The organism is Mesorhizobium sp. M0772 (genome assembly GCF_040320135.1).
Lineage (GTDB): Bacteria > Pseudomonadota > Alphaproteobacteria > Rhizobiales > Rhizobiaceae > Mesorhizobium.
In genome coordinates this window covers 1-57,671 of sequence record NZ_JAMYPB010000029.1, presented here as the reverse complement: position 1 = coordinate 57,671, position 57,671 = coordinate 1, and the positions used below count along the sequence as shown (strand labels likewise).

Genomic DNA, 57,671 nt, shown 5'->3' with positions numbered 1-57,671 from the left:
GTCACGGATCCTTCTTCGCGAGATAGGGCGAGTGAGGCGATCATCGGGCGAAATGCAGCGTTGTAGGTGGGACAAGAACATCGAAAAACATTGGAGAAGATTGGAATGCTTTTGCTGTCCCACTAGTTCCTAACTGCTTGATTTTGCTTCTTTTCCAAACATCCTCCGGGCCCACCAGTCGCCTTGGTGCACAAGGCTTTGCGTCGAGGGTAGACAACCTAGCTAGACAGTCGGTTACACAAACCGCTTCAGAAGCTTCGCCATGCCATCCACGGCGAGCCGCTCCTGCTCCGTCCTTGCTGTAAAGCTCTACGTGGTCCAGGTCGTCGTGGCCGAGAATGCCTGCCGATTGTTTCGAGGTCGCGCCCTCCTTGGCCAGGTACTTCCCCAGCGTCTTCCGAAGTCCATGCAGCGTGCAGCCGGGCCCCATGCCCGCCATCTTGGTTCAGTGCGCCATCATGCCGGTCAGCGACCTCTCCGAGAAGGAATTGCCGTAGGCGTTCAAAATCACCGTGTCAGCCGAGCCCCAATGCTTCGGTGAGCACATAGGTGATCGTTAGCGGACTTCAAATGCGATCCGCTGCTCACTAATTACTTGATCCCGTAAATTACATGATCACGTACCGACTTTTTTATTGAAATCCCGAATTCGGTGGCCTTACAAGACCGATGTTGCCATTGCTCGTAGGTCGGCTGTGATGGATACGTGGTTCCATTCCGCAAGGCCGTGCCTTGCGTCGAAGTGACAGAAACCTGCGACGAATGGTTCGTCCGCGTGGTTGAGAAAGATCAGGAAATTGCCAGGTCATTCAATCAGGAATCGTTCGCGTTGTCCTTTGCAGAAGGCCAGCGGATACGCCTAGGGCTAGCGAAGGTCGTGCGCCTGTAGGGCGCTGTGGGGCGGCATTGTAGGCATTCAAGCATGAGCGGAACCTAATTTGCAGCCGCAAATTAATGTCCAATGAATGAACTCCCAAACCGGAAAAAACTCGTGCCTGACCCTCAACCTCGGCGCGGCTCCAACAAAGGTGTGTTGCTAGCGGCTGCAGCGCTGCTGTTTGCCTTTCTCGCTCTTATTCTGTTTGGGTTTTTTCAGTAAGTGCGCGCGGCGCCGGCTTCCTAGAGAGGGCAGAGCACCTGCCGACGTGATCTTCGATCGCTCGCGTCCTTGCGGCGGGGCGACTATCCAAGCCGGCTCGGTTCGTCGCTCCTGACGGGTTCGGCGGTCCCACCACAGCAGGATGATCATTCGGCAATTTTTGGCAGCGCCGGTATTCAACTCACGCCCAAAGCGATTGAACTGAAGCTGGCCGTCGATGTCGTGACTGACGCAGCATGAGCCGAACAGGCGAGGCAAGCGCAAGCCTTGGGGCCCAACCTCAGACAGACGAAGCACGCTCGTGCAGTCTGGAGACAGCGCAACGAGTTATTCATTCGGGCGCCTTCGCATCACCAGCGGAACGAAAGAGTTAACTGGCGGTTTACTAGGGAAGGATTGCAGGACGAAAAACATTGAGGATTTCTGCCATGACAATGTTGTTCGAACCACTCGACTCTGAAGGTTACAAGCGCAGCGTGGTCTACCATGCGGCACGCTTGTCCATGCTCCACAATCGAATGCTGAAGCGTTTCGACAAGGTCGATAAAGCGGCTGAAAAGGTTGAAGCCGAGGTGGAGTTGTTTGATGAAGCTGTTCGCACTCTCTACGAATGAGCGGCATGTTGACCGCCGACGTTCCTGCTAGCGCGTATACGGGCGCGGGGTTCACCGTTGCGTCACCAGGCGATGTCGCGCCGCGTATTTGGGCTTGATAAGCACGATCTAATGTATACGATTCACCCAGCCGGCCTGGCTCCCCCGCCATCGGGCCGGTCAGGCCCGACGGTTCAACGCACCACCCCAAACGACTGTCGGGCCGCCAGGACGCTCACTGCGCAGCCGGGTTCATGCTTTGCCTTTTTTTCTCGAAAAGCGCGAGCTTGGTCATATAACCAATTCTGATTTTTGCATGGCATTGGGTGCAGTTGAAGTTGGATATCACCTTCAACCACGATCCCTTTTTTATGATGACATGAGAACAGTTTGGACATTCCAGTTCCAGGTACTCGTCCCCCATATCGTTTGAAATCGGCACTACGACACTCCCCAACAGTTGCCCGTGAAACTTGCGCTTCGAGATCGGCCGGCACCTCCGTGCTCAAACCCCGAACGTGGGTCCTTGGCAGATGTTCCGCAATCCGACCTCTGGCGACCGGGATCGGACCTAAGTCCAAATCGCCGCCAACAGGCCGAGAAGTGGAACCCCGGCGGATGCTTTTTGAACGCTGAATTTCCGTCCTCGCCGGTCGTAGTCCGCCGTCCTCATAGCCAAAGCGCCAATGTTGCCCTTTGTGAGACTGACCTCGTCCGGCCTACCAGGTCGCCAGGGCGCAACTCCGGTAATAATGCGGCGGAGCGAATGTCAGCGCGAAGCTGTGCGCAGGGACGCCAACTCGCTGACAGCAGCAAGGATGACAGCATCGGTTGCCGGCTTCGGCAGGAATCTGCAGTCGCGGAAAGCCGCGGGAACGTCGGCGGGGCCAAATCCCGACAAGAAGGCAAAGGGGATGCCTCGCGCCTGCAATATCCTCGCCACCGGCAGACCCGTTTCACCGTTCAGCTGGATGTCTAGCAACGCCACGTCAATCTTGTCCGATTCGACAAGACGCAGAGCGGCGGATACCGACGGCACAGGTCCGACCACCTGATAACCGGCGCGACGCAGCCGCGCGGCAGTGTCCTGCGCGACTAGCCATTGATCCTCAACAATCAGAACACTCACGCTTTCGCTCACGGCCCCTCTCTGCGATTGACCGGAAATGAGATGTCGATCCGAGACCTTCGGACAGTTGTTTCGACATGTCCGCAAACCTATAGGTAACCTCTCCATGCAGCAAGGTGAGGCTGATGCTGGAGCCGAGGCGCTTCCACCGACCACTTGCTGAATTACCGGAGCCGAAGATTAGCGCGTCAATGGAGCTGCGGTCCGCGCCTCCGCTCCATCAGAGTTGGATAGGCGTTTACCCCTCTCCACGATCCACAAAATCTAAAAGCCGCCGTACCGCGCCATTGGCTCTTCAAAGCATGAGCAGCACCTCTCTCTCCATCTTTGGCGACCTGAGATTGCAATCGGTCAATGAGCGTCAGAAGTGCGATGCACCGAGTTTGTGCCTGCAGTTTTTCGAAGGAAAGGCTTGAGAATTCATGATTTCGGAGCAGGTTTGGCTGGCGCATGAGCGCCGCAGATCTATACTGGGGAGATCAAGCGATGGGGTCGGCGATGAGCAAAGAGTTCAGTGTAGCTGATGCCTATGGCGCCGGCCGCGCCATGTTCATGGGACTTGAACTGCTGGTTTCGCCCGGTGCGCTCGTCCCCAGACCTGAGACCGAGTTGCTCGGCAAGACCGCGCTTGGTGTGTTGCATCAGATGAACCTGCCGGCTCCGCGCATAGTTGATATGTGCTGCGGCACTGGGAATCTGGCGTGCGCGATCGCCTACCATGTGCCCAGCGCCCTTGTCTGGGCAAGCGATCTCACCGATGAATGCGTCGAAACGGCACGCCGCAACACCTCACATCACGGCATGGCTGAGCGTCTTTCGGTGCTTCAGGGCGACTTGTTCGACTCTCTCATCGGCCTTGGGTTAGACGGAACTATCGACGTAATCGTCTGCAATCCGCCTTACATTTCTGAAAAGCGGCTCGAGGGCGACCGCGCCCATCTGATCGAGCTTGAGCCGCGCGAGGCGTTTGCAGCCGGCCCTTACGGCCTGAGCATTCATATGCGCGTACTGAAAGACGCACCGCGATACCTGCGGCGTGGCGGCATCCTGCTCTTCGAGGTCGGGCTTGGCCAAGACCGACAGGTAGCGGGTCTGCTGGAACGCAGCAAGGCATTCGAGAACATCCGTTCGGTCTCGAACGAAGCGGGCGAGGGCCGGGTGGTTCTGGGGCAAGTCAAGACGCAGGCATGAATCCTGCGACAATCAGACCAAATACGGGGCTGCTCTGGGCGTTACGCTTACCCATCAGTTCATTTTGCGGATGATGTATTGCTCGATCCCCTGGATGGAATCGAGGTTTTCAGGCAGAAGTTCGCTATCCTCGACGGTAATGCCAAAGGTCTCCTCGATGAAGCCGATAATCTCAAGCACACCCGTCGAGTCGACAATGCCTTGATCGAGCAAGGATGCGTCATCCAGCAATGCCTTGACGTCGCTGACGTAGAAATTCGAAACCAAGAAACTACGAATCTGCTCGCTGTAGATTCCGGTGCGTTCCTTGATGGTCAACATGAATTCGTCCTCCGTGGCGTCACCATTAAATCAGCGACTTGGTTCTGGCCCCGTATCATGACAGCGCCGTTTTCTTGAGTTTTCCCGTGTCCGTCATCGGCAGGTTCGCCACAACGACGATGGATTTCGGGACCATGAAGTTTTCCAGACGCTTCTGGCACTCCTTCTGCAGTTCCCTTTCGCCAATGGCTCTTCCATGCTCCATCACCACAAAAGCTTTCACCGCTTGCCCGAGGAGCTCGTCGGGAACACCTATGACAGCCGCTTCTCGGACTCCTGGAATGTCCATCAGTACATTTTCCACTTCCCTTGGCGCCACCTTCTCGCCTCGCGACTTTATGATCTCATCCCCACGGCCAACGAAGTAGAGGTAACCCTCCGTATCCATCCGGCAGTAGTCGCCGGTGTATAGGACCTGCTCGCCGGGCAGCGGGCCGGGTTTGAGTTTCCTGGCCGTTGCCTCGGGCTTGCCCCAATACCCGTTCATCACCGTTGCGCCGCGAATGACGAGTTGGCCGACAACGCCTGGGCCTATCCGCCTGTCATGCTCGTCAACGATCCACATCTCCGTATTCGGGATTGCGATCCCTACGCTCAATGGCTTTCGCTCGAGGTCCTCTGGCGGCAAATAGGTGCAACGTTTGCATTCGGTGAGACCGTACATCGAATAGATGCGTGCACCCGAAAACAGCTCGCGAAGCATGAAAATATGCTTGAGGGGTAGGGCTGCCGCAGTGTTTGTGACGTAGCGGATGCTCGAGAAATCCTGGTCTTTGAGGGACCTGAGTTCGGAGAGTGCGGCAAAGATTGTGGGCACGCCGGGAAAGCCCGTAACTCCCTCCTGCCTGATCAACCCGAGGATCTGTGCCGGGAAAGCGAACGAGCGTTCGAGCACCAGCCGGGCGCCGGTACGAAAAGCCATGATCATCTGGTACAGTCCATAATCGAAGGCGAGGGGTAGGACATTGAGGATCACCTCGTCCTCGGCAATCGCCAGGTAGGAAGCGACAGACGCGCACGCGGCCATCATGTTTCTGTGCGTCAGCATCACGCCCTTGGGTTCGCCCGTCGACCCGGACGTGTAGATGATGGCTGCCAGATCAACATCGATGCACTGCCGTGCCGGCGGCGTATCCGCGCCATTGGCGAGGGCGGCGTCCCAGCGCACGGCAAACGGCAGCTGGGCGAGTTCGACGTCGTCGATAGGTCCCGATACGATCACCCGCAGAAGTGACGGGCAGCCGCGCGCCGGCTCGCGGAAGATCGCTTGCAGATGGCCGTCCGTGATGAGCGCCGTCGGCCGGCAGTCGTTGAGCAGATAATCGAGCTTGTCGCTCTTGGTGAGCGGGTTGACGATGCACACCACCGCATTCGCCTTTAGCACCGCCCAGAAGCTAACCACCGTCTCGACGGTGTTGTCGGCGAAGATCATCACGCGGTCACCGCGAACGACTCCGGATGCGGACAGGCCCCAGGCGATCGCGTTGGCTCGCGTTTCGAGTTCGAGGTAGGTGACACGCTGCCTGTTGCACACCAGCGCCACCTTACTTCCGTGTCGGACGGCGGAATGGGCGAGGTAGTCATGCAGCAGTGGTACGGCATCATGCAACATACAGGCGCTCTTCCCGATGTTCGCAGTCGACGTCGACGCTGAGCGTGCATTCGAGCGTTGCACTGGGACAACCCGCGACGAACTGCTGATGAAGAAGTTGGGTCGACAACACGCCGACCAGCGCCATGTTGTCGGCATTGGACAGGTCGCCATCGCCAGTTCTGGCCTGGCATTTGGCAAGCAGGTGCGTGACCGCCTTTGGATCGAAGACATTCGCCTCGCGCAGGGCCGTCTGCGAAACCGCCTCGCGAGCGTAATCCGGAGCGTCTGCGCCGACGAAGCAAAGCGCGTTGGGCGCACGGAAGGGCTGCTTCTTGCGGGCTATGATCTCGGAGGGCAGGATGGGTGCCGCCATGCGCTTCAGCACGTGCTTCTCATCGAGGCCGCGGAGTTTGAAGGAGGGCGGCAGCGAATTCGCGAGCCTCACAAGTTCATCGTCCAGGAACGGGAAGCGACCCTCGACGGAGTGAGCCATCAGCATCCTGTCGCCTTGCGAGGAGAGCAGATAGCCCGACATCAGTGTTTGGACCTCGAGATACTGGTCCTGCGCAAGAGGGCCCCAACGGGCAAACTGCGCGGGCAGACGGGCGAGCAACTCGGACACGGCGTCGCGGCCCTGCGTTTGAGCGCGCATGTCGGTCGTAAACAAGCGCTTGATGGCCCTGGTGGTTTGCCAGCGCGTTTCATGAGCAAAGCCCGGCGCGTCGTAAGCCTGAATATTTCGCCCGAAGAACTGACGCGCCATCGCCTGCTGTTGCACCGGCGAGCGGGTGAGATAGGGGTAAAGGCGTTCCAGGAGCCGAGAGCGGCGTGTCGATGTCGGGTGGCGCCCCCAGAAGCGGCGGACCTTGCCTTCGCGGAACAGGTCGTAGCCGGCGAACATTTCGTCAGCGCCTTCGCCGGTCAGCACGACCTTGATGCCACGCTCGCGCACCAGGCGCGAGAGCAGGAAGAGCGGCGCCGGGGCAGTCCTCAGTATCGGGCGCTCGGTGTGTTGGATTACCTCCGGAAAGATTCCGGCGATATCTCTGCGCGAAACGACCACTTCATGGTGCTCACTGCCGATCGTCTCGGCAACCATTCGCTGGAAGCGGGTCTCGTCATATTCGGCGTCGGCAAAACGCAAGGAGAAGGTTTGGAAGCGATCGCCCGCGAAGCGCCTCGCGAGCGCGGCCACAAGCGAACTGTCCAGCCCTCCGGAGAGGTAGCACCCGACAGGCACGTCGGCGCGCACCATTCTGAGCGCCGTCGCGGCCTCAAGAGCGCTAGACACGCGGTCCACCGCGTCGTTGGAGGACCCGGGGAACTCGCCCTGCCGCGATCCGAAATTGTCGGGATAGGAAGGCTGCCAAAAAATCCGCTCACGAACGGTGCCATCCTGATAGATGCGGACACGACCCGGCTCGAGTTCGTTGATTCCGTGGAAAACTCCTTGCGGCGGAACGACCGTCCAGAGCGTGAACGTCTGATCGATGCCGGCGGGATCAAAGGCGCGAGGGATGGTTCGATCGGCCGCGAAAATGGCTTTCACTTCGCTGGCGAAATAAAGCCGGTGCGCATGCTCGCTGAAATACAGCGGGCAAATGCCGAAGCGGTCGCGCGACAATACGAGACGATTGGCCACTGAATCCCAGATCGCAATTGCCCATTGGCCGTTCATCCGCTCGAAGGCCGTTTCTCCCCACTCACGATAGGCGTGCAGCGCGACCTCCGTGTCGCTGCGCGTTCGGAAGCGGTGGCCGAGTGCCGTGAGTTTTTCACGCAATTCGACGTAGTTGAATATCTCGCCGTTGAACACGATCCACGTCGTATCGCCTGTATCCGCCATCGGCTGCTGGCCACTGGAAAGATCGACGATGGACAGGCGCACATGCGCCAGCCCCGCGCGTCTGTCCCGGTAGAGACCGCGCCCGTCGGGACCGCGATGCGCCAGCGCGCCCATCATCTGCATCAGCGCCTGCCGCGAAGGAGAAGCCGCTGTGGCATTCAGCGCCACGATTCCAGCGATGCCGCACATGCTCGGTCAATCTCCGCCTTCCGCGGACAGCAAAGGCCGCGCGTGAAGATAGTGGGCCGCCCTTCGTTTCGCTTCGATGTCCTTGAACACTTTCTGAAGCTCGGGCTCGGTGAGGCCAGCAACCGCCGCGAGCTCATTGCTGGCGACCCCGTGGTTCAGGCCGTAGAGGCATAGATCCATCAGGTGATAGGGCAGCGCGAAATAGAATTCTTCCTGGCTTTGGGCCATGGAAAAAGTGTCGGTGGTCGGTGGCCGCCGCCGGATTTCATCATCCACCTCGAGATATTCCGCGAGTTGATAAACCTGGGTTTTGTAAAGGTGAACGATCGGCATCACGTCGGCGGCTCCGTCGCCCTGCTTGACAAAAAAGCCCTGGTCGTACTCGAGGCGATTTGGAGTGCCGACAACCGCGTATTTGAGGCGGTCGGCGTGATAGTATTCCGTCATCTTGCGCAGGCGCTGCTTGTAGTTTGTCGCAGCAACGATCTGCAGATAGGCAGCTGGCGGCAGACGCACGGTATCTACTTTACCCTGCGGATCCTGGACCGTGAGGCGGGTTATATTGAGCCCGCTGCTCTCCAGAACCGACGCGATCACCAGCTTGCATTTCCACCCTTCCCCATAGTCGGGAACGACGGTCTGGATCGCATCGATCTGCCGGCGGTAGGCCCCAATGGCCTCCAGTGCCGGTGCTATGTCCTCAAGGACGCTTTCAATGCCAAGCTGTGCCGCGACGCGGCGGCCAAGTCTCAGGGAGTCGCCGGAAGAATCCCGCTCCGGCATGAACAGTCCCAGGACCTTGTCTTTCCCGAACGCGCGCATGCACAAGGTCGCGACGACGGAGCTGTCGATACCGCCGGAAAGACCGACAACCACGCCGCGACGATGCAGGGTGCCGAGAACCTGAGTGCGCAAGGTGTCAACGATGCGATCGACCTCCGCGCGGGCATCGAGCGTCAGCATGTCCTTGCTGAATTCCGGAATTATGTCGATGACAAGTCCTCCCTTTTGCGAGATTCGGCGGGGGAATAGGTCTGCACGATGGCCGTCTCGATAAGCGGACGGTTGGTGGCAAGGTTTGGTTCGACGACAAGGTCGATGTGGCTGCCCGTGATCGAAATGACGTCCAGGTGTGCCAAGACGCTGTCCCAGCCCAAGGCCCGCGGCATTCCCTCCCTGCGACATCGGAACAAGGTACCGGAGAGGGGCAGAGCCGGTTTCGGTGCCTCAAGCCATTGGAAGAATGACTTCGCCCTTAAAACCTCCTGCAGTTCCAGTTTGGTCCTGAAGATCGTCGGGTTGAACTCTCCATTGGCAAATCTGTCCAGAATCCTGGCCAGACGCGCTTCGCCGCCCACGGCGACGGTGATCTTCGCAAGGGCTCTGCAAGCCATCCGATGCGCGGATATGCGGTTGGTGCGAATACGATAGAACGTACGGGTAAGTGTCTCCCAATGGTTGCTCGGCTCGTCCAGAAGGCTCGTGTCGAGGATGCCCAGGAACCGCACCGTTCGCCCGGCCTTCATGAGCCGTGCGGCAACCTCGAATGCAACCGCGCCACCCAGAGAATGGCCGAGAAGTCGCACGGGGCCCGCAGGTTGGATGCGGCTTATCTGCTCGAGTGCGGCGCCAGCCATGGCGCTGAGGGTGTTGTGTCCGTCCAGTATCGCCGCAAGGCTCGGATATCGGATCGGGTTTACACGGGCGACTTTCCCTATGGCGGCTGCGAACGCAGCCAGGCTCGGACCATAGCCAACGGACCCTGGAAACAGGAAAAGAACCGGGGGGTGGTGCTTCTTTTCGCGCCCTTCGCCCGACCGTGCAGAGACGACCGCCTCAACCATCTCGTCCAAGCTCATGCCGACGGTGAATGCTTCGAGGCCCAGCTCTTGCCCGATGGCGTTTTCGATCGCCATCACGCAGTGCAGCAGCTGCAGCGAATCTCCTCCAGCATCATCCCAGTTTCCCGTGGCAGTGCCTGTGTTGAGAACCTGCGTCCACGCGTGCTGCACTATTTGACGTGTGTCCTTTGCTCCTCCGGCGGGCGGAGCATCGAGAGTGGACGACCGGGCGACTCGCGCCCTCCTTCCGTGCGAACGATCTATCTCGGCCAGTGTTGCCAAATCGACCTTACCTCCCGACAGGCGTGGGATTGCGTCAACGGGGTGCAATCGCAAGGGACGCAATGGTGCCGGCAAGGTCATTCTGAGGAGCTGGCGAAGGTCGTCTGCAAAAGCGCCGCCTGCGAAGCGCTGGGGAACCGCGAAGGCGATGAGTTCCTGCGCGGCCGTTACCATCACCACGGCATCCGCCACCGAAGGCGCGCAACGCAAGACCCGTTCGAGTTCGGCGGGCTCGATGCGTCGACCATTGATCTTGATCTGGCGCCCTTTGCGGCCGACGATCCTCAAGATGCCATCATCGTCGAGCCGAACGAGGTCCCCGGTCGAAAAAAGCCGAGCCTCGGGATCGTCGGGGTCCGGCTGCGCGGGAACGACCACACCGTTCTCCCAATGACCAAGCAGGACATAGCGGCTTTTGATCAGAAGCTCTCCACTTTCGCCTGGCCCTACATTGCGCTCCGCTTCGTCGACGATAGCGAATGTCATACCAGGGAGCAGCCTGCCGACGGGAACCGACGCGTCTTGCTCGGGCCAGTCAGGCGGCAAGAACCATTGCGAACCGATGGTTTCAGTCGATGAGTAGCCGATCTGGATCAGACACTGGTCCGAAACGGCTTTGCGCAGCAAAGCGATGTCCATCCATGACACTTTCTCCCCACCGATCCGGGCCACTCTGAGCGGCCAGGAAGCGTCGGCGGGCGCCTCAGCCAGGAGGGCTCGAAGCAGTGCCGGCACAAGATAGGCGATCGTCACACCTTCGGACTGCAATCGAGCGCGCGTAGCGCGCAGGCCGACAGCCTCCACCTCGAGAAGATGCAACGTGGCGCCCGTCAGCAGCGCCGCAAAGATCTCCCGGCAACCGGCGATCGTGGCTGGCCCGGTCAGCGGCAGGAAAACGTCATCCGCGCTGATATGGCACGCATCGACATATTGCCGGACCCGCCATAGCAGGCTGCGTTGGCTGTTGACGATTCCCTTGGGGCGCCCGGTGCTGCCCGAAGTGTAAAGCACCAATGCGGGCGCATCGACCGAAACCATAGGGGGCTTATGCTGCTGTTCCGGGTGTTGATCGTTGGACGCCACGGCGGCCGCAATTTCGATCCAGACGATCTCCTGGGCCAATTCGACCGGGCGAACATTTTCGGCGCCTATAATCGCGCCGAGCCCCGCGGCACTGACTATATCGAAAATGCGAGAGGCGGGATCTCTTGTGTTGAGCGGGACCGAAGGCCGTCCCGCCGCCATGGTCGCCAACATCGCCACAGGATACCAAGCGGAGTTTGCTTGCAGGATGCCGATGGCCTGCCCTTCGGGGACGACGGCAGCGATATGAGTTGCCAGCGTCTCGACCGCCCGGAAAAGCTCAGAAAAAGTCAGGCGGTTCGCGCCGTCGCTGATTGCGAGCTTGTCAGGATACCGCCTGGCGACATCTCCAAGGTGGTCGAAGATTGGAGTGTCCGCAAATTTGGCACCCATCTGTCGGTAACGGCGCCAGACTGGCCCCCCTTGGTCAAGATCATATTCGGGAACGACTGACCACTTTCGGGTGGGTCGCAGATCCACCTGTAGGTTTTGATTTGCCACTTCCGAATGCAAACACACTGAGGACATTCAGGGCCCCGCCAAGCTGACGGTCGAACATCGCTCGCCGCGGAGATCTTTTCATCAATCATTCGGATGATGCCTCGATCTTGCCTAGCCAGCGCTTCCCGAGCGTCCTTCAGAAGTTTTGCCATCTGTGTCCAGCACCGGTCGTTTTTCCTTGCAAGCTCCGTCGAGCGCAAGACGGCTTGCCCAGGCGAACGGAGCGATCGGCATCTCCGCTAGAATCCGGGCTCGGTGCCCAGATTCACTGACTGGAACAATCATTCAAATGAACGTTGGTGTGATCTGAAATCCGGCTAAGCTTGATCCGTAGGGGAATGACTGCTCGTTCGGAGACGCTTGAGCATATGATCATCGAGTTGTTTGGGCCGCCTGGCGCGGGTAAAACCACGCTGCTTCGCGGCCTCTGCCAAGGGCTGGCGAGACACGGCATCAATGTGAAGACAGTAAATGGGTATCGCCTGATTGAACCTGGATCGGCTCAGGATGACGCTCCGGAAATCCGCCATGGCATAGGAAGAATTGGCAAAAAGATTGCCACATCCGGTCCTATCTTGCTGTCGACCTTGCCAAAGGACAGTGTCGCGGCCCGGCTTCTGGCATCGATCCCTCTTCGAAGCCGCGTGTGGTCATGGCGAATGAAGGTCGACATCGCCCAACTGTGCCAGTCCTGGCGCCAAGCGCGGGAGTCGCCCGGTTGCTTCATCTTCGAAGAGGGCATGATTCAGGCTTTGTGTGCGCTGGGTGTGCTGGCTAGAACTCCAAGCCTCGACGCGGTCCGCGAGTGCCTGGCGTTCCTGCCGCGGCCGGATCTCGTTGTGCAACTCGACGCGCCCCAGGAAACGTTACGCCGCCGTCTTGTGGATAGGCATGCGCAGCAACCGCTCCTCGAGGTTATGCTGTTCGAACTTGGCGTGGACAAAGGATTAAGGCAGGCCGAAATCTCAAGAGAGGTCGGCGAGTGCCTGCGCCAGGACCGATGGCCGTTGATACAAGTCAATGGTGCTGAACCTCACGACGTGGACGGGGTCGTCGCGCGCGTTCTGGGAGAGCATGTTGGTCATGCTGCCTAGGCTGGCCCATGACCTATGATCCATGACACATTTATGCATTTGGCGCCAAGCCGGGCAGCATCTGCCGCCAAGCGCGCAATCATGTCGAATCGTGCTGATCGAGCACTTCGAGCATGGTCGTCAACATGCTTCCGACTTCCTCAGAGATTTCCTCGGGGCGGATTCCCGCTCTGATGGCATCCGCCGTTGCTTGGTCCGCAAGTTTCGCCGCAAGAGCCGGATCGGCCTTGGTGTAGAGTGGGATCTTATCCTCTACCCATTTCTGCAGGAATTCGATGCCGCGCGCGCTCATACCAAGTACAAGCTCGGCGGGGCTTCTTGGTTCCGTCAGCCATATTCAAGAACGTCAGACCATCTTGCTCAGGCTGACGTCCCACGGTCACGTCACGATGAACGAGGACGCCGTCAGAGCCAGATGTGGCGATAGAGTGGCAAATTGGATCTGATGTGCGCCGCCCGAGCCGTCGCTGTCAAAGGAAAGCGCGCCGGTCGTGCTGTTATAGACGATGTGATCGCCGCTGTCGTGCGCGGCCCTGCCGGCGTAAAACGCCGAAGAGGGAAGGGCGCCTGTATGCAGGCCGGCAAACACGGTGTGGTCGAGTTGGATCTTGTCGTGGCCCACTTTGAAATCGGTGACCTTGTCGATATTGCCGACCTTGAGAGCCGAATCGAAGACAAAGACGTCGTTGCCGCCATGTCCGGTCAGAACGTCTCTCCCGCCACCGCCGTTGATAGTGTTGCTCCCGGAATTGCCATCGATGGTTTGGGCGAATTCGTTTCCCGTGAGCTTGATGGCGGCAGTTCCCAATTTGCTGGTGGTCGCAAGATGCTCGACCTGCGAGCCGGCCGACAGCGCGTAGCTCACCGATGCCAGCACGCTGTCGTTGCCGCTGTGCCGCAGTTCCACCACCTTGTCGCCGGCGTTGTTGACATAGTAGGTGTCGTTGTAGCCGCGGCCCATCATCGTGTCCGCGCCAGCGGTGCCGCGAAGCACATCCGCGCTACCCGTGCCGTAGAAAATGTGATCGCCGGTGCTGGTCGGAGGGACACTTGTGGGCGGAGGCGCTGTGCTGGTAGGCGGCGGCGTCGGTTCGCTGGCCGAAGGACCGCTTGCGGTGCTCTGGTTGTGTTGAAGGAACAGAGCCTGCAGCGTCGGCGAGCTCTCAAGCGCCGTGTCGCCCTGTTGAGAACCCCAAGCATAGGCATAGTCGAAGGCCGGCGAAGGCGCTACCTTGGCCCAGTGGTCCAACATGGTCTTTTCCTGAGCAACGCTGGGCAGGACATAGCGACCGCCCGTGTCGGTCGTCCAGTCGCCGCCGCCGAAGGTCTGATACACGGGAACGACCTGACTGAGCGGGATGCCCGAGGCGACGGCCGCCGCCACAGTCCTGTCGATCATGTTGTAATCAATCGTGCTTGTTCCGGTCCGTACCGGGTAGGGATCCAAGCCGTAATAGTCGATATGCGTGTTGGCAGGATTGAAGGTGTTTGAAAAGTCGGGGTTAGCGGAAGACCCCATGTTCATCATTGTTATGAAGGTCTTGGCGCCGGGCAGGTGGCTGTGGATCCAGTCTGACTCCGCCTTCAGATCAGCGGCGGTGGCATAAGTTCCCCATTTGCCGGTCGGGTCCGGCTCATCGACGAGGAAGAAGCCAAACACTTTCGGATTGCCGATGAAGGGCGTGACCTTCTGGATAAAGGAGGAGGTTGCACCATCTGCTTCATTGAGCCACACCAGGCCTTTCTGGCCGGCCGGCAAGGCGTTGAGCTGGTCCAAGGAAGATACATCAACAAGATTGAATCCGGCTTTCGCGACCTCGGAGGCCGACCCGCCCGAGGCGTAATGGAGTGTTGTCATTGACATACCCTTCGTCCGATTCGGTAGGCGCCCCACACCTGCCTAGGGAAAGGATCCATTAGCGACAAATCAAATACCGGCGTCCCTTGATAGAATCTTTGATCATCGTCCGGAAAACACAACAGCCTCGATGCTACGCTTGCGTCAGAGGTTTGTAGATGATCCAAGTATGTCGGGCGCTCAAGCCTGCAACGAAAGCGTTGCAGCGAAGTCTGCCGGAGCGCCTGCGCATTTGCAGTGGCGGCAATCGGCCAATGCGCGCTTCGGTTGCGCGAGCCACCGCCCAAATGCGCGCTTCCGCAGGATTTATTCGAGCTCAGACCGCAAAAGAATCGCGTCCTGGCGAAGCCCTCCCATTGCAGCCGCTCAATGCTCCTCGTGAGCAAAGCCTCGGCGCCAAATGTCCGCAAGGTCATGCGAGGCGCTCGCCGCTGGCAATTGCGGAGAGGCACTGAACTGGATCCCGCCGGGTTCAACCGAAAGGCGGGCGTGCGGGTCCGAATGACGGGGAGCATGGCAACGCGGTCGCCCATCCGCAGGAAGAGGCGGCTGGTGGTCCGACCGTATCCAAAGACCGGGTGAAAGCCTGTTCCAGACGAAGCGGTCGGGAGAACTGCCGGTGCGAGTCATCACACCATCTGGGTGCGATGTTGATCCGGCGTGAGAAGGCGGGCAGAGAACGCGAGCGCGCGGACCCCGTCGAACACAGCCCTCTTTTTCTAAATATCCGGCCCGCCGTGTCGTACGCGAACGTGTCGTCGTTGCACCGTCAGACCGGATGATCCAACGCACTGACCGAGGCGACAGCGATTGTGGCTGCATTGCCGCATCGTTGATCAGCTTGCTTCATGCAAACAGACGAGGACAGCACGAAAGCCTGCTCCTAGCGTGGGACTGGCTGTTGTGTGTTCAGGGGCGATGAAACCGGCCATGGAAACCGCGGATAGGGTCAGCTGTTTTACGAGATTGGGATCGCATCCAGGAGCGACAGGATGAGTCCGCATCTGGTTTGCGTTGGCGGCGAGGATCATAGACTAAGAATCCCGTTTCTTTTGGCGCTTCGCGAAAGGGGTTTTCAAGTCACTGCCGTTTCGAGTGATCTCGGAGCCGCCTTTTCACCCCATGGCATTGCCCATCGCCGATTCGGGTTCGACCGCTTTGGCAGCGGCGGTGCAGAATGGGGTGCTGTCGGCGCGATCCGTGAACTGATGTCGGAACTGCGTCCGGACATCATTCAAAGTTTCGACACCAAGCCCAATCTCCTAACTCCACTGGCGGTGCGCGGGCACGTTCCCGTCGTTCGCACCATCAACGGGCTTGGTTGGACATTCTCGTCGCGGGAGCCGCGGGCCCTGGCATTGCGTCCTTTCTTTTGCGGCCTTCAGGGGGTGGCGTCTCGTTGGACAGCCATGACCGTCTTCCAGAATAGTGATGATCAGGCCTTCTTCGAGCGCTATCGGCTGGTGGCTCGCGGCAAAGGGCGACTGATCCGGAGTTCTGGCATCGACCCCGATGCATTCTCGATGGCAAGGTATCGTGGTCCTTCGGCTGCCACGATGCGCGAGGAACTTGGCCTACAATCGGCCCAGGTCATAATATTTGTCGGTCGGCTCACGCGGCAGAAGGGGATTCCAACCCTCATCGAGGCGGTTCCTCGCGTTATCCGCGAGAGGCCCAACGCGCGTTTCGTACTTGTCGGCCCGCAAGACTCCGAAGGTCCGTTTGCCGTCAGCAGAGCCGATATCGAGCGCCATGTTCCCCACGTTGTCGCATTGGGGCCAAGGCGCGACATTCCAGCCCTCCTTGGCATGGCGGATATCTTTGCGTTTCCGACGCAATATCGCGAGGGAATTCCGCGTGTCCTGCTGGAGGCGGGATTGTCCGGATTGCCGATCGTCGCCTCGAATATGCCGGGCTGCAACGATGTGGTTGAGGATGGCTGGAACGGCTATCTCGTGGCGCCGCGCGATGCGGATGGCTTGGCCTCCCGGATAGTCGATCTTCTTTCCGACCCCGCCCGTGGCAAGACGATGGGCAGCCGTTCCGTCGGATTCGTGCGGGAGCGGTTCTCGCTGTCGTGGGTGATCGACCAGTATTGCGACCTGTATAAGACAATACTGGGTGGCAGATATCGCAGCAGGCTTGTTCAAGCTGCGCAGGCGAATCCGAGGGAAGAGGCGGTGCCAAGCCCCCATCGACTGGGTGAGGCGCGGCAATGATGCGTGATGCGCTTCTGGCCTTCGGCGTCGCGATGTCCTACGCGGCGCAACTCAGCATCCCAGGGCTGCCCTTCGGCTACAGCGAACTGTGCCTCACGCTCTGGATAATGCTGTCGATGACGCGAATCCTTGCTGGCGGCCAACTGGAGGTTACGCCGGCCCTGGCCAAGCTTGGGCTTTTCTGGCTGATCCTGGCGCTTGCCATGGGCGTGGGTTACATCATCGGTTTTCTGACAACCACGTTGTTCCTGGATCCGTTGTTGCACGACACGCTGGCCTATGTGCTGTTGGCGTGCGTCACCTGTCTGGCCGCTGCGGAGCCCAACGCGTCTTTCCGTTTGCGTCGTATCGCCTGGTGGATGGTTGCTATCGCGAATGCGGGCTTCATCATTCAGGTAGGGCTTGGCTTCGGCTGGCTCCATCAGGCTGGGGTCGAGCCCTGGTACTGGGACCGCTTCTGCGGATGGTCCGACAATCCGAACCAGCTTGCGCTCTACTGCGCCCTGCTCGGTCCACTGGCCTTGCATCTTGCCACAACCACCAGCAATAAATGGGGAAGATGCCTTGCCCTATGCAGCCTCATATTCACCGTTTACGTCGGAAGGCTGACAAAAAGCGATACCTACCTTTATACCACGGTCCTGGCTTGTCTGATCCTTCTCGGGCTGCGGGTCCGGGCCTGGCTGACGAGCGACGGCAATAAGGCGAGCCTTTCAAGGCAGCTTGCCGTCCTGATGGCCGTTGGCTTCCTGCCGCTGGCCCTGTCTATAGCGCCCTATGCCCTCAGCGAGGCCTCCAGCGCCGAAGACTTCGCCAAGAGCCTGACCAAAGACAAGGGCGGGGAAGCGACTGCCCAAACCGCGGCGCTTCGCCTCTACCTCTGGAATGCAGCCTTGGAGAAGGGGGCACGATCGGGATCGCTTGGACTGGGTCCGGGCCCGCACCTAGATAGTCCCCCCGTGGTCAATCAACAGTTTTTGCCGCGGCCCTTCGAGGCGCACAGCACCATCCTGGATCTCTACACTCAGGGCGGCCTGATTTCGGTTCTAGCCCTGATGTGGATCTTCGGCTCGGCTGCGTTGTCCGCCTGGCGGGCGAAGCTGGACGCTCTGGTGGCGCTCGTGGCATCGATCGCCGTTTTCAGTGCTCCGCATTTGGTCATCCGCCATCCGATCGTGTGGTTCTGTCTGACCCTCTGCCTTGCCGCTGGGACGCCGGAAGCGATCCCCGCGATTGTTCGCCAGAGGAGATGCTAGAATGTGTGGGATCGCCGGAATTTTGTTGGCGCCCGATGCAGCCAACGCAAGTGCGCTCAGGGCCATCGGACCGATGGCGACGGCGCTTCGTCATCGCGGACCTGACGGTGAGGCCTTCTGGGTGAGCCGTGAAGGGGGGGTAGCCTTCGGCCACCGGCGACTGGCCATCGTCGACCTGTCCGAAGCGGGTCGCCAGCCAATGCTCTCCGCGAGCGGTCGGTATGTCATCACCTTCAATGGCGAGATATACAATTTTCGCGATCTGCGCCGTGAACTGGAAGGGGCGGGCCATCATTTCCGCGGCGCCAGCGACACGGAGGTCATGCTGTGCGCGATCGAAAGCTGGGGCCTTGATGCAGCCCTCGCGCGCTTCGCTGGCATGTTTGCTTTCGGGCTGTGGGACCTGAAGAACCGAACGCTTCAGCTTGCCCGCGACCGAATGGGCAAGAAGCCACTCTATGTCGCCTTAACACGTGACGCGCTTGTCTTCGCCTCGGAGTTGAAGGCGATCACTTGCTTCCCAGGGTTCACCCCGGAACTCGATGTCGATGCGGCGACGACGATGGTTTCCAACGGCTGGGTGCCGGATGACCGTTGCATTTGGCAGGGCGTGTTCAAGCTGCCGCCTGGTTCAATCCTGTCGGTCACTGCGGCGCAATTCGCCGACGCCCGCGGCACCGGTTCGCTTGAGCATCGCATTCACCCTTGGTGGTCGCTGGCCGATGTCGCCAGCAAGGGACAGCGCGATCCGATAGCCGCCAGCGACGAGGACCTCGCGACCGAGCTCGACAGCCTGCTCCGCCTGGCCGTCAAGCAACGAATGATTGCAGATGTGCCGCTGGGCGCCTTTCTGTCGGGCGGGATCGACAGCTCGACTGTCGTCGCCCTGATGCAGGCACAGTCCCGAAACCCCGTTCGGACGTTCACCATAGCGTTCGGGGAAAGTGGGTTTGATGAAGCTCCCCATGCGGCCGCGGTTGCTCGGCATCTGGGCACCGATCATACGGAACTTCATCTCTCGCCGGCTGCCGCGCTTGAGGTCATTCCGGAGCTGCCCCGGATTTGGGACGAGCCGTTTGCCGATGAATCGCAGATACCGACGCTGCTGGTGTCGCGCCTCGCGCGGCAACACGTAACCGTGGCGCTTTCAGGCGATGGCGGCGACGAGTGCTTCGCAGGCTATTCTCGACACTTCCTGGCAACCCGCCTCACAAAGCAGCATGAGCTGCCATTGTCATTTCGCCGGCTGTTGGCATCGGGGGCTGGGTTGCTGGCCCAAGCCTCTCAGAAAGATATCTTCGGCAATCTGCCGCTTTCGGCGAATATGCGGCATGGCTTGCGCGGTGACCGCCTGGCTCGCCTTGCCCGCCTGCTCGCGGCGCGAGATGAGGACGAACTCTTTCTGCAACTGACAAAATCTTCAGCCAACGACCTTGTTCATCGCAAGCCGTCGACAGCACCTACCGACACCACAAAGCTCGACGGCCTGCTCTCGCGTCTCCTATTCGCCGACATGACAGGCTATCTACCGGGCGACATTTTGGTGAAGCTCGATCGAGCCACCATGGCCAACAGCCTCGAGGGGCGATGCCCGATCCTGGACCATCGCGTCGTTGAATTCGCCTGGCGCTTGCCAGCCCGTGCCAAAGTCCGAAACGGGAAGGGCAAATGGTTGCTTCGCCGACTGCTTGATCGTTATGTACCACGCCGACTGGTCGACCGGCCCAAGCAAGGTTTCGACGTTCCGGTCGGGACTTGGTTGAAAGGGCCCTTGCGCGGCTGGGCAACCGATATCATTGCCACGATCGGCCGCTCCGGGGACGGGGTCATCGACCGTGAGAAGGTCGACGCATGCTGGCGCAATCATCTGCATGGAAGCCAAGATAATTTCCGCGACCTGTGGCCGGTGCTCATGTTTCAGGCGTGGCGCAACGAAGCCATGCGGCCATCGACGGTCGCCACGCACCCTTCTTACCATATCGAACTGACAGGGGATTGAGATGGAAGGTTCCATAGCCAACCGCGCCCGGCGTCCGCGCGCCAAGCAGATGGAAGTTGGGACGCTTGAAACCAATCTGCGCTTGATGCGGCCGCCACGCGAGCCAACGCAATCGTCACCCTTCCACCAGCTCGTCATCATCCTGACGACGCGAAAATGGTTCTTGCTTGCCATGGCCCTTCTGGGCGGCATCCTGGCCGGACTGGCAGGCTTCACCCGCCCGGTGCTGTTCGAGGCAACGACCCAGGTCATTATCGATGCCCCGAGCAGCAGTGCTTCGGGCGGCGTGGCATCCGCCCAGGACTCGCTGGAATCGAACATCGATGATCATCTGACGATGCTCTCCTCGCAAGGCCACCTGCGTCGGGTCCTGGCAGCACTGCGCAAAGCCCAACCAGTCGACGGTAACGGAAAGACCGTCGTCAATGCCGTCCCGCCCGCGGCTGGCTCGTTCCTCATCGATCTCCTGAACAGGGCCTGGAGACAGGATAACACGGTGGCGGAAAATCCGGACGCAGCGGACGCGCCCGAGCTGAAGGCGCTACGCAACGGAATGAGGGTCGGACAAGAGCTGCGATCGCGCGTCATCACCATCGGCTTCACCGATCCAAATCCGGCGCGTGCGGCACTTGTCGCGAACACGTTTGCCCAGGTCTACATTCAAGATCTGGTACAAAAAAGCCGGGCATCGGATCAGGTTCATCTGGATTCGATAGTCGCCAGCCTTCCGCAAGTACAAAGGGATCTTGTCGAAGCGACAGATCGGCTGGAGACATACCGGCTCACGCATGGCGCCGTCGATCAGACTGCGGCCAACAACGCAGCCAGTGAGACAGCGGAACTCGGCCGGCAGATATTCCTATCGAAAGCCAGTCTTTCCGCGTCGGAAGCGCGCCTTCGCCGTATTGAGGACCTGCGCAAGGCGGGCGCCCCGGTCACGGCCATCGCTGAAGAAATCGGGTCGCCCGTGTTGACGGACCTGGTGACACGCCAGTCGGGTGCCGCCGCCGACGGCGATCTGCGCAACGCGATCGCCCGCGAAATGGAGCAAAGCGTTGCCCGAATCGCTGCCGAGGCAAATGTCTACCGGTCTCAGGCTACGGCTCTTGAAAGTCGCAAGGCGATGCTCGACGCGGCCGTGGCCGACACGGCGAGCCAACTTTCGGGGCTGCGTTCCCTTGAGCCTAGGGTAGCCATCGTGACGCAGCATTACAACGAACTCCTGAGCCGGCAGCAGGATCTGATACGTCGCATCGCCGCTCCTTCGCCAGGCGTAGCGGTCCTTTCGACCGCCTGGCCGCCGTCGACCCCCGTGACATTGTCGCCGATTTTCCTGATTCCCCCCGGCATGGTCGTCTTTGGTCTCATGGGGGCGGTCATTGTCCTGGTCCGCAACGGTTTCAACCAAACCTTGCGCAGTGAAGCCGAAGCCGAGGCCGAGCTTGGGGTCCCGTGCGTAGGACTGCTTCCCAGGGTTGCGGGACTTAATGCCAGAAAGCTGCGGCATCTGGTTCTGAGCCAGCAGAACTTGCCGTTCAGCCGCGCCGTGACTTCGCTGCTCGTCACTGCGGCGCCAACTCAGGGGAAGGGGCAGCCGCCGCATATCATTCTCGTGACGTCCAGCATCCAGGACGATGCCAAGACCGAGTTGGCATGGAGCCTGGCGCTGGCGGCAACGCGGCTGGGAGGAAGAGTGCTTTTCCTCGATCTCGATCGCAAGGATGTACGGCTCACGAACGGGTTTCGTGGTGAATTCAGCACCGACAAGGCCCGGAACTCCTTCGGCGACTATGTGAATGAACGTTGCGTGCTGAAGGATGCAATTACGAGGATGCCGGAAATCGGTATCGACCTCATGGCCGCTCCAGCACCTTCCGATGATCTCCTGACGCTTCTGTCCACCGTCGACAAATGCCAGTTCACCGAGGAGCTGCGTTCGGCCTACGACGTGGTCATCATGAACGGTCCCCTGGGCCTCGGGGGGCCTGAAACCAGGCTGCTTAAGCGCTGGGCCGATTCGGTGCTTTTTGCCGTTCGCTGGGCAAGGACGAGGCGCAGCATTGCCCGTGGTGCTCTGGATGCAATAGGGGCCGGCGGATCCGCCACCGTTCCAGTAGGGAGTGTGCTCACCCGGGTGAACCTGAAGAGGCTAGCCGGCTCCAGGCTCGGAGACAACGCCGATCTTCTGTTGGAGAGGGTTTGAAGATGCGTGTGCGATCTTCAACAGAAGCTCCAGGGAGCGATCGCGCCCCTAAATCGAGCCAGCTACACGATGATCATTGAATTTTTCGGACCTCCAGGATCCGGCAAAACAACCTTCGCACATGCGCTTGCGCAGCAGCTGCGCGGGAAAGGCTATCACGCCAAGGTCGCCCTCAGCTACAAGCCAAGCACCAGGGCCGCCAAATATGATCTCGGAGTCTTTCTGTTCATATCACGGATCGTATCGGCGATATTTTCAACAGCCAGAATATTGCTTTTTTCGGCAGGGCGAGCCGATGATATTTCCAATTCCTTTGCAATGGTGAGGATGATACCGCCAAAAAACCGAATATGGCGCGCGCGAATCTGGCGATACATCCTGCACCTTTCGCGTTGCTGGAAGTCTGCGGAGCAATCGCCCGAAATTACGATTTTCGATCAAGGATATGTTCAAGCGATTGGTTCGCTTGCGATGTTCAATGGGAGCACCAACCCCAGAACGCTGGAAAAGGCGCTCAGCCTCGCACCGGCGGCCGATCTCACCGTCAGGCTCTTGGTGCCAGCTGCGGTCGTGGAAAGTCGCCTTCGTCGGCGGATGGAGCTTGAGCCGCCGGCGGAACGGATTTTCGAGGCCGACTTGAACGTGAACATGCGCTCGTTCGCCGTTTTTGAAGCGATGCATGACCTCCTGACAACATCTGGCCGGGAAATCATCTCCGTCGAAAACACCGATGGTCCATCGACCTTTAAAAGTATTTGTCGGATTGAGAGACAAATACTTTCTGCATTGTCGCGCTTCGATAGGTCGGTCGGCGAAAAGCAAATTGAGTTGCCGGCTCATCGCGCAGATGTAACTGGTTCAGCAACCGCACCGCCGCGCAACAAGGACATGGGCTCGCGGCTGGCTTGGGCAAGCATATTCGCCTTGCTGATCTATATTGGTGGCGCTGGTTTGACCAGTCTTGCACAGTTGGCAATTGCACGCCTTATCGGACCTCACAACTACGGTATCTATTCCTACGTTCAGGCTTGGACGTCAGTGCTCGCCTATCTGGCAACGCTTGGCTTTAATGTATCATTGTTGCGTTTCCTCCCGGCCTATAGGGCCAGTGGCAGGCTTGATCTGGCCCGCGGGGTGATAAGATTTGCGCTGCAGAGATCGCTGATAGCGGCAACCTTGTTCGGGATGATCGGCGCTGCGTCCGTCCTGTTCCTTTCAGATCCAACGGAAAGAGGGCTTGAGACAAGCATCGTGCTCGGCATGATGGCTGTGCCCTTGGTTACGGCCTATGCTCTCGGAGCCACGCTTGTGCGTGCTTTCGGCGGCGTTGTCTCGGCGTTGTTGCCGGAGCGCATCATGCGAGACGGACTCCTGCTCGTGTTGGTAGCGCTCCTGGCATTGTCGGGATTTCGAACAGTGGATGCGCCCTCGGTGACGATGGCGGTGCTTGTGAGTTCCGCTTTCACAGCGGCGCTGGTGTTCATCATCGCGAGGAGGTTTGAACCACCCGGCCTGGGACACGCCAAGCCAAGTTATGCCTCGAGGGAATGGTGGCTTGCCGTCCCCCCGCTCATGCTCATCACTGGGCTCGATGTTTTCGTCAGTCGGGCAGGAGTCCTGGTTTTGGGCTGGACAAGCCATATTGCTGAAGCGGGTATTTTCGCGCTGGCCTTGAATGTCGCGATGCTCGTGGGCCTGTCCCGTATCGCCGTGGCAACCATGTTTTCGCCAACAGCAGCCGATCTCTACGTCAGAGGCGATCGCAGAGGCCTACAACAACTGTTCGCGCGCGCAACCCTGCTTTCTGCTGGCGGTGCCATCCTGGTGGCCGTCCCAATGATGGTGATAGTCGAGCCGTTCTTGAGCTATTTCGGTGAGGGTTATAGCGCGGGAGCGCCGATCGCACGGGTTCTGATTTTGGGATATGTCTTTGTCGCGCTGTGCGGGCCCCAACAGAATCTCCTGACCATGACTGGAAATGAATGGGCTGCGGCAACGACGATGGTAGCGGGTGCTGTGGCCAATATAATTGCCTGTGCAGCCGGAGTTGCGGTGTACGGCCTGCTTGGCGCTGCGGTGGGTGTGGCACTTGCACTGAGCATCTGGAGCATTGCCATGGCCGTCTATATCCGCAAGCGACTGAAAATCATGCCAGGCTTGGTTTTTGCCTTGCTGTCGATCAGGCCGAGCGCGGTCGATGCCCGTCAATGGCATTGGTTCTTGAGGGCGAGCAAATGAGAGCACTGTTTTGGCTACGGTGATTGCCGTCGTTCGGGCAGGAAGTCACGAAGCCCGGATCGCACAAAGGCCATAGGGCTGCACAGACGCTTCGGCGTATCTCTGTTCCGGACACCCGCGCGGGCAGCCGATACTTCGCGGGCTGTGTCCGTCATTTGAAGGATGCATCAGTTTCGGAGGCGCCCCAGGGTGTGCTCACAATCTGCGGAGCATCCATGGAACAAGCCCGAATGGCGAGCGCCTCGGCGCCTGCAGTGCGCCGTCGCTCGGAGAGATCGACGCCTGTCGAGCGCAGCCAACGCGAAACCCTCACCCAAGTTCAGGTCCTGCGCGCCCTCGCGGCTAGTTCGGTCGCGCTGCGACACGCCCAGCATGATGCGGCCACCCTGGAATTACAGGCCGGCCGCACCTTTCAGAGCTGGAATCCGATACCATGGAGCGCTGGAGTCGATATTTTCTTCGTGATTTCCGGCCTTATCATGGTGCATACGTCGCGACAGCTGTTCGCAAAGCCCGGGGGCGCGCGTCTCTTCATTTCCCGCCGGATCGCGCGAATTGTCCCGCTATATTGGGCGCTCACCTCGCTCTACGTTGCGGTAGCGGTGGTAGCCCCCAACTTTCTCAACCAGAGCTACGTCGACCTCAGGTTTGTAGTCGAATCCTACTTATTCATTCCGGCCAGTCGCCCTGACGGTGTCGTTCAGCCGGTCTACGAGTTGGGTTGGACGCTCAATTATGAGATGCTGTTTTACGTGTTGTTCACGGCGACGATCGTGCTGCCCATGCGGTGGGCAGTTACGGTCCTGCTCACGATCCTGGTTGGGATGGTGCTCTCGGGCGCTCTTGCGGCTCCTTTGCCAGAGCCCTGGGGTTTCTGGACCAATCCGATCATCCTGGAATTTGCTTTCGGCGCGATGATCGGGGTCACTTGCGCCTCGGGCCTGCGGCCTTCCGGCCCAATCAGGGCCTGTGTCGCCGCAACGGGACTGGGTGCCCTGATGCTTGCGGCGGCGTTTCCCGATATCTCGGCCGGCCTTGGTCGCCCCGTCGTGTATGGCATTCCGGCGTCTCTAATAGTTTGGAGTGCTGCCCTGGCACCGCCGGGTAAACTGAGGCATGACAGCCTGGCGGCGAGGTGGGCCGCTGGCGTTGGCGATGCGTCATACGCTCTTTACCTCATGCATCCATTCGTGATCCGCGCCATGCGCATAATTTTCTGGCGTACAGGCTTGATCTTTGTGCTCGGCCCGTGGGCTTTCATCGGTTCGGCCTTGGCGATAACCCTGGGCGTGGCATTTATCACCCACCGTCTGTTCGAGAAGCCGCTCACCCGCTATGCGCGGCGCCTTTTGGGGGTCGGGCACGGCACAGGACGGCAGCTTGGGTCCCTTCCAGTGCCGGCGTATCCCAAGACAGATTGAAGGCGAGCCGCGACCCTGCCACACCTAGGAAACGGCGGCGTTGTGCTCACTATGCCGTTGCCGGAAGGCCAGCTGGTCGCACCTGTCCAACAGGGCGTGCATGGAATTCCCGATACCATTCCACGAAACGTTGCACGCCGTCCTCCAGTGTTGTCGCCGGTGCGAAGCCAACGGCGCGTCGGAGGTCCCTGACGTCGGCGCGGGTTTCCAAGACGTCACCTGGCGGTAAAGGTACGTTGACGCGAACGGCGCGGCGACCAAGGGCCGTCTCGATGAGCTCGATCAGATGGTTGATTTCTTCCGGCCGATCATTGCCGATATTGTAGAGCCTATATGGCGCCGAACTGGTGGCAGGATCGGCAGCGCGACCGTCCCAACCGGGATCCTGACACGGTGGTTTGGCGAGCACGCGAACAACCCCCTCTACGATGTCGTCGATATAGGTGAAATCCCGCCATACGCGCCCGGCATTGGCGATTTCGATCGTTCGGCCCTCGGCGATGGCATGGGTGAAAGTATAGACTGCCATGTCGGGCCTGCCCCAGGGACCATAGACGGTGAAGAAGCGCAGTCCGGTTACGGGCAAGCCGAACAGATGGCTGTAGGAATGCGCCATGCATTCGTTGGCGGCCTTGGTGGCGGCGTAGAAGCTCACCGGATGATTGGCACCATGATGCTCAGAAAAGGGTATGCGTCGATTGGCGCCGTATACGGAGCTCGACGAGGCATAAACGAGATGGCTGACGCCCGCGTGTCGGCAGCCCTCCAGAACGTTGAGAAATGCGACTATGTTTGACTCCACATAGGCATGCGGGTCGACGAGCGAATGACGCACCCCGGCTTGGGCGGCCAGATGCACGAAGTGCGATGGCTGGAATTCGCAGAACAGCGCTTTCACCAGCGACCGGTCCGCCAGGTCGAAGCGCATCGGCGTGAACCTCGGCTCGGCGCAGAGCCGTGTAAATCGCGCCTCCTTCAGCTTCAGGTCGTAGTAAGGCGTGAAGTTGTCGACGCCGATGACCTCGGCGCCGAGCCGCAAAAGGCGTGACGCAACATGAAATCCGATGAACCCAGCGGCGCCCGTGACGATGATCGGCCCCGTGTGCGTAAGGTTCGACGCAGCACCATCCTGCAGCGCGTGAACGATATCCGCCAGCTTGTTGACCTTCGAATCTGCTTCGGCCATGGCAAGTCACTCCCGTTTCCAGGTTCCGCGTTCTGCGCTATCTCGGCAGCGCCTTGAACGATCGGAAATGGCGCCGCCGGCCTTGTGATCTACGCGACAGCGCCCTCAATGCGGGCCGCCGCTGTCTGAATCAAAGCGGATGCAGACAGCAGTCGATTTCTCATGGCAAAACCGAAATGCGCCCCAAAAGAGCCACTAGTTCCGCCTGACGCCTCGTGTCGGTCTTGGCGAACAGTGAGGCAAGCTGAGAGCGGATAGTCGTGCGACTGAGATGCCAACTGCGGGCGATCTCCAGGGGCGCGTCGCCATGGGCGAGGCGTAGCGCCAACTGCGTTTCCGCGCTGGTCAAACCGAACATCCTTTGCAACGTGCGAGGGTTGGCCGCCGATTTGTTATCCCGGTCCAGCAATGCGACGACGGTTGTCCCGTCCGGTGTAACGACGCCCGTCTCGTTCATGGTCACCGGCCTGTCGCCTCTGCTGTGGATCACTACCCATGAGAGTGAGCCCGGCTGGAGGTGGACCGGAACATTCGCGACCAGCCGCCTCAACCCGGCGGCAAGCTCGACGGCTGTATCAGTTGCTTCGCCCTGGCGTGCGAGGGTGTCCCGAGCGGCAGCGTTCCATTCTATTACTTTCTTGTCTCGGTCCAGGACGAGATAGCCGCAACCCATACGATCAAGCATGCCGGTGATGGATTCCAGGCTGCGTCGTCGAGATCCGCCGACCCTTGCGTCCGGTCGGTCCACAAGGCTTATCGGCCGTTCGTGGCGGGTATCGTTCAATACAATGTATTGCCTGCCTGCGAGCGTATCGTTTCGCGTTTCAATCAGTGTCATCGCTTCCACCCAACCCGTTGCTACTGACGCAAATCAAATCGGTTGAAGTTGCTGCTTCAACTTGAGTTTCCACATACTGCGAGAAATCTGCGAATGGTTTCTCCGCAGCGTCTCTTTGGATATACCTTTCTGAAGAGCGCTCCTGACACATGATTTTATTCGCCGGCAAAGTCATGGCAATCGGGCATTGGGATTAGGTGCCACCCCTTCGGCCTAGTCTCGACGGACTAGACCGAAAGTTGTAGTCTTTGCGCATGGGTTCGGACCTGCGCTGGCTCAAATCGAATGTGTCGAGCACTACGTTGGCTCATCTAGCTTCGCTGTTGGTGTTTGCAGCATCGATAGCATTCGAGGCGATAAGTACGGTATATGGCGGCCAGCCGTTGCCGCTTGTTGCGTTTATCCCCATAACCGTTGTCATCGTGTATCTTGAGAGCCGTTTTGTTGCCATCGCAGCAACGCTTCTGATGGCGGTCGCCGGCTTGTGGATGCGACACCTGCTGGACGGTCACCTCACTGGTGGAGACTGGACCGGGGCCGTCTTCCTCCTGGGTTCGGGTAGCCTGATCGCAGCTGTGTTCCACCGCCTGCGACAAGATCTGCACGGTGCGCTCAGGGTGGCAGAAGCGAGGCTCGCTGCCATCGACGCTGCCGCCTTGGGCTTTGCTAATACCAATCGCCATGGCGAACTGCTGCAGTCGAACAGACGGCTTTTGGAGATGACCGGCTACGCGCACAAGGAACTTGCCCAACTCGAGTTGCAGGAACTCATTGTCCCCGACGATCGAGGTACTGTGCGGAAACTTTTGGAAGATTTGGGCAATGGGACCGCGTCTGCGACGGATATCCGCGTTTTGCGCAAGGATGGCACGGCATTCTGGGCTCACCTGGCCCTGTCTTCGTCGCGGCCGGACGAGGCGCCAAATGAGAGCGTATTCGTGGTGGTTGACGATATTTCCGAGCGACAAGCGGCACGCGAGGCCCTTCGGGCTCAGAAGGAATGGCTTGATCTCGCCGTGTCTGCCGGGCGCCTGGGAACATGGCAAATAGACATTGACGATGGGACAGTCGCCGGCTCGAGCAAGTTCTGGGACATTCTTGGTCTGCCTCCGGCCCCAGTCCGCCGCTTGGAAGAACTCTCGGCTGTAATCCATCCCGTCGACTGGCCGAAGCTGTCCGCCTCGGCAAAGCCTTCATCGGCATTGAACTATGACGTCGAGATCCGTGTCCGGCAAGTGGATGGTCACACACGCTGGATTGCTTTGCGTGGACGGCAGGAAGAGCACGGCGACCGCAAAATGCGCATCGGGGTGGCGGCGGATCTGACCGAACGTCGACAAACAACTTTGCTTCGCGCCGCCGTAAAGAGACGCGAGCGCATAATGCGCGAAGAGCGCCATCGGTTCAGCAATGTGTTTCCAGTGATCAGAGCTCTGGTCAACATGATCGATATTCCCGACAATGACGTTGCCAAATACAAGGAGATGTTGATCGATTGGATTCGAACGCTGGAGGCGACCCATCGCATCCTTTCTCGTCACGCCAACCTGTCAGGGATGCTCCATGAGCTCGTGGACCGGGAATTGCAGCGCTTCAAGGAGACACGCGACATAACGATCAGTGGACCTTCCCTCACTGTGCCAAGCGGCGCCGCCGAGGGCTTGGCGATGATCCTTCACGAGTTGACGACAAACTCGGTGAAACATGGTGCGCTGGGTGACCCGAATGGCAGGGTCGAAGTTAGGTGGCGATTTGCATCCGAGGACGAAGGTGACGACCTCGTGTTCGATTGGGTGGAATCGGGCCGACGGAAGAGTTCAAAAGTCGTACGCCGCGGGTTCGGGTCACTGATAATCGGTGTGGACAGCACCCCGCTTGTCGGTCATTCCCCGAATATGGAAATAACCGAAGATGGCCTTCGATATTCGCTGCGTGTATCGCGCAAAGAAATTGAGGAATCTGGATTGCAATAGAGCCCCTCCAAGTCGAAGCCGAATTGGCCAATTAACGGATGGTGTGGGCCCTTTGCTGCGATTTCCTGCAAGCAAACTCGGGCCGGTTCGAGGGGCATACGTCAACTCGCCTGTCTCGTCAGCCAGCTTTGGAGCAACACAGCTGCTTCGGTACGGTTTCTAACCCCAAGCTCACGCAGCACGGCTGCGGCATGGATTTTCGTTGTCGCCTCGGCAATGTCCAGATTGCGGGCAATCTCCTTATTCGAGTACCCCTCTGCCATCAGCTTGAGGACGTCCTTCTGTCTAGATGTCAGCCTAGCGACGTCGCCCGAGCCCTCGTGCCGGCGGCTGGCATTTTGTACCGGAGGTGGGGGGGCATGCGATCTCTGGTCGGCAGACGTTCGAGATAGGAGAGATGGCACATAGATCCGGCCAGCGAGGATTTCGTTTACAGCCAGCACGACTTCTTCGTCGCTCTGCGATTTGACGATATACCCGTGAAGTCCGATCGAAAGCGCGGTCAGTATCTCCGAGCGGGAATCATCCCCGGAAACGATCGCAAAGCGAGTGTCAGGATAGGCAGCCATAAAGTCGCTGAGCACTTCCTGATGGAACAGCCCAGGCATGTTCAGATCGAGGATCGCAAGATCGATGGACGCCTGCTCCTCTAGAAGATTGACCGCGGCATCGAAACACGAAGCTTCGAATATTTCGGCGCTTGGAATTCCAGCCATGAGTGCCAGCCGGAGACCACGCCGATATAAGCCGTGATCGTCGGCAATGACGATCCGAGCCATGCAACTACCCCAACGCGTTACTCGGTTCCCGACGAGAAAACCCGCTGGAACCTCCCATTCGCCTATGATCGACAATCCGTGGTGGTCCTAAAATGGCGGCCATCCACTGGTCAACGCATCACAGTGATGTCCGCAGCGTCCCATCCACGCACATCCAGAACGTCTAATATAATACTAAATTGCGAAGCTCATCCATAGATTTTTAACCCTGGCGTGCGGTGCCTGTCCGCAAAACGATGCCGGTTCCCCATTTGTGGGTCCAAAGCCAGCTGTTCAGGACCATTTCTGTTATGTCGCCACCCGCTGTCGCTGGACCTGTAGGCCGGCCCGGCCCCGGGCGGATCGCAGCTTTTTTGAAAGCAACTGCTTTCGTTTATCGCCGTCATGATCAGTGCCCAATCGCGCTTCTATCGGCTGTTGATCTCGTGGCCATCTAATACCTTGAACGTTTTGAATCCCTACCATTCGAATGCACGACGACAGCCGCCCCGGCTGTCACATACCTTTTCGCATATGATGTTCGGATTGCCGCCGAGGTTTGGCCGGATTTGAGGGTGTGCCCTGGCCGGACAATGGAACACCGATCCCGAACAAAGCCAACTGCAGATCAGGAGGATCGAATGAAAGCGGTGATTCAATGTGGTGGGATGGGTACGCGCCTTCGACCGTTTACATCGGTCCTGCCGAAACCATTAATGCCGATAGGGGCCCGGCCTGTTCTTGAGTTGCTTTTGAAGTGGCTGCGGCGCAACGGCATTGAAGACGTGTATATTACGACAGGGTATCTAGGGCATTTGATCCGTAGCGTCTGCGGCGACGGATCGCAATGGAACTTGAAGATCAAATATACCCAGGAAATGGAGCCACTCGGCACCGTCGGACCTCTCTCTCTGATTAGGGATGAACTGAACGAAACATTTGTCGTTCTGAACGGCGATGTCCTCACAGATCTAAGCCTGAGCCGGTTTGTAGCCGCGCACCGCTTGCATAGGGATCCCGTTACGATTGCCACGGCGTGCCGTCATATCAAGATGGACTTCGGGGTCATCGACGAGGTCGACAATACCGTCCAGCTCTTCCGGGAAAAGCCGACGCTTTCCCATCTCGTCAGCATGGGGATTTACTGCATGAACCCAGATGTCCTGCGGTTCATTCCGTCCGGGATCCCATTTGGGTTCGATGACCTGATGCTGCAGATGATGCAGGGCGGCACGACCGTGCATGTTTACAAGCATGACGGTCTTTGGCTCGACATCGGTCGTGTCGATGACTTCCAGAATGCACAGGCAATTCCCTGGGAAGATCAGTCGTCCTCAATCGAGGTCGCGGCTGCCGCTGCAGCCGCATGAAAGTCTGATGCAGAGGTCTAGCCACTAACAAGGCTTTCAGGAGGTCAAGATGCTCTTGGTGAGCGCCCCGATCCTAGGCGTGCCAGAGAAGGCAGCCCTGTCGCAGGTGATTGATAGCGGCTGGCTTACGATGGGGGACAGGGTACGAGAGTTCGAACAGGCCTTTGCCGGCATGCATGGCGCGCGAGATTGCGTTGCGGTTGGTTCCTGCACCGCAGCGCTCCATCTTCTCCTCCATGCTTTGGGCATCGGCCCTGGCGACGAAGTACTGGTTCCTTCGCTGACGTTCGTGGCGACGGCGAATGCGGTGCTGTATGTAGGGGCGACGCCGGTCTTCGTCGATATCGAGTCCGTCGACGTGCCGTTGATCTCGGTTGCGGAAGCCGAAGCGCGGTGCACGACGCGCACGAAAGCGGTCATTCTCGTTCACTTCGCCGGGTATCTCCCCGATCGGGAACAATGGCAGCGGTTCGCCCGGCTTCGCGGGCTGCATATCATCGAGGACGCTGCGCACGCGCCCGGGCTTAGGGAAGTCGGGACCTTCGGCGCCGCGGCCGCGTTCAGCTTCTATGGCAACAAGAACATGACAACGGCCGAAGGGGGCGCCGTGATCGCACGTGACCCCGATCTGCTCGACAGGGTTCGCCTGGCCCGCGGGCACGGAATGACCACGGGGACACATCAGCGGCTGAACAGTCGTACGCCGCAATATGATGTCACGATGCTCGGGTTCAACTACCGAATGGACGAGATGCGAGCGGCAATAGGGCTGGTTCAGTTGCAGAACCTGCAAGAGTGGAACGAAATCAGGCGTATCATAGCTGTCTTGTACCGACGCCTGATCGCGGACCGTTGCCCAGCCATTGTCATTCCATTTAGCGAACCCCGGACGTCGGCTTACCACATCATGCCGATCGTCCTGCCGCGCTACGCGAGCCGGCAGGATGTCATCGACGAGCTGCGGACACAGGGCATACAGACCACCATCCACTACCCGCCGGTGCACCAAATGACGTTCTACCGCGAGCGCTTTCCCGGCGTGAGTTTGCCCCGAACAGAGGATTTCGCTGAGCGAGAGCTCACAATTCCGCTGCACCCCCAGATCACTTCCGCCGCCGCCGAATCAGTCGTGGCTGCCCTGGCAGCCGCGCTCAAAACAGGCGCGCTCAAAGCAGGCGCCCAAAGAGGAACTGCTGCATGAATGCGTTAGACCCTGCCTTTCACCGGATGTTCGTTCCAAATCCTGATCACGGCTTTGCGAGACGCGCAATCGATCTTGCGGTGGCGGGCATCGCTACCGTCGCATTGGCGCCATTGATGCTGCTGATCGCCGGAGCGCTTCTGCTCGAGGGCGGTGGCTCGATCTTGTTCGCTCAGACCCGCATCGGGGCCGGCGGCCGAACCTTCCGCATGTACAAATTTCGCAAATTCGGTGTGAACTGCGGCTCTCAAGGCCTTGCGCTGACGGTCGTGGGCGATACACGCATGACCACCGTTGGCCGCTTTCTCGCAGCGACGAAGCTGGACGAACTACCGCAGCTGTGGAATGTCCTCAAAGGCGAAATGGCGATCGTCGGCCCACGGCCCGAGAGCCTGGCTTTCGCCGATTGTTTCCGGGGCGAGCTTAGGGCCGTGCTGCAATACAAGCCAGGCCTGCTGGGACCAGCCCAGGTCGTTTTTCGGCACGAAGCGCATTACTTCCCCCAATCCGTAGATCCGATCGTGTTCTACCGGGAAGTCATGTTCCCCGCCAAGGCAACACTGGACCTCTCATATTATCCGCGACGCACCATCGTCTCCGACCTCGCGTGGATGGTGCGGGGAGTGCTGGCAGTGGTCGGTTGGGTTCCGGTACCGCCGATCGACGTTTGAATATCCAAGGGAAGCGTTCCAAACAGCCAAGGGAATGCGCAGTGATGAGCTACAATGGAAAGAAAGTCCTGGTGACCGGCGCGGACGGATTCATCGGTTCGCATGTCACGGAGGCGCTTGTTCGCAACGGGGCAGATGTCACAGCCCTTGCCCTTTACAATTCCTTCGACAGCCATGGATGGCTAGACGATCTGCCGGACACCATCCGCAGCCAGTTGAGGCTCGTCCGTGGTGACGTCCGCGACAGTGCGTTCCTTAACCGGATCATGCGCGGCCAAGTCGCGGTTTTTCATCTGGCGGCGCTTATTGCGATTCCATATTCCTACGCCGCTGCCCAGTCCTATGTGGAAACCAACATCCTGGGCACGGTGAACGTCCTCGAAGCGGCGCGCCTATGGGAGACGGAGCGGGTGATCCATACCTCCACGAGCGAGGTCTACGGAACTGCCCAAACCATGCCGATCGGCGAAACACACCCCCTGCAGGGACAGTCACCATATTCGGCATCCAAAATCGGCGCCGACATGATGGCGGAGTCTTACGCCAGGTCGTTCGATGTCCCTGTGGTCATCATGCGACCCTTCAACACGTATGGCCCGCGCCAGAGTGAACGCGCCATCGTGCCGACCATTATCCGGCAGGTCCTCGACCCGAAATGTCCTGCAATCATGGTAGGGGATACCAGCCCGATCCGCGACCTGACCTATGTCGAAGACACCGCGACAGCGTTCCTGACCGCAGGTCTCGCCCAGCTCGAGTTCGGCCACGCCTACAACGCTGGCAGCCAACGCGCTGCGACCGTCTCGGACGTATTGGCCATTGTTCTTGAGTTGACCGATTGCAAAAAGCCGGTCCGTCGTGATGAAAGCCGCCTGAGGCCGCAAAATTCCGAAGTTCGCGCCTTGCTCGCCGACTCCTCGCGCTTTGAACGTGAGACTGGATGGCGGACACAGACCAGCCTGCGCGATGGGCTGGAGCGAACAATCACGTGGTGGCGCGAGCGCCTTAGTGAAGGCCGGGTACGGCGCGAAGTGGGTTACATGACATGACCCTGGGCGGCCGTCATGCGTTGGCGCTGTTGCTGGCTGCCGGTGCCATATCTCCCAACATCTACGTTGCCGGCGGCCGTCAAAGCAAGGCAGCGGAGGTGGCGGCCACAGCGGTCGTGAACAACCTGCCGGGCTATGTGCGCCAAACAAGGGATCCTTGGTCTGGGATGGTTTTCGCACGGATCACCAGACCGGGCGTTCTCGGCCGGGCGGGTGTATGCGGGAAGAAGTACTGCACCCACCGTTACTCAAGCGCACAGGCTTGGAATGCCGACCAGAGCCTGCTCCTGATCGCCAATGGCTGCGGTGGCCTGTGCTTTCTCGACGGACAAACCTACTTGCCTTTGTTCCACCGCAACCGCGCGACCGAATGCGAATGGCATCCCACTGATCCCGAGTTGATGATCTGCGTCGGGGGCCGGCAGATTGCGACATGGGCCCCACGTACCGATCATGAGGACGTCGTGTTCGCCTCCGGAGCGTACTCCAACCTCAAATTTGGACCCAACAAAGGCAATCCGAGCCGCGACGGCAGCCGGATTGCGGTGCGTGCAACGAACAATGACGGCCGAGCGGTGGTTTTTGGCTACGATCTCAAGCAACGGCGGAAATTCCCGGATATCGATCTTGCCGAATTCCCGGGAACGACCGGCTCCTGCTCGATCTCACCACTCGGAATCAACATAGTGTGTTCCCAGCAATTACCGGACGGAATCGAAGCGAGTTTCGTCTTCTCCATCGACGGCATATTGCGCCAGAAGTGGATGGAGCACCATCGACCGGGCCATGGCGACATGACGGTCGATTCCGACGGAAGCGAAATCTATGTCGGGATCAGCAAATCGGATCCTGACAAATATCAGGTGATCAAGCGCCGCTTGGCTGATGGCAAGGCTACCTCGCTGATGAAATATGGCGAGGCCATGCATACGTCACTCAGGTCGCTCGGCAGGCCCGGCTGGGTGTTTCTGAGTTATGGCGGCACGCCAGCCGAACTATCGCAGCACCCGGATTGGGCGCCTTACGCTCAGCAAGTCATTGCGCTGCGTCTAGACGGCAGTGGAGAGGTCCGCCGTGTCGCAGACACGCACAACGCGCCCTTCGACTACTGGAGCGAGACGCATGCCTCTCCCTCTCCGGACGGCTCCCAGGTGGTCTGGTCCAGCAACTGGGGCGTGCCCGGTGGCCCGGTATACGATTTCGTTAGTCGTGTTGAATGGCCTTTGAAGCCGGTGTTCGACCGGAAGGAGATTGTCGCAAATGACCTTCAGTAGACGATACGTTCTTGGCGCAGTCGTGATGATGTCGCTAACCTCGATGGCTTGCGCAGGCGAGGTCGAGCCCTATCAACTCTCACCTGGCGATACGGTCGAGATAGGAATAGCGCCGATCCCTGATCGGACGCAGCGCGCCGTAGTCCAGATGGATGGCAATATCGCCCTTCCGGAGGCTGGAATGATCATGGTCGCAGGCCTGACGGCGTCCCAACTGCAAAGGCGCATGCAAGAGGTCTTGCCAAGCAAGATTTTTCACGTGCGTCTGACTGATGGGCGGGAGCAGACAGTTACTGTCGAGCCCGACGATGTCACAGCGATCATAGCGGACTATCGCCCGATCTATGTAACGGGCGATGTGCTCACCCCGGGACAACAGGTCTACCGTCCGCTCATGACTGTACGGCAGGCGCTGGCCGTTTCCGGCGGCTTCAGTCTTTTGCGATCACGGGCAGGCCAGGCCGGGCCTGATCCGGTTGATCTCAAGCGCGATTACGAAATGCTCTGGGGAGATTACACGAAAGAATACCTTCACGCCGCCCGCATTCGCGCCGAGCTTCAGGGCCAGGCGGATTTCGACAAGAAGACACCACAGGGATCACCTCTTTCGCCGAGCGTTGTAGCCGCGATGGCACAGGCTGAAGCAGAGGCGCTGAAGGTTGCGCTGAGTGATTTCCGGCAGGAACAGGATTTTCTGGAGAAGGGCCGGACGGACGCTGCCGAGCAAATTGGCGTTTTGCAGAAACGCGAACGAGTCGAGGGCGAGAGCGTGAAGGCGGATGAGCAAGATTTGGCGCGAGTGACGAAGGCATTCGATGCAGGCAATCTGACCAACACCCGGCTCGCGGATGTCAGGCGCGCGTTGCTTTTATCTTCAAGCGGCGCGCTTCAAACCTCGGTCGAACTGATGAGGGCGCGGCGCCAGCAGGAGGACTTTGTCAGACAGCACGAACGCAACGACAATCAAAGGAGGATTGGCCTGCTGACGGATCTGAAGGACACCAACGCCCGGCTGGCGGATGTCACCGCCAGGCTCCATGCCGCCAGCGAGAAGCTGCAGCCGACCGGAGCATCCACACAGCCATTGCCGATTGCCGGCGAAACGGTACGGGCCCAGGTGACCATCGTACGCAAGATCGGCAATGAATGGCGCAAGCTGTTGGTTGACGAAGATGCGATTGTGCTGCCGGGGGATACTGTCGAAGCCAGATTCAGCAGTGAACTGCAAAGTGTGGCAGTCCAATAGGGCGTCAGCCGCAGTCCGTGCGGAGCTTACTGTTCTATCGGGGGGGGCGAACCCAACTGAACGGAGATCCAAGGTGAGGCGCATTTTCAACCAGGGAGCGACCCTGACACCCTCAACGAACGCGGATCAGGTGACGCAGTCGTCAAGTTATGCTTTCCATATGCCGTCAGCGCGAATTGTGCGGTCCAGGTCGCGCGCCGGTGAGTCCGGAAATTGGCAGGAATTTACGTCTAGCAAGGAGAGCAATGCGCAGGGCGGCTTCGTGTCGGACGGCTACAGGACCAGCCATTGCGCGCCCGGCTACGGCCTACATTACAACAAAACGCACAGTTCCGGCTATTATGGCGCGCTTTGGGAGAACATCGAAAAGCCCCTGATCCTCGACGTTCTTCGCCCCTTGAGCGGAGCGAGCCGAAACTGCCTTGATTTCGCATGCGGAACAGGCCGCATCGCCGAGGTAGCCGCCGGCCTCTTCAGCGAGGTGGTTGGCGCCGACGTTTCCAGAACTATGCTCGACAGCGCTCAAGTACCGCCCAATGTGAGTTTGCGTCACGTCGACGTGACAAGGGAGCAGTTGGGTATGACGTTCGATGTGGTAACCGCATTTCGTTTTTTCCTGAACGCAGAGGATGAACTGAAATGGCATGCACTGAAAGCGATCAATGAGCACCTTAAAGATGGCGGGCGGCTTGTGTGCAACGTTCACATGAATGCGACGTCGCCCGTCGGCCTGGCGTGCCGGCTGCTCAATCGAGTGTCTCGACGCACCATTCGCAACACGCTGAGCGCAGCGAGGTTCAAGGCCCTCCTGACTGCCTCGGGATTCGCCGTCGAGCAGACGATACCGTACGGTTACCTGCCTCGGCCGGGAAACCTGTTGCCAGGGTTTTGTGAAATGATGATGCAGCCTGTCGAGAAGGCCTGCAGAAGGCTTCGCGTTCCTGGCCAGCTGGCGCAACACTTCCTGGTTGTTGCGAGGAAGCGCTAAATCCCGAGAAAGCCCCGAAAACGGCAGGCAGCGGTTTTCTTGGGGTGGCTCGCCCGGCATGAAGCCCGTCTAAATACGGTGGAACGGCAGTTTTCCCCCGATTTAACATGTGGGTTCCGGGTTTCTCGGGTCAGCGCCACGATTTTGCTACATTTTGACTAAAGTCCAATCATGTTAGTGGGGCGTAATATTAGAAGGCTAAGGGGATACGCTCCTGAACAGCAAGAGATTGTCGGTGCCCAGTGGGGCCAGTGAGCTTGCGCAACGATCTCTCACGGGAGGTCGAAACCTATGAACCCTGGTGGAAGGAGTTCGTCGGATCTGCGAGGCGCAATGCTTGGGACCGTGCCTGGCCTGGTAGGCGTCGGCGTCTTCTCGGCAGTCATAAACCTTCTCGCCCTGACCGGCTCGGTCTATATGCTGCAAATTTACGATCGCGTTTTACCTTCGCAGAGCGTTCCGACGCTCGTCGGGTTCACGATCGGAATGCTGGGTCTTTACGCGGTCTTTGGGCTGCTGGATTTCGTGCGCCTGCGCCTGCTGGTTCGAGTGGGCAATCGTGTCCATAGGAATTTGAAGCAGAGGGTGTTCGGCCTCTCGCTGTCCTTGCCGCTCATTGGCGGGCAGGATGCGAACCGGATACAGCCCCTCCGTGATCTCGATCAGTTACGCGGCTTCCTTTCCGGAATGGGGCCGACTGTTATATTCGACGCTCCGTGGATTCCATTTTACCTGCTGATCATCTATTTCCTGCATCCTGCGCTCGGTCTGTTGTCCACAAGCGGTGCGATCATTGTCGTGCTGCTCACGGTCATGGCGGAAGTTCTTGGCCGCACATCGGTGACACGCGCGTCCGAGACGCTGGTGTCGCAACGCAATCTCGCCGAATCCGGACGCCGCAACGCGGAAGTCGTACGCGCGATGGGCCTTTCCGCACGGCTTGCCCACCGCTGGGGCGAGATCAATAACGCATATCTGCGGCACCAAGAGAGGCTTTCCGACGTCGTCGGCGCCACCGGGGCACTCTCTAGGGCACTGCGTTTGGCCTTGCAGTCCTGCGTTCTTGGACTGGGTGCCTACCTGGTGATAGGAGGCGAAGCCTCGCCAGGCGTGATCATCGCATCCTCCATCTTGCTGGGCCGCTCATTGGCTCCTGTTGACGCCGCTATCGCGAACTGGCGAGGCTTCGCCGCGTTCCGGCAAAGCTATTCGCAACTGGCAACGGCCCTGGCCGCTTTTCCTGACCGGGACGAACATATGGAACTTCCGCGCCCCCAAGCGGAGCTTGCGGTCGAGGACCTGACCATAGCGCCACCGGGCCAGCAAAAACCGACGGTAGCCAATGTCAGCTTCCGCCTGGCCGCAGGGACGGGAATGGCCGTTCTCGGCCCGAGCGGTTCTGGCAAAAGCACGCTTGTGCGCGCGCTGGTGGGCGTCTGGCAGCCACTTCGCGGCACGGTGAGGCTGGACGACGCCTCGCTTGACCAATGGGACCAAGAACATCTTGGCGCACATATTGGCTACCTGCCCCAGGACGTCGAACTGTTTGATGGAACGGTTGCCGATAACATTTCGCGATTTGGCGGGAAGGGCGACGCCAAGGGCGTGCTTGCTGCTGCCAAGGCAGCGGGCGTCGACAAAATGATCCTGCGATTGCCGAACGGTTTTCAAACACGCATGGGCGAGGGAGGAACAGCCTTGTCGGCTGGACAGCGGCAACTCGTAGGGCTTGCCAGGGCACTTTACGGCGATCCGTTTCTCGTCGTTCTGGACGAGCCGAATTCAAATCTGGACGTCGATGGCGATACCGCCTTGGCCGGCGCGATCCTGGCAGTGCGCAGACGTGGAGGCATCGTCATCGTAGTTGCGCACCGTCCTTCTGCCCTTACCAACATCGACAGGGTACTCGTAATGTCCAATGGGATGCTTCACGCCTTCGGCTCACGCGAGGAGGTCCTGGCCAACGTCATCCGCCCCTTTGCTGCGCCTGTTGAACGCCCGGCAGCGGCCGTCGCGATGCACAAAGGGGTGAGCGGTCACGCATGAGGAATATTTTTTTGTCTGAGGCGACGATGGCTCCATCGTCCCCGATCGGCAATGGGAGCCGGCGCAACGCGATGATTTCGGGCACGCGCGATGGAATCGGGGCCAACCTGATCCTGGGTGCGGCGGTCACGGTTATGTTGCTTGCCGGCGGCGGGCTCTGGCTCGGACTGACCAAGATTGCTGGCGCGGTAATTGCGCCGGCGACCGTGGTGATCGAGAGCAACATAAAGAAGGTCCAGCATCTGACGGGCGGCACGATAGGGGGCATCTTCGCGCAAGATGGGGATCATGTACGGGCCGGCGATGTGATGGCACGATTGGACGACACGCTGACACGGGCCAATCTGCAGATAATTAGCAAGGATCTTGATCGGGCAACGGTTCGGCTTGTGCGGCTGGAGGCAGAGCGGCAAGGCCTGTCGGAGATGCAGCTTCCGTTCAGCCTTCAAGCGCGAATGGGCGAGCCGGAGCTGGCTGCGCTGGTGAACGGTGAGCGCACGCTGTTCGACAGCCGCGCTACGGCCCTCAAGGGGCAGAAGGCACAGTTGCAAAGCCGCTCAAAGCAACTCGAACGCCAAGTTGAGGGCCTCAAGGCGCAACAGACCGCGGAAGAACAATCCGTGGTCCTGCTGGATGGCGATCTTGTCGATGTACAGGCGCTTTTTACAAAGAAACTGGTGTCCAAAGAGCGACTTAGCAACATCAGACTGGATGCCACCCGGGCGCACGGAGAATCAGGGCGCCTCGCGGCGGCAGTTGCCGAGGCGCAGGCCCGGATCAGCGAGACCGAATTGCAGATTCTTCAGCTCGATGAACAAAGGCGTAGTGACGTGACGAGCGAACTTCGTGAAACGGAAGCCAAGCAAACCGAACTCAGCGAGCGCAAGGTTGTGGCACAGGACGAACTGGCCAAAACCACCATCCGCGCTCCGCAATCGGGAACGGTACAGGAATCTTCCATTCACACGATCGGCGGCGTGATTGCCGCGGGCGAAGTTCTGATGATGATTGTCCCTGACACCGGCAACCTTGTCGTCGACGCGCTGATTGCGCCGTCGCGCATAGATGACGTTCGTCCAGGTCAGCGGGTCTCGATCCGGTTTCCGGCTTTCGACGCCGGCACTACGCCTGCCTGCCAAGGGTCTGTCAAGCGCATCTCGGCGGACCTGATAAAAGATCAACAGCGCCAGCTTTCTTATTTCTCGGCGCGCATCAATGTCGAAGACAAGTCCACCTGTCTGACCGATGCCAAAGTGCTCAAACCCGGTATGCCAGCGGAGGTTCACATAAGTACGGACGAACACAGCGTCTGGTCTTATCTGCTGAAGCCGCTTACCGACCAGATGTCGAGGGCTTTCCGGGAATGACATGGCGGCTGTGAGCGGTCGACCGCGGGAACACGGCAGGCGTGCTTGCTGACATATTAGGGTAGGCGACGTGATGCCACAGGGGTGACGCCTGCGGCCGACGCGCGAGGCTCGTCTGGGACATTGTCCCGGCTAGAAGGATGCCCCAACAGGATTTTCCTGGCCGCCTCACCAAGTCCTGCCCCGACAACAGCGTTAGTGTCCTGTCATCTTTTGCGCAACAAACAGCGCATACCGTTCCACGATCATCGAGATGAGCAATTGCCTCACGAGGAGAGGTTCTTTGCTCCTACGACGCGGCGAGGGCCCTGCGGCGGACACGGCGTGCGGCATGCACCGTTCGGTCTGCAGTCACCGCTACATTTGCCACGTCAGATGTATGCGGCAAGGCGTTCGCGCTTCCATGCGACCTCTTGTAGGGCAGCAATTCCCTGACCCGAGCATTGACCGAGGCAATTTCGACCCGCAGGTCCTCGCATTCCTGCCGTCTCACATCGAGTTCAATCTGATCGGACGCCTGCTGCATGGACAGCTGTGCAAAATCTGCGGCGATCTTCGAAAGGTTCACCTTGTTGGTTTCGGCCTCCTCGGTGAGTGCGGCCAACCTTTCGTCGGTCACCTGTTTTTCGGCCAGGGCGTCGCTCCATTGTAGCTGGAGCCTGGCGATCTCGGCCGCGGCCTCGTTGTTTGCGTTTGAGGCGAGTTCGAAGCGCGATTGGAGACTTTGAATTTCTGAGCGCAATCCTCGGTTCTCAGCCTGGCAGCGTTTAAGCTCGCCATCCATGTCCGCCTGCATAATCCTGGCTGCTTCGGTCACCTCCCATAGCTTCGCCTGCGCAACCTCGAGTGAGGTGTGCAATTTGATTGCCTCTTTTTCGCTCTTGCCGAGCGCACTCAGCATTTCGGAATTTCGCGCAGCTTCGTTGGCATGGATCGTGGAGAAGGCATCCAGCCTATGCCGTGCCTCTTCCTCCCGCTTCATGGCCTTTTCCAGGTCAATAGACAGGCTCACATTCTTTTCACGCAGCTGTTTGTTCTCTCGGGAGCGCCTGTCGGCCTCGACATTTGCGGCGGCAAGCATGTTCGTGAGGTCGCCAAATTCCGCTTCGTTCTTTGTGGTGGTGTTCGCCGCTTCGACCAGCTCCAGCCTTGCCGCGGCCAACGCGCCACGGAGCACTTCGCACTCCTGAACAAGGCTTGCCTGGCGCTGCTGCAATGTCTCGACGGTGCCTTGACGCTCACAGTACCGTCTGTTCAGGTCATTGAGTGTTTCCGACAAGTTCCTTTGATCTGCGATCAGATTTTGATTCGCCAACTCCAGTTCGTTGGCACGGAGAATGTCCGCGTGAAGGATGTGAAAAAACTCGAACGTCAGTTGACATGTACTTGTAATTTCGGAGATTTTTGCGTTGATCTCCTCGAAATGGAGCTTGGCATCGTGGAACAAGCCGTTAAACGAGCTCACGGCAGCAATTCGGCTCTGCGTATGTGAGGTCATCCGATGCGCTGGTATCGGCGAGCTATCATCGTCGTCGCCGGCACCGTCCTCGCTTGGTACGCTGTCATCCTGTTCGTTGTTTTCGCCTGCCATGTTTGGCACGTCGGCGACATCCTCCAAATCGAGGCACTGGTCGACAGCGTTAGCCAAGTCAGCTTCGAGATCGTCGAACGACCTCTCCACATTGTCCTCGGCGCGTCTGATCAAATCCCTGAACTTCATGACTTCATCCCCTGCAGCCGCATGCCCGGAACCATTGAGGCACGAGGACTGAGATGCTTTTGTATCGAGAGCTCAACTCAGCGTCTTCGTTCAATCAAACGATGCCAGGGCGCCGGCGCCGCGAGGAGCCGAGAGCTGCGATCGGAAGGCCCTACATCGGTCTAGGTGCCTGCTGACTTATTCTTGAGGACTGCGCGGCTCCCCTTCTTGCCATCGTCTTGGCGTCAATGGTGTGTTGCCTGGGCACATTAACAACTCAGGTGCAGAAGCCCCGACGAACGGCCCGGCACAGCCTCTTGTGGGGCGCATCAGGCGGCCGGGCCTAACCGGCGGTTGAGTGTTTTGGTTTGCCGGCTGACTCACCATGCGACATTGGCGAGGCAAGCGCATCATTCGAACGAATTGGGACCGGCCGCCTGGCCGCTCAATCACACTAAGCTTCCGTTGCCGGAGCTGGCGACGAGGTGCTTTGCCTTGAGCCTTGGTATCTACATACGAAGCGGCAATACGCGCCGATGGAGCAGTGGTCCGATCCGTCAAACTATCGCTGCAAAATGCGCGGCGGAAGGCATCCGAGGATATTCTCCGTTCAGCGGTAGGAGATCGAACGCGGGCGATCTTGCTGAACTCCCCAAACAATCCCGGCGGATATGTGTTCGGCAAGGAGGATCTGGAAACCATTGCCACATTTGCCGAGCGGCACAATCTGTGGATCATCAGCGATGAGGTTTACCGCAGCACAGTGTTCGACGGCGAGTTCCTCTCAATAGCATTCAGTCCCGGAATGAGAGAGCGGACGATAATTGTGAACAGCCTGTCGAAGTCTCATGCAATGACCGGCTGGAGGCTAGGGTGGACGCTTGGGCCGGTCTCGGCATCAGTTCATCTGGAAAATCTTGCGCAATGCATGCTCTTCGGGTCGCCGACCTGTATTCAGGATGCCGCAGCGGTGACTCTCGATGAGGCGGTGACGCAGAGATGAGTTTCTTTTCGGACGCCCTTCTGCCGTTGATATTGACCATTGCTGTGCGGATGTTCGCCGGGATATGCGTGAACCTTATCGTCCGCTGCGGCGCTCAATTTGCTTGGGGTTCTTGGAACCGTTCCGAACTTTCTCCTTGCGCCTCCGATCGAGTTGCGCGTGCTCACGCGGGGCGCTGAGGTGTCTCGATCCGCAGTGGCGCGGCACTATGCGACGAAGCCTATCAGCTCAGTTGAAATTTGTCCCCAGCGGACGGGAACGACGCTTGGCCATGTTAGTTGATGTGAATGGAGCAGCTAAGAAAAGATCTGGCATTGCTTACGCGACCCGGCTTCTGGATAGCTTTCGGCATTTTGTTGCTGCTTTACGGGATTCAGGTCTTTTTTCTAATTCGGACATGCCAATGCCTTTAGCCTGGAACATCGATACCCTAGCTAGCTGAAACGCGGTCTGTCCGTCTCCCGGCGGCTGCGCCGATAGCGTTGATCAACGACATATTCATTTATAAGCCTGCTACTGCCGGGGATGCCGAGGTTGGCAGCGCCTGCATCGTTGATTACGCACGTGGCGCTCCCCTCAAGGTAGGTGGTTACCATTCTCGCGCAGCCGGTGAGCATTGGAGCCCGCACTGTGTTGGACGTGCGCTCATGCGTAGGGAATTTCTTATAGACAGGGGAGAGTCTGTCAGGCTGGAAAATCACAAGCTATCCCGCGAATGAGGAAGCAAAAAAGGTGCAAGACCAGATCGATTTCTTCCAGGCAACTCGGTCCTCGCATCATCGCCGATCAGCGGCCGTACCGTCGAGAACCAAAATGCGTACGATCTCAGCCGGTCGGCTTCGACCAAAACATGCGGACTACCGGGCGGGGACAGTCGGTGCCGCGTCCCGTCCTGTGGCCGGCGCTATGCTGACGCTCCTACGGTATCCCGTTCACCGCCCGCGGCAGGAGGGCGAATTTCCTCCGTCCTGCGCGCGACAACCGTCCACTGTTGCGGCCGCACGCAGGACTGCGGCTTATACGCCGTTCTTCCTCTGAGCGGCGTCCAGTTCGCAGGGCCAATCACCATTGGTATGCAGACGAGCCTCTCGGCGTCTGACAGAGATCAATTGCGCTTTGCACCAGGGTTCCTGGATCGTAAGCTCCAAACACGCTGCAGTCGCCTGATATGGTCCACTACGTTGGCCGGCTCATACGGCTTCGCAAGGTGCGGGCCTTCCTGACAAAGGTCGCCCGCCGCGATCGCAGTTCGTTCTACTGCGGCAGAAAGCACTATTTTGACCTCGGGCTTGTTCTCGCGAACCCACTTCGACAATTGGAACCCGTTCATGTTGCCCGGCAGGTCAACGTCACACAAGACGGTGTCCACACCGAACTCCGCATAGTTCAACGCTTGTTGCGCCTCACGTGCGAAATGGGCCTCAATCACCCTGTAGCCACAGTGGCGGAGATAGTCCGCGATGACGCATCGGGCGATGACGTCGCCGTCAACCACGAGGATCGTTTGGCTCTGTTGGTTCGGGGCTTCCATTGACGGAGAACGGTCAGCAACCGGCAGGGTTCCACGCATCATGACCTGCGCGGGATGCCGACCGAAGATCGCGGCGAGATCCTGCACGAAATGATCCCTGCCGGCGGGCGCATTCAATTCAGCGGAGCGATGCCGCACTGGTGACGCCGTCTACCACCTGGTCGACGAGACGGGCTAGAAGACATGGTCTCGAAGCTCAAGGGCAGCCCATATCGCAGCGGCAAACGAGCGCTTGGCGCAAGATCAAGTGCTTTGAGGAAAAGGAAATGCAAATCATCGGTGCACAGCGCGAGCGCGGCAAAGCTACCCAGGTGATCATCGCTGAAAAGGGCCTCTATAAAGGCGGCGCACTCGTCAACTTCAGTGCCGATGAGCGGCAAGCGCTTTGGGATCGTGTCCAGGGCAAGGTTGGCGGCCCGGTCCCGAAGGGGCATAAAAAGGACAAGGCCGAGTGGCTGAAGCCCGGACTGGTTGGCTGGGTCAAGACCCTCAAAGGCGAAGAGAAGCTGGGGCACGCAAGGCTGCTGGATTTCCGGGAGGATGATGCAAATGGCCATGCCTAAGAAAGATCAGGAACGCGCCACCTACGCTTGGATGTACGGCGCCCAAGCGCGCAAGGATGGCAAGGAGCGTGAGGTGCCAGCTGGCTGCAGGGCTTGACGGTGTGGCGATGGACGGTTTTGGCAAGACCAAAACCGTCAACGACGAGATGGAGGCCGAGGTCGACGAAGCCGCCGTCGAGCGCCCCGACGAATACCATTTGGTGTATGAATCTGTACGGTCGTTTTTGATTGAAAAAAGGGTTTCGTCGGGCCTATAAAGATTGCGTTTACCATTGCCTTTTTTGGGAGGATGCGATGGTTGCAACGCCCATAGATATCGCTCAAGCGGCCACTGCGACTACGGCTACCTTGCTGAAGTGGCAGAAGTCCATGGAGGAACGCGCCACGTTTCGCCAGAACATGGATCAATCGCGCAGGGCGATCCAAGCCTCACGCGAACTGCTGAAGCGCCTTCGCCAACGTCATCGCGACGAGATGTCGGAAAGTTCGGAAAATGCCGACCCGTCTACTGCGCCGATATCGCAACGCGCCGGCAGCTAGCGGGAGGCGACCAGAGCCGATGTGATGGGGAAAGTTTCACTGGCCGTTCCTTGGGTGGGCAGGCAAGTTAAACTTTGTCAACGAGCGGCCTTTTTCGCGCTCGCGGAAGCGCCACGTTGCTTTCGACCAGGCGCACGTGCTCGGCGTCGACAGTCACCAATGGCCGGAGGCTGACGGTTACCTTGTCCCCGTCGATGCGTGTGACAGGGCCGATCAATTCCATATGCTGGCCAATCACAGCCTTCCAAGTCGAATCGACAACAGAATGCGGGAAGTCGTAGGAGGGGATCGTCACGCTCATGCGATCGGGCGTCACCCGGCCGCGCACAATCGCCGTGACTGCGACCTCGTCGCCAACTTTGATACTTCCCCGAGCCATGCCCAAGACTTTGGAGCAGCCGGCGCCGGCGTCAAGATGAGGGGGAGCTAATAAAACCCCTCCGCGCCGCGATTGTGACGCGGGGCGATCCGATCGCCGCCAGCGACTTAGCAGACCGATTGATGACAGCGGCCGAGAAGCCTGGCATCCCTGCCGACCAAATCAACGGCGAAATCGAAAGCGTCTTCGAACTGCTCTTAGAGGTGATGCGGCGCGAGAGTTGCGCGAGGAGAACCAGCCCGGAGGCTTCTCCGGGGCTGTGCCGGTCCTGTCCCGTTCCAGCGGATGAACTGCGCCTGCTGGCAGGTGACCGTCTCAATCGACTTCAACAGGGGTCCATGGGCCTCAGGTAGAGCTTGGCAGCTCCCTGTGGTACGCCAGGAGCGGCCCGGCGATGCTCTTGTGCAGCGCTTCGGCTGCCGCCAGGAAGCGCTTCGATTTCAGCCCGGGAAAGCTGTTCGGAAGGTTTGTTCTGGCCATTGGCGCTCTCCATTGAGGGCGTCGCCGCAACGAGGACCATAATCCTACATGCCAGGCCGTCTGACAAGCGCCTCGCCGGCCTTACCCGAAGGAAGACGCAGGGCCACGGCGCCAAGCGGAGCCATCAGGAGCAACCCGCAAAGATGAGCAACGGCAGGCCCGGCGACCTCCTTTGGCACATGGGACAAACAAGAAGGGCGCCGAGCCTTACCGGCGCTGCTTTGTGAGGGAGACGACGCCGGATGATGAGAGTATGCGATCATGCTAATGTCTGCGAACCATGCGAATGAAGGAAAGCCGCGTGGCAGTGCCAATCAACGACGTGAGACCAAGGTCGGCGGGTGCGATCAGGATGACGGGCTGGCGGGCCTGCACATGGTGGTGGCTACCGCGCTACCGCCTTGCTTTGCGCCAGCCGGCGGCCCATGCCTCTGCCTCGCTGCACAGCCAGCGCTCGCTGTACTGAAACTGATCGTCGTCTTCCAGTAATGCTCCTGCCCTGGAACGTGATAAATCGCTCATCGGTACTGGTGGAAATGTTGCCCTTGATATCGCAGCTCCCCGCGCCGGCCGTGCGGGTGCCACTCAGCCAGCCAGCTGGGATGAGCCGGTCAGGGAACCATCACCAGCGCCGGCAGACATTGCCGTCGCCACATCCACCGCCCCTTTGCGTTCTTGCGCCAGCGGTCGGCCTGATCCGCACCTTGATGACGCTGGACTTTGCCCACGCCCTCTCCCCCGAGTGCAGAATGCTTCCAAAGCGGTAGCGAGTCCAGACCGGAACATTAGCGCCGACTAACAGTTATTTCGGCAGTGTTCCGAACCGTGATTGGTAGAGCGTTGGTGGCGCCCTCCTAAAATATGTGGTCGGAGCGTGCTTTAGAAAGCTTCGCCCCAGCAGGGGCGTGCTTGACCATTTCGACGAACAGAAAAAGTCGCCGGCTCCGCCCGACCAGGCCGGGATGGTCGTTGGGAAATTTGTTGACCGCGCTCGTGTTCACCTCACGTCCAACGCGGTTGAACTGCAGCTGACCGTCGATGTCGTGGCTGAGAATGTCCTTGAGGCTGGTCCTTTGGCGTCCCCGGGTCCAGCCAGACGTCATAGTATGCCTGGTAGAGAATGAGAGGCTGTTAATCATGCAACTGCTTCATCGGTTCTGCGGCAGGCTCTGTGATGATGGTGCAGCTGGTTATGTCGAGATTGGAATTGTAAGCCCAAAGCCCGGCGAACGAGAAAGGCGCGTGGCCTGGCTGGGGCAAAGCGCGCAGCGAAGGGAGAGGCAATGAGCGCGTTCGCTATTGTTCTCCCTGAGCAGCACATTCTCGCGGCGGGTGCTCGGCCGGCTTTCTGGGTGCTTGGCAGTTGCCGGCGCGGTTGATGTCGTCGACAATATCGTGCCATTCTACACCGATGCCTCGATGAAGACACGGAAGTCCATGCCCGAGTTCAAGGCGGTCTTCATGGCCAAGCCTAAGGCCATGCGCGAAATGATCTTGCGCGCATGCAATGACGCGGCAATGACCAAGCCCTACGCCGAGTTCTGCGCCGACGTGAATTCCCTCCGCGGAATGCAGTAGGTCATTCACGGCCGCGCAGTTTGACGACGATGGTGGGCAAATTGCCCTCATCACAATGACTGTCAGCTTCCGCCGGCAACAGCGTAGCCAGCGGTGACCGACGCCGGCCCAGAGACTCCCCGGGCCGCTCCTCGCCAGCCTACAGGCGAGCAGGCCGGCATCGGTCAGTAAGGTCCCGTAGGTGTGCAATATATCGTTGACGCCACGAATTGCGGACGTTCGAAACCGGTGATTGGCCATTTCGTGGACCAAATTCCGCGACTGTTTACTTGCGATCACAAGGCCTCGCAACCTGGAGGTTCCGAAGCGCCATACTGGAGTACCATTGGCGTGGTCACGCGATTTGAACCCGACAACGGTGCTTGAACCAGACCAGGTTAAACGTCCGTTATCGTTTTGCGCCAGAAGCGGCCAGTCAGCTTCCGGCCAAATGCGGCAGCGCTCATACTACCATGGTCAAATACAGCTCTCATGGAACTAGTTGTCTTCTTGGCCTTTGGTTCGCCAGACCATACGAGAGAATACGAGAGAACGGCTTGGCGAACCAACCACTGACGTACTGATTTCCTGTAGAAAACGCTGACCCTCCGGGCCCACAAACTTAATAACCAATGGATTACGCTTAATTCTCAAAGTTTGAATTGAGCATCATCGGCTAAGTCTTTCTGCTAGAGTCAAATGGCTTTGGGCCAGTTCGTCAATTTCTCGGTCTTTCGTTGGCGCCTGTCACAGTAGCTCAAGCCTCCCGGTCTCGAAAGACCCTGCAACGATGCGTGCGGTAATCGGCGGCAACGACGTGCAATTAGGCGGGTTCTGAACTCCATATGGCGAGGACACGTATGAAGACGACTACCTGGGCGCATCCAGATCGTCATCCATAAGAATACGCTCGGCCTCGGATCGCCAAGATCTATGGCCTTCCGCATGCGATGACCGATGCCGGAATTTCCTATGGGTTTCACGGGCTTTCCTATAGCCATATCGCTTCGCAGCTTCGGATCCGCTACGGACCCGCAGCTGGCGGCAAGGTGATCGTCGCCCATCTCGGCAGCGGTGCCAGTCTGTGCGCCATGAATGCTGGAATAAGTGTTGGGGTTTTCGACATTGGACGGCCTCGTCATGAGCACGCGTTGCGGCGCGCTCATTGGTCACCCTTCTCTACGAGCAATCCGGCCTGCTCGGAGTGTCAGGGATATCCGGTGATACGCGGACGCTAATCGACTCCGATGATCCTCTTGCCGCCGAAGCAGTCGATCTCTTCGTCTATCGTATCGCACGCGAGATCGGGTCGCTGGCCGCTGCGATAGGCGGACTGGACACGCTGGTGTTCAAGGCAGGCATACGCCAAAACGCGCCATATATTCGAGAGAGGGCCGGGGCTGTGGCCGGCTGGCTTGCGGTTAATATCGACCACAAGCTGAATGGGCGAGGCGACGAGGTCATCAGCCTTGCTGGTTCCGACGTCGACGCGCTTGTGATCCCCACCGATGAAGAAAGAGCCGTGGGGATCCAGCTGCTATCTGTGTGCCTCAAGCTTTGTCGCTCGTACCCTGAGCGCCGAACCTGATGCTACTCGCGCGGCGGGTGTCTCGGCCTGTCAGGAGTTCGGCGGCAGGAGCATGGTCCCATAGCCGGCCATCAAGGCGATCAAGGTTGCTGCAACCAGCGGCAACCAGAACTTGATCGGTCCGGCAATACTGCCAGCGATGCGCGGCCGATGCCATCAGCACCGTCAGGAGCCAGACCTCCCACGGGTTGAAACCGCCCATGGGTCAATCGTCCGGTTTGGCAACAAGGGCAAGATGATCGCTGTCGCAGCCGTGCGGCAAGACATATTTCCGGCGGTGTTCCTCCGGCAACGAGTCGTCTAGTTGTGGAGGTGCGACAGTTGAAGTCCAGGCTGGTGCTCCACGCCGGATAACAGCGATTCCGCCGATCGGAACATGTCCTCGAATTCCAACTCGTTTTCAAACACCACGCCGCCGACGCTGATGGTCAGCGTATCCGCGGTTCCTTTTGGCGCGAAATAGGCTTGGGCCACGCGCGCCCGGATACGCTCGCCGATCTCCCTGGCGTCGTCTTCTGTCGCACCGGGCAGAAAGACCCCGAACATGGAGGTTCCGATCCGGCCCACCAGATCTTCCTTGCGTACCGATGACTGGATGGTCGAGGCTATGAGCCGCAAGGCTTCGTCACCCCAGCCAAGGCCGAAGCGCAGATTGATGGACCTGATGTGTTCGGGATGAATGACCAGGAAGGCGCCAGATCTTGCACCAGGCGATTCCGGCCTGGTTGCTCTCCTTTCGACCATCGACGTGAAGACTGTCCGGTTGAGGCAGCCTGTCAGGCTGTCAAAGGTCGCCGACTTGTTGAGTTCTCTTCGATAACGGACGAGCTCGGTCCGCTGCAGTCCAATGAACAGGAAAAGTGGGCCACCGACGATGACCGGCAACAGGATCGCTGTGACCATGCTGCGGCCGAAGGGCGTCAATGCTTCCGAGAACAGAAGCAGATAATTTAGGCCAACCGAGAGGAGCAGAATTCCCGCCGATCCCAGGGCAGTCAGCCATGCGATATCTTTCCATTGCCGGGGCGAGCTATTCGCCATTGGTGTCATCATTAGCCAATCTCCCGCCTGATCGGCTGTCATAAGGCCAAGGTGCTGCACTTTCAGTTTCGAGGAAACATACAATTTTAGTAATGGCGCAATCACCTACCATCGGCCCGAAATCAGCCCTTCAAAAGCAAGGCTACGGCGGCAAAAGCAACGACACCGAATTATCGGCTATTGCGGCGGGCCGAATATCCCCATCTGCGCGTCTCTGGCCACTGCCTCCGCCTTGCCATAGATGCCACTCGCCAGGGCCGTCGCCCAGCCATTGGAAACAAGCCACGCGCCGACATCCTGCTTGCCCAAGCTGCACGGTGCCGCAATGGCAAAACGATCGATTTCCGGCGGCACGACGCATTTCAGCGCCCGGCCGCGCAGCCAGGAATTGAACGTCGCGCGCGCACGCTGGCCGCAAGGCCAGGCGATGCCGCGAAAGGAACAGGTCTCATCCAGGTCAATGCCTTGGATCCCGCTGATGGCTACCTTGCGCCCCATCGATTCGAAGGTTGCCGACGAGGTGGCAACCGGTTGGTACAGCAGGACCTCTTTCCAATCCTTTGGCATCCGCATCCCTGCAGGCGAAGCCAGACCAAGGTCGCTGAGCGGCAGGCGCGGCTCGACCCGTTCGATTTGCGCCGGATCAAGCTGTGGCGGCGCGATAAGGTCCTGAGCAATCTTGCGTGCCCGTCCTCGCCATGGCGTATTGGCGACGGTCGCAACTGGTCGCAGTGGCTGGCTATCGTCGATGGATTGACGCGACGCTGGTATCGGCCGATCGATGGGAAGCAGATCGGCGGCCCGGATGATCAACAAGACCCCGGACAGGAGCAGCAGGCTTCCGAGCGCTATCAAGCGATTGTGCCTCAGCCAGCCCATCAACTCAAGCAAGGTTCCTTGCCCCTCAATACCCCGATGTCGATTTGGCGACCAGCTTGAGTGCACCCTTTTGAACCTGATAGAAGGGCATGGATCGCTCACTGGAGCCATCCGCCCGAAACCGGAACAGGCCGGTCGATCCGCGAAATCCGCTCCGATTTTCGAGCACCTGCTTGCTGAAGCCGTCAGGCCCGGCCGAACTTGCAATTCCTGCTGTCAGGGCGACCATATCATAGGCGTAGGCGACATTGGCGTCGGCTGGATAATTGTAGGTCGTCTTGAAGCGGTCGGCGATTGGGCCGGTTTCGGTTGGGTCGAGCGTGGCGATGTAGGAGCCTTCAAACAGCGGCTCCATCGGATGTTCCAGCCAGCGGTTGGTTCCAACGACGGCGACTGCTTTTCCGGGAATGCCTTTCGTTTTGAGCGCCGCAAGGATCTGCGCCGGATTGTCGTCGCCGCTGGCGATGATGATGGCATCGGGAGCCTCGACCAGCGAGCCCGCATCATTGACCACTTTGGTGCCGCCATCGCCGGCCGGATACGGAATGGTGACGGCGAGTGTCGCGCCATAGATGCTGAGGCTGTTGGCGACCCGCTTTTCAACCACGCCGGCATTCGCGCCCGCCGCAACGAGCAACACGAACTTCTTGCTGCCTTTGGCCGCCAGGCCGGCTGCGCCCGCGGCCGCGCTGTCGGCCTCGTTGAGGCGCACCGCATAGACGCCCGGGCCGCCGGCGAAATTGTCGGCCAGCGCCAGCACCGGCGGTCGCTTCGATCCCGAGAGCTTGGCTATGTGCTGCGCGGCCGCGAGTTCGACCGGGCCGATGACGATCTTAGTTCCACTCGTGATCGCCTTCACAGCCAATTCGCTGGCATGCGCGCTGTCGCCCTTGGTGTCCTCGACCGTGACCGTGAGCAGGACATTTCCAAGGTCGGCCATCGCCAGCTTGGTCGCATCGAGCATCTTCCGGCCGTTTTCGCCGGCGTTGCCCGGGGCCGACAAAGGCAGCAGCATCGTGACCTTCGTCGATCCCGTGCCGAGCGATTGCGTCGCCTGGGCGGGACCGGCAACAGCGCCGGCGGCCGGCGCTCCGGGTGCGGCGATCGCCGCCGGGTCGAGCGCGTCCGAGACGCTGCCCTTCGACTGGCAGCCCGACACTATGCCCGCGAACGCAAAGACGATCGCCCACGTCCACGAACCGTGTCGCTGCCGGCCAGAATCCATGATGCCTCCCTCATATCCCGCCGGGTATTTGTCCCGGTCTCATCCGTTCATCTTACGGCAGACTTGCCTCGCCGTCTTTGCAATTGCTGGATTATGGCTCAGCCGTCGAAAAGTCTTGCCCGGAGCGCCTTGATCATTCTGGCTTGCCCGGCGCTTCGATAGTCCGTGCATTTCATGTATCGCGGGCCCGGCACGAACAGTCGGCGCACACAAATCCGCCTCGCCGGGGCAGGGGCACCATCGTCTCCTGCTGTCGGGAATGCGGAGAATCCGAACGTCGCCACCGGCAATGGCCCGGCCACCGCAAAACCTTCTCTCGCCAGGATTGCACGCGCACGCCGGCAGTAGCGGACCGAAAGTTCGGAGAACCGGGTTTCACCGTGCCCGGCACGATACTTCATGACGGTGGTGCAGAGATCGCCTGCGGCAAGGCTGTTTGCCTGCGCCAGATATCTGACGCCGAGCGCGATGTTGGTCGCCGGCGCGCCAAGCTCGTCGAGCGAGCCACGAAAGCCCAGCATTCGGGCCGTTCCCGGCATCACCTGCATCAACCCGACCTCACCATCGGCGCCGTGCACATCGGGATCGAATCCGCTTTCGATCTCCATCACCGCGTGCGCCAGCACCGGCTCCAAGCCGTAGAGCGATGCCTGGCATGTCGCAAACGCCTTGAATGTCGCGCGCGTCCATTCGGAGGCGGCGTCGCAGCGAACCGGCCGCCTCAAACCGAACGGTGCTGGTCTCTCCAGGCTAGGTCGTTCCAGCCAGTTGGCGCAGGCTTGAGTGGCAAGCTGGCCAAAACCGGTCAATGCGATCGCTCCGGCGATCGCCCTCGTCAATCGTCCGCCGACCATGGGTCAGCCAACCGGCACTGCCGGATCCCTTCCGGTCAGTTCATGTACTCGACCATGCGGTCGTGGAAGCATTCGCACTTGTTGAGCGTGTCCTCGTCCTTGTAGTTCGTCTTGAGGTAGCCATAGGCCATGCCGCAGGCGACCTTGGCTTCCGATGCCCAGACGAAGGTAGGACGGGACGAATTGATCCATTCCGAGCTGTTGGCGACGGCCACCGACTCGTCCATCAGCTTCACCACCTCGGCCTTGAGATCGACGATGTTGTCGGTCAGGACCAGGTTCGATGTGCCGACGGTCCGGCAATAGTCGGCCACCGGCCCTTCGATGATGTCGGCGGCGAAGCCAGTCGATCCAGCCAACAGCAGCGCCGCGGCCGAAGCCAGCAATCTTGCACAACGCTTCATTTAAGTCCCTCTCCAAACTGCGGTTTTATGTTTCGCTAATATGTAGCATGAGAGTACGGCCACGCATAAGTGCTAAATCGTGGCCGTGTGCTGTTGATGTTGTGTGTCGTCGTAGAGGATGTTGATCGTGCCGGTGGCAGGCGCATTCTGCAGAACGGCGACATCCACGAAGTTGGCCGCGTTGCCCGAGCCGCTGGTATCGACGCTCACGGTGCTGGTCGCGGTGTCGTAATGCACATAGTCGGCCATGTTGCCGGCCGGCGCCTTGTCGAACAACGCGCTCAAGTCGATCTTGTCCCCTTCACCGGCATGGTAGTCGGCGATCAGATCCTTGATGTTTAGATTGTCGATCTTGAACGTGTCGGCTCCCGAAGTGCCGGCGATGGCGGCCGTGCTTCCGGAGCTAGCGTTATCGTAGTTGCCGAAGCCGATGTCGCCGACCGCGGCTATCTGACCGTCGGCGGTCGTGAAGGTGGCTTCGCCATAGGTCAAGACCGAGCCGTCCGCCGAAACCGAGTGCTGATTGTTGCTATCGAGGCCGATCTCGACGATACCCAAGGCGGCCAGAGATTTGAACTCGCCCGAATCCGACACGCCGTTGCCGTTGGCATCTTGCCAGACACCAAATTGCGCAAAGTCGTGGTCGGCGGCAGTCAGCTTGCCATCATGATTTGTGTCATAGAGCTGCTCGAGCGCGGCAAGGTCGGTCGCAGCGCCGGCGGCATGTTGGGTGAACACGATCTCCGAACCGTTGTTCACCTTGCCGTCGCCATTGAGATCGATCGCCAGGATACCGTCATGCGTATCGACCCAGGCGGTTTTCGAAGCGACGCCATCGCCGTTGTAGTCGAACGAAATGGTGGAGTGCGTCAGATCGGTGGTGTGGATTCCATCATGGTTGAGGTCGAGTACGACCGGAGCGGCAATGGCAAAAGGTATCAGTCCGGCCGCCACGTGGACAGTGAAATTCGCCGTCGTTGTTGTGTCCCCGTCGCCATCCGTGAGTTGCAACGCGACCGGAATTGTATGGTCGACCGTGGTGCTCGTGACCCCGACATCCGTCAGGTTCAGCTTGGTCTTGCCCGACGACTCATAGGCGTCGACCCATGCGATCTGCGTTCCGGCAGGCGATGTGATCGTCAGCAACGTCGCACCGACCGCCGGAGTGAAGGAAGCCGTGGTTCCGTTGGTGTAGTGGGCGACGAACTCGATCTTGTCGCCGGCGGTAACCGCATCGAACGAAAACTTGGCATAGCTAACAGTCGCGAGGGTGATGGCCGGAGCCGTATAGCCGCCCGGGCCGTCATAGTCGTCCGGCGTCCCGAAATCGAAACGCATGAACTCGCCTCCGTCGAAATTGTTGTTGCCGAGGCCCCAACCTGCTGACGAACCGTTGACGTTGCTTGTTTGTGTCAACGATGGCATGCCGCCGGCCAGCCATGCCGTCTCGTGTGGTGAGGTGAAGGAGCCGCCGGCATCCGTTGGCGCCCATCCGGTCACCATCACGACATTCTGACCGCCCGCCGTCACCACGATGGAATTGCTGGGGCCGGAGCCGAAGGCGCCGCTCGATGCAACGGAGACATTACTGACAGTGCCGTCCAAAGGTGCCAAAAGGTCGAACGTGTACTGCCCCGACGTACCGGCATTCGGATTAACGGTGATGGTAAAGACCGCCGTGTCGCCTGCATCATGGCTTCCGTTGTTGTTGTTGTCGGCATAGGCGGTCAACACGCTGCCGGACTGCTCCGTGATGAGGTTGTGGCCGGCCGAAGTGATGCCTGTTGTGTTGGCAGTGATCGTCATGGTGGCCCCGGCGCCGTCGGCGCCGGCGACGAAGTGGAGTGTTCCAACGGCCGGCGTTTGCGACGTATCGGTGCTTGCCTGCTGGCTTTGCACGGTTCCCAATGTCGGCACGTCATCGACGATGTTGACGGACAGCGTGCCTGTGGCGTTCTGGCCGTCCTGGTCGGTGAGCGAGACGGCAAGGTTCTCGAACAGGCT

49 protein-coding genes and 1 pseudogene are annotated in these 57,671 nt (G+C 59.4%); 27 read left to right on the top strand and 23 right to left on the bottom strand.

Annotated features, from left to right (window positions below):
• Nucleotides 1-1,527: 1,527 nt before the first annotated feature.
• A complete protein-coding gene (locus NKI06_RS19390) occupies nucleotides 1,528-1,713 on the top strand; it encodes a hypothetical protein (protein ID WP_023681021.1) in 186 nt (61 codons plus the stop codon).
• A 173-nt stretch (nucleotides 1,714-1,886) separates the two neighbouring features.
• On the opposite strand, the gene NKI06_RS19385 is transcribed toward NKI06_RS19390, so the two are convergent.
• Nucleotides 1,887-2,090, bottom strand: a complete 204-nt coding sequence (locus NKI06_RS19385; protein ID WP_155921622.1) for a hypothetical protein — start codon at nucleotides 2,088-2,090, stop codon at nucleotides 1,887-1,889.
• Nucleotides 2,091-2,461: 371 nt separating this feature from the next.
• Nucleotides 2,462-2,833 carry a response regulator gene (locus NKI06_RS19380; protein ID WP_023670881.1) on the bottom strand — a complete coding sequence of 124 codons (372 nt, stop codon included), beginning with the start codon at nucleotides 2,831-2,833 and terminating at the stop codon, nucleotides 2,462-2,464.
• Between the two features lie 486 nt (nucleotides 2,834-3,319).
• On the opposite strand from NKI06_RS19380, the gene NKI06_RS19375 reads away from it, so the two are divergent.
• Complete coding sequence (locus tag NKI06_RS19375) at nucleotides 3,320-4,012, top strand: N5-glutamine methyltransferase family protein (RefSeq protein ID WP_023689767.1); 693 nt, start codon at nucleotides 3,320-3,322, stop codon at nucleotides 4,010-4,012.
• Nucleotides 4,013-4,066: 54 nt separating this feature from the next.
• Here NKI06_RS19375 and NKI06_RS19370 read toward each other — a convergent pair whose 3' ends face one another.
• Genes NKI06_RS19370 through NKI06_RS19350 form a run of 5 tightly spaced genes read right to left on the bottom strand, consistent with a single transcriptional unit; the run spans nucleotide 4,067 to nucleotide 11,696 of the window.
• Nucleotides 4,067-4,333, bottom strand: a complete 267-nt coding sequence (locus NKI06_RS19370; protein ID WP_023670883.1) for an acyl carrier protein — start codon at nucleotides 4,331-4,333, stop codon at nucleotides 4,067-4,069.
• A gap of 55 nt (nucleotides 4,334-4,388) precedes the next feature.
• Complete coding sequence (locus NKI06_RS19365; protein WP_023714713.1) at nucleotides 4,389-5,945, bottom strand: class I adenylate-forming enzyme family protein; 1,557 nt, start codon at nucleotides 5,943-5,945, stop codon at nucleotides 4,389-4,391.
• The gene (gene asnB, locus NKI06_RS19360) at nucleotides 5,935-7,962 is read right to left on the bottom strand and encodes an asparagine synthase (glutamine-hydrolyzing) (protein ID WP_023817746.1); all 2,028 of its coding nucleotides are present in this window, start codon (nucleotides 7,960-7,962) and stop codon (nucleotides 5,935-5,937) included. Before asnB (NKI06_RS19360) ends, NKI06_RS19365 begins: the two co-directional genes overlap by 11 nt.
• Before the next feature lie 6 nt (nucleotides 7,963-7,968).
• Complete coding sequence (gene nadE / locus NKI06_RS19355; RefSeq protein ID WP_352986716.1) at nucleotides 7,969-8,949, bottom strand: NAD(+) synthase; 981 nt, start codon at nucleotides 8,947-8,949, stop codon at nucleotides 7,969-7,971.
• The gene (locus tag NKI06_RS19350; protein WP_023815051.1) at nucleotides 8,946-11,696 is read right to left on the bottom strand and encodes a non-ribosomal peptide synthetase; all 2,751 of its coding nucleotides are present in this window, start codon (nucleotides 11,694-11,696) and stop codon (nucleotides 8,946-8,948) included. The genes nadE and NKI06_RS19350 overlap by 4 nt, the downstream gene beginning before the upstream one ends.
• A 341-nt stretch (nucleotides 11,697-12,037) precedes the next feature.
• Between NKI06_RS19350 and NKI06_RS19345 the strand changes: the two genes are divergently transcribed.
• Nucleotides 12,038-12,763 carry an AAA family ATPase gene (locus tag NKI06_RS19345; RefSeq protein ID WP_023670888.1) on the top strand — a complete coding sequence of 242 codons (726 nt, stop codon included), beginning with the start codon at nucleotides 12,038-12,040 and terminating at the stop codon, nucleotides 12,761-12,763.
• 79 nt (nucleotides 12,764-12,842) lie between these two features.
• Here the strand turns inward: NKI06_RS19345 and NKI06_RS19340 are convergent, their stop codons facing one another.
• Nucleotides 12,843-13,055: a DUF768 domain-containing protein gene (locus tag NKI06_RS19340; protein WP_023670889.1), complete on the bottom strand. Its 213-nt coding sequence runs from the start codon at nucleotides 13,053-13,055 to the stop codon at nucleotides 12,843-12,845.
• Nucleotides 13,056-13,142: 87 nt separating this feature from the next.
• The gene (locus NKI06_RS19335; protein ID WP_023681029.1) at nucleotides 13,143-14,621 is read right to left on the bottom strand and encodes a M10 family metallopeptidase C-terminal domain-containing protein; all 1,479 of its coding nucleotides are present in this window, start codon (nucleotides 14,619-14,621) and stop codon (nucleotides 13,143-13,145) included.
• 992 nt (nucleotides 14,622-15,613) lie between these two features.
• Between NKI06_RS19335 and NKI06_RS19330 the strand changes: the two genes are divergently transcribed.
• The 6 genes from NKI06_RS19330 to NKI06_RS19305 all read left to right on the top strand — a co-directional run bounded on the left by NKI06_RS19330 (nucleotide 15,614) and on the right by NKI06_RS19305 (nucleotide 25,957).
• Nucleotides 15,614-16,840, top strand: a complete 1,227-nt coding sequence (locus NKI06_RS19330) for a glycosyltransferase family 4 protein (RefSeq protein WP_023681030.1) — start codon at nucleotides 15,614-15,616, stop codon at nucleotides 16,838-16,840.
• Complete coding sequence (locus NKI06_RS19325; RefSeq protein ID WP_023681031.1) at nucleotides 16,837-18,096, top strand: O-antigen ligase family protein; 1,260 nt, start codon at nucleotides 16,837-16,839, stop codon at nucleotides 18,094-18,096. The genes NKI06_RS19330 and NKI06_RS19325 overlap by 4 nt, the downstream gene beginning before the upstream one ends.
• Nucleotide 18,097: 1 nt before the next feature.
• Nucleotides 18,098-20,095: an asparagine synthase (glutamine-hydrolyzing) gene (asnB, locus tag NKI06_RS19320; RefSeq protein WP_352986697.1), complete on the top strand. Its 1,998-nt coding sequence runs from the start codon at nucleotides 18,098-18,100 to the stop codon at nucleotides 20,093-20,095.
• Nucleotide 20,096: 1 nt separating this feature from the next.
• Nucleotides 20,097-22,298: a GumC family protein gene (locus NKI06_RS19315; RefSeq protein ID WP_023681033.1), complete on the top strand. Its 2,202-nt coding sequence runs from the start codon at nucleotides 20,097-20,099 to the stop codon at nucleotides 22,296-22,298.
• A gap of 69 nt (nucleotides 22,299-22,367) precedes the next feature.
• Entirely contained in the window at nucleotides 22,368-24,536 is a 2,169-nt protein-coding gene (locus NKI06_RS19310; RefSeq protein ID WP_352986695.1) for a polysaccharide biosynthesis C-terminal domain-containing protein, read from the top strand.
• Nucleotides 24,537-24,751: 215 nt separating this feature from the next.
• Complete coding sequence (locus NKI06_RS19305) at nucleotides 24,752-25,957, top strand: acyltransferase family protein (protein WP_352986693.1); 1,206 nt, start codon at nucleotides 24,752-24,754, stop codon at nucleotides 25,955-25,957.
• A 49-nt stretch (nucleotides 25,958-26,006) separates the two neighbouring features.
• Here NKI06_RS19305 and NKI06_RS19300 read toward each other — a convergent pair whose 3' ends face one another.
• Together NKI06_RS19300 and NKI06_RS19295 are read right to left on the bottom strand one after the other, a co-directional pair.
• On the bottom strand, nucleotides 26,007-27,143 hold the full coding sequence (locus NKI06_RS19300) for an NAD-dependent epimerase (RefSeq protein WP_352986692.1): 1,137 nt from the start codon (nucleotides 27,141-27,143) through the stop codon (nucleotides 26,007-26,009).
• Nucleotides 27,144-27,303: 160 nt separating this feature from the next.
• Nucleotides 27,304-27,981, bottom strand: coding sequence for a helix-turn-helix transcriptional regulator (locus tag NKI06_RS19295; RefSeq protein ID WP_023706589.1), 678 nt, complete (start codon nucleotides 27,979-27,981; stop codon nucleotides 27,304-27,306).
• A gap of 254 nt (nucleotides 27,982-28,235) precedes the next feature.
• Here NKI06_RS19295 and NKI06_RS19290 point away from each other — a divergent pair, with 254 nt between their 5' ends.
• A complete protein-coding gene (locus tag NKI06_RS19290) occupies nucleotides 28,236-29,954 on the top strand; it encodes a PAS domain S-box protein (RefSeq protein WP_352986690.1) in 1,719 nt (572 codons plus the stop codon).
• A gap of 101 nt (nucleotides 29,955-30,055) precedes the next feature.
• Here the strand turns inward: NKI06_RS19290 and NKI06_RS19285 are convergent, their stop codons facing one another.
• Entirely contained in the window at nucleotides 30,056-30,733 is a 678-nt protein-coding gene (locus NKI06_RS19285; RefSeq protein ID WP_023681040.1) for a LuxR C-terminal-related transcriptional regulator, read from the bottom strand.
• Nucleotides 30,734-31,353: 620 nt separating this feature from the next.
• Here NKI06_RS19285 and NKI06_RS19280 point away from each other — a divergent pair.
• From NKI06_RS19280 to NKI06_RS19240, 9 genes are all read left to right on the top strand, one after another.
• A complete protein-coding gene (locus NKI06_RS19280; RefSeq protein WP_352986689.1) occupies nucleotides 31,354-32,082 on the top strand; it encodes a nucleotidyltransferase family protein in 729 nt (242 codons plus the stop codon).
• A gap of 49 nt (nucleotides 32,083-32,131) precedes the next feature.
• Nucleotides 32,132-33,283: a DegT/DnrJ/EryC1/StrS family aminotransferase gene (locus NKI06_RS19275; RefSeq protein ID WP_023681042.1), complete on the top strand. Its 1,152-nt coding sequence runs from the start codon at nucleotides 32,132-32,134 to the stop codon at nucleotides 33,281-33,283.
• On the top strand, nucleotides 33,280-33,954 hold the full coding sequence (locus tag NKI06_RS19270; protein ID WP_023681043.1) for a sugar transferase: 675 nt from the start codon (nucleotides 33,280-33,282) through the stop codon (nucleotides 33,952-33,954). Before NKI06_RS19275 ends, NKI06_RS19270 begins: the two co-directional genes overlap by 4 nt.
• 44 nt (nucleotides 33,955-33,998) lie before the next feature.
• The gene (locus NKI06_RS19265; RefSeq protein WP_023748029.1) at nucleotides 33,999-35,003 is read left to right on the top strand and encodes an SDR family NAD(P)-dependent oxidoreductase; all 1,005 of its coding nucleotides are present in this window, start codon (nucleotides 33,999-34,001) and stop codon (nucleotides 35,001-35,003) included.
• Entirely contained in the window at nucleotides 35,000-36,277 is a 1,278-nt protein-coding gene (locus NKI06_RS19260) for a hypothetical protein (RefSeq protein WP_352986688.1), read from the top strand. The genes NKI06_RS19265 and NKI06_RS19260 overlap by 4 nt, the downstream gene beginning before the upstream one ends.
• Nucleotides 36,264-37,523: a polysaccharide biosynthesis/export family protein gene (locus NKI06_RS19255; protein WP_352986685.1), complete on the top strand. Its 1,260-nt coding sequence runs from the start codon at nucleotides 36,264-36,266 to the stop codon at nucleotides 37,521-37,523. Before NKI06_RS19260 ends, NKI06_RS19255 begins: the two co-directional genes overlap by 14 nt.
• Before the next feature lie 73 nt (nucleotides 37,524-37,596).
• A complete protein-coding gene (locus tag NKI06_RS19250) occupies nucleotides 37,597-38,511 on the top strand; it encodes a class I SAM-dependent methyltransferase (protein WP_352986683.1) in 915 nt (304 codons plus the stop codon).
• 333 nt (nucleotides 38,512-38,844) lie between these two features.
• A complete protein-coding gene (locus NKI06_RS19245) occupies nucleotides 38,845-40,557 on the top strand; it encodes a type I secretion system permease/ATPase (RefSeq protein ID WP_352986681.1) in 1,713 nt (570 codons plus the stop codon).
• Between the two features lie 71 nt (nucleotides 40,558-40,628).
• Nucleotides 40,629-41,924, top strand: a complete 1,296-nt coding sequence (locus tag NKI06_RS19240) for an HlyD family type I secretion periplasmic adaptor subunit (protein ID WP_348524481.1) — start codon at nucleotides 40,629-40,631, stop codon at nucleotides 41,922-41,924.
• Between the two features lie 289 nt (nucleotides 41,925-42,213).
• Here NKI06_RS19240 and NKI06_RS19235 read toward each other — a convergent pair whose 3' ends face one another.
• Nucleotides 42,214-43,644 (bottom strand): coiled-coil domain-containing protein, encoded by a 1,431-nt coding sequence (locus NKI06_RS19235; RefSeq protein WP_023681049.1) that lies wholly within the window; start codon nucleotides 43,642-43,644, stop codon nucleotides 42,214-42,216.
• Between the two features lie 481 nt (nucleotides 43,645-44,125).
• On the opposite strand from NKI06_RS19235, the gene NKI06_RS19230 reads away from it, so the two are divergent.
• Entirely contained in the window at nucleotides 44,126-44,626 is a 501-nt protein-coding gene (locus NKI06_RS19230) for a pyridoxal phosphate-dependent aminotransferase (RefSeq protein ID WP_084627197.1), read from the top strand.
• A gap of 1,105 nt (nucleotides 44,627-45,731) precedes the next feature.
• Here the strand turns inward: NKI06_RS19230 and NKI06_RS19225 are convergent.
• Nucleotides 45,732-46,244: a response regulator gene (locus NKI06_RS19225; protein WP_023753040.1), complete on the bottom strand. Its 513-nt coding sequence runs from the start codon at nucleotides 46,242-46,244 to the stop codon at nucleotides 45,732-45,734.
• Between the two features lie 179 nt (nucleotides 46,245-46,423).
• Between NKI06_RS19225 and NKI06_RS19220 the strand changes: the two genes are divergently transcribed.
• The 3 genes from NKI06_RS19220 to NKI06_RS19210 are packed head-to-tail and all read left to right on the top strand — an operon-like array spanning nucleotide 46,424 to nucleotide 47,260.
• Nucleotides 46,424-46,720 carry an ATP-dependent DNA ligase gene (locus tag NKI06_RS19220; protein WP_023701099.1) on the top strand — a complete coding sequence of 99 codons (297 nt, stop codon included), beginning with the start codon at nucleotides 46,424-46,426 and terminating at the stop codon, nucleotides 46,718-46,720.
• Nucleotides 46,721-46,776: 56 nt separating this feature from the next.
• Nucleotides 46,777-46,977 carry a hypothetical protein gene (locus tag NKI06_RS19215; protein ID WP_352986678.1) on the top strand — a complete coding sequence of 67 codons (201 nt, stop codon included), beginning with the start codon at nucleotides 46,777-46,779 and terminating at the stop codon, nucleotides 46,975-46,977.
• A gap of 37 nt (nucleotides 46,978-47,014) precedes the next feature.
• A complete protein-coding gene (locus tag NKI06_RS19210) occupies nucleotides 47,015-47,260 on the top strand; it encodes a hypothetical protein (protein WP_023714697.1) in 246 nt (81 codons plus the stop codon).
• A 67-nt stretch (nucleotides 47,261-47,327) separates the two neighbouring features.
• On the opposite strand, the gene NKI06_RS19205 is transcribed toward NKI06_RS19210, so the two are convergent.
• The 3 genes and pseudogenes from NKI06_RS19205 to NKI06_RS19195 all read right to left on the bottom strand — a co-directional run bounded on the left by NKI06_RS19205 (nucleotide 47,328) and on the right by NKI06_RS19195 (nucleotide 48,847).
• Entirely contained in the window at nucleotides 47,328-47,561 is a 234-nt protein-coding gene (locus NKI06_RS19205; RefSeq protein ID WP_352986676.1) for a hypothetical protein, read from the bottom strand.
• Between the two features lie 423 nt (nucleotides 47,562-47,984).
• Nucleotides 47,985-48,119: a hypothetical protein gene (locus NKI06_RS19200; protein WP_352986674.1), complete on the bottom strand. Its 135-nt coding sequence runs from the start codon at nucleotides 48,117-48,119 to the stop codon at nucleotides 47,985-47,987.
• A 393-nt stretch (nucleotides 48,120-48,512) separates the two neighbouring features.
• Nucleotides 48,513-48,847: pseudogene (locus NKI06_RS19195) on the bottom strand (sunset domain-containing protein).
• Nucleotides 48,848-49,418: 571 nt separating this feature from the next.
• On the opposite strand from NKI06_RS19195, the gene NKI06_RS19190 reads away from it, so the two are divergent.
• From NKI06_RS19190 to NKI06_RS19180, 3 genes are all read left to right on the top strand, one after another.
• Nucleotides 49,419-49,697: a hypothetical protein gene (locus NKI06_RS19190; RefSeq protein ID WP_352986672.1), complete on the top strand. Its 279-nt coding sequence runs from the start codon at nucleotides 49,419-49,421 to the stop codon at nucleotides 49,695-49,697.
• 929 nt (nucleotides 49,698-50,626) lie between these two features.
• The gene (locus tag NKI06_RS19185; protein ID WP_352986670.1) at nucleotides 50,627-50,914 is read left to right on the top strand and encodes a hypothetical protein; all 288 of its coding nucleotides are present in this window, start codon (nucleotides 50,627-50,629) and stop codon (nucleotides 50,912-50,914) included.
• Nucleotides 50,842-51,264, top strand: a complete 423-nt coding sequence (locus NKI06_RS19180; protein ID WP_352986668.1) for a hypothetical protein — start codon at nucleotides 50,842-50,844, stop codon at nucleotides 51,262-51,264. Before NKI06_RS19185 ends, NKI06_RS19180 begins: the two co-directional genes overlap by 73 nt.
• A gap of 300 nt (nucleotides 51,265-51,564) precedes the next feature.
• Here NKI06_RS19180 and NKI06_RS19175 read toward each other — a convergent pair whose 3' ends face one another.
• The 6 genes from NKI06_RS19175 to NKI06_RS19150 form a co-directional block, all read right to left on the bottom strand.
• Nucleotides 51,565-52,317, bottom strand: a complete 753-nt coding sequence (locus tag NKI06_RS19175) for a GGDEF domain-containing protein (protein ID WP_352986667.1) — start codon at nucleotides 52,315-52,317, stop codon at nucleotides 51,565-51,567.
• 165 nt (nucleotides 52,318-52,482) lie between these two features.
• A complete protein-coding gene (locus NKI06_RS19170) occupies nucleotides 52,483-53,196 on the bottom strand; it encodes a thermonuclease family protein (RefSeq protein WP_352986665.1) in 714 nt (237 codons plus the stop codon).
• 13 nt (nucleotides 53,197-53,209) lie between these two features.
• Nucleotides 53,210-54,409, bottom strand: a complete 1,200-nt coding sequence (locus tag NKI06_RS19165) for an ABC transporter substrate-binding protein (protein WP_352986663.1) — start codon at nucleotides 54,407-54,409, stop codon at nucleotides 53,210-53,212.
• A 98-nt stretch (nucleotides 54,410-54,507) separates the two neighbouring features.
• Nucleotides 54,508-55,035: a lytic transglycosylase domain-containing protein gene (locus NKI06_RS19160; RefSeq protein WP_502900601.1), complete on the bottom strand. Its 528-nt coding sequence runs from the start codon at nucleotides 55,033-55,035 to the stop codon at nucleotides 54,508-54,510.
• A 263-nt stretch (nucleotides 55,036-55,298) separates the two neighbouring features.
• Nucleotides 55,299-55,667, bottom strand: coding sequence for a hypothetical protein (locus NKI06_RS19155; RefSeq protein WP_023681064.1), 369 nt, complete (start codon nucleotides 55,665-55,667; stop codon nucleotides 55,299-55,301).
• A 72-nt stretch (nucleotides 55,668-55,739) separates the two neighbouring features.
• Nucleotides 55,740-57,473, bottom strand: a complete 1,734-nt coding sequence (locus tag NKI06_RS19150; RefSeq protein WP_352986658.1) for a type I secretion C-terminal target domain-containing protein — start codon at nucleotides 57,471-57,473, stop codon at nucleotides 55,740-55,742.
• Between NKI06_RS19150 and NKI06_RS19145 the strand changes: the two genes are divergently transcribed.
• A partial coding sequence (locus NKI06_RS19145; RefSeq protein WP_352986656.1) for a hypothetical protein occupies nucleotides 57,472-57,671 on the top strand: 200 nt, incomplete at its 3' end. The two genes, NKI06_RS19150 and NKI06_RS19145, sit on opposite strands and share 2 nt — an antisense overlap.

Bases quoted from the DNA above. Each gene is read 5' to 3' on its own strand.
- NKI06_RS19390 (WP_023681021.1), top strand. From the start codon at position 1,528: ATGACAATGTTGTTCGAACCACTCGACTCTGAAGGTTACAAGCGCAGC.
- NKI06_RS19385 (WP_155921622.1), bottom strand. From the start codon at position 2,090: ATGTCCAAACTGTTCTCATGTCATCATAAAAAAGGGATCGTGGTTGAA.
- NKI06_RS19375 (WP_023689767.1), top strand. From the start codon at position 3,320: ATGAGCAAAGAGTTCAGTGTAGCTGATGCCTATGGCGCCGGCCGCGCC.
- NKI06_RS19370 (WP_023670883.1), bottom strand. From the start codon at position 4,333: ATGTTGACCATCAAGGAACGCACCGGAATCTACAGCGAGCAGATTCGT.
- NKI06_RS19365 (WP_023714713.1), bottom strand. From the start codon at position 5,945: ATGTTGCATGATGCCGTACCACTGCTGCATGACTACCTCGCCCATTCC.
- asnB (WP_023817746.1), bottom strand. From the start codon at position 7,962: ATGTGCGGCATCGCTGGAATCGTGGCGCTGAATGCCACAGCGGCTTCT.
- NKI06_RS19350 (WP_023815051.1), bottom strand. From the start codon at position 11,696: ATGTCCTCAGTGTGTTTGCATTCGGAAGTGGCAAATCAAAACCTACAG.
- NKI06_RS19345 (WP_023670888.1), top strand. From the start codon at position 12,038: ATGATCATCGAGTTGTTTGGGCCGCCTGGCGCGGGTAAAACCACGCTG.
- NKI06_RS19340 (WP_023670889.1), bottom strand. From the start codon at position 13,055: ATGAGCGCGCGCGGCATCGAATTCCTGCAGAAATGGGTAGAGGATAAG.
- NKI06_RS19335 (WP_023681029.1), bottom strand. From the start codon at position 14,621: ATGACAACACTCCATTACGCCTCGGGCGGGTCGGCCTCCGAGGTCGCG.
- NKI06_RS19330 (WP_023681030.1), top strand. From the start codon at position 15,614: ATGAGTCCGCATCTGGTTTGCGTTGGCGGCGAGGATCATAGACTAAGA.
- NKI06_RS19325 (WP_023681031.1), top strand. From the start codon at position 16,837: ATGATGCGTGATGCGCTTCTGGCCTTCGGCGTCGCGATGTCCTACGCG.
- asnB (WP_352986697.1), top strand. From the start codon at position 18,098: ATGTGTGGGATCGCCGGAATTTTGTTGGCGCCCGATGCAGCCAACGCA.
- NKI06_RS19315 (WP_023681033.1), top strand. From the start codon at position 20,097: ATGGAAGGTTCCATAGCCAACCGCGCCCGGCGTCCGCGCGCCAAGCAG.
- NKI06_RS19310 (WP_352986695.1), top strand. From the start codon at position 22,368: ATGATCATTGAATTTTTCGGACCTCCAGGATCCGGCAAAACAACCTTC.
- NKI06_RS19305 (WP_352986693.1), top strand. From the start codon at position 24,752: ATGGAACAAGCCCGAATGGCGAGCGCCTCGGCGCCTGCAGTGCGCCGT.
- NKI06_RS19300 (WP_352986692.1), bottom strand. From the start codon at position 27,143: ATGGCCGAAGCAGATTCGAAGGTCAACAAGCTGGCGGATATCGTTCAC.
- NKI06_RS19295 (WP_023706589.1), bottom strand. From the start codon at position 27,981: ATGACACTGATTGAAACGCGAAACGATACGCTCGCAGGCAGGCAATAC.
- NKI06_RS19290 (WP_352986690.1), top strand. From the start codon at position 28,236: ATGGGTTCGGACCTGCGCTGGCTCAAATCGAATGTGTCGAGCACTACG.
- NKI06_RS19285 (WP_023681040.1), bottom strand. From the start codon at position 30,733: ATGGCTCGGATCGTCATTGCCGACGATCACGGCTTATATCGGCGTGGT.
- NKI06_RS19280 (WP_352986689.1), top strand. From the start codon at position 31,354: ATGAAAGCGGTGATTCAATGTGGTGGGATGGGTACGCGCCTTCGACCG.
- NKI06_RS19275 (WP_023681042.1), top strand. From the start codon at position 32,132: ATGCTCTTGGTGAGCGCCCCGATCCTAGGCGTGCCAGAGAAGGCAGCC.
- NKI06_RS19270 (WP_023681043.1), top strand. From the start codon at position 33,280: ATGAATGCGTTAGACCCTGCCTTTCACCGGATGTTCGTTCCAAATCCT.
- NKI06_RS19265 (WP_023748029.1), top strand. From the start codon at position 33,999: ATGAGCTACAATGGAAAGAAAGTCCTGGTGACCGGCGCGGACGGATTC.
- NKI06_RS19260 (WP_352986688.1), top strand. From the start codon at position 35,000: ATGACCCTGGGCGGCCGTCATGCGTTGGCGCTGTTGCTGGCTGCCGGT.
- NKI06_RS19255 (WP_352986685.1), top strand. From the start codon at position 36,264: ATGACCTTCAGTAGACGATACGTTCTTGGCGCAGTCGTGATGATGTCG.
- NKI06_RS19245 (WP_352986681.1), top strand. From the start codon at position 38,845: ATGCTTGGGACCGTGCCTGGCCTGGTAGGCGTCGGCGTCTTCTCGGCA.
- NKI06_RS19240 (WP_348524481.1), top strand. From the start codon at position 40,629: ATGATTTCGGGCACGCGCGATGGAATCGGGGCCAACCTGATCCTGGGT.
- NKI06_RS19235 (WP_023681049.1), bottom strand. From the start codon at position 43,644: ATGAAGTTCAGGGATTTGATCAGACGCGCCGAGGACAATGTGGAGAGG.
- NKI06_RS19220 (WP_023701099.1), top strand. From the start codon at position 46,424: ATGCAAATCATCGGTGCACAGCGCGAGCGCGGCAAAGCTACCCAGGTG.
- NKI06_RS19215 (WP_352986678.1), top strand. From the start codon at position 46,777: ATGGCAAGGAGCGTGAGGTGCCAGCTGGCTGCAGGGCTTGACGGTGTG.
- NKI06_RS19210 (WP_023714697.1), top strand. From the start codon at position 47,015: ATGGTTGCAACGCCCATAGATATCGCTCAAGCGGCCACTGCGACTACG.
- NKI06_RS19205 (WP_352986676.1), bottom strand. From the start codon at position 47,561: ATGAGCGTGACGATCCCCTCCTACGACTTCCCGCATTCTGTTGTCGAT.
- NKI06_RS19200 (WP_352986674.1), bottom strand. From the start codon at position 48,119: ATGGCCAGAACAAACCTTCCGAACAGCTTTCCCGGGCTGAAATCGAAG.
- NKI06_RS19185 (WP_352986670.1), top strand. From the start codon at position 50,627: ATGACCGATGCCGGAATTTCCTATGGGTTTCACGGGCTTTCCTATAGC.
- NKI06_RS19175 (WP_352986667.1), bottom strand. From the start codon at position 52,317: ATGATGACACCAATGGCGAATAGCTCGCCCCGGCAATGGAAAGATATC.
- NKI06_RS19165 (WP_352986663.1), bottom strand. From the start codon at position 54,409: ATGGATTCTGGCCGGCAGCGACACGGTTCGTGGACGTGGGCGATCGTC.
- NKI06_RS19155 (WP_023681064.1), bottom strand. From the start codon at position 55,667: ATGAAGCGTTGTGCAAGATTGCTGGCTTCGGCCGCGGCGCTGCTGTTG.
- NKI06_RS19150 (WP_352986658.1), bottom strand. From the start codon at position 57,473: ATGACGATCACTGCCAACACAACAGGCATCACTTCGGCCGGCCACAAC.